General features: G+C 55.1%; 66 protein-coding genes (1 of these 66 cut by a window edge). 9 read left to right on the top strand and 57 right to left on the bottom strand.

All coding sequences use genetic code 11. The annotated features are described in order from the left end of the window. The 5 genes in view from ACYVJT_RS10125 to ACYVJT_RS10105 are tightly spaced (at most 48 nt apart) and all read right to left on the bottom strand, a layout consistent with a single transcriptional unit that may run on beyond the window. A protein-coding gene (locus ACYVJT_RS10125; RefSeq protein WP_343957337.1) for a DEAD/DEAH box helicase crosses the window boundary here: on the bottom strand, positions 1–1,577 show its 5' portion. It extends 1,348 nt beyond the left edge of the window; 1,577 of the gene's 2,925 nt are visible here — the first part of the coding sequence; its start codon is at positions 1,575–1,577; its stop codon lies off the left edge, out of view. An 11-nt stretch (positions 1,578–1,588) separates the two neighbouring features. After that, positions 1,589–2,461 (bottom strand): twin-arginine translocase subunit TatC, encoded by an 873-nt coding sequence (gene tatC / locus ACYVJT_RS10120; protein WP_343957340.1) that lies wholly within the window; start codon positions 2,459–2,461, stop codon positions 1,589–1,591. A 15-nt stretch (positions 2,462–2,476) separates the two neighbouring features. Further along, complete coding sequence (gene tatA / locus ACYVJT_RS10115) at positions 2,477–2,764, bottom strand: Sec-independent protein translocase subunit TatA (RefSeq protein ID WP_343957342.1); 288 nt, start codon at positions 2,762–2,764, stop codon at positions 2,477–2,479. A 48-nt stretch (positions 2,765–2,812) separates the two neighbouring features. After that, complete coding sequence (locus ACYVJT_RS10110; protein ID WP_343957344.1) at positions 2,813–4,813, bottom strand: helix-turn-helix transcriptional regulator; 2,001 nt, start codon at positions 4,811–4,813, stop codon at positions 2,813–2,815. A gap of 2 nt (positions 4,814–4,815) precedes the next feature. Beyond that, the gene (locus tag ACYVJT_RS10105) at positions 4,816–5,211 is read right to left on the bottom strand and encodes an FKBP-type peptidyl-prolyl cis-trans isomerase (protein ID WP_343957346.1); all 396 of its coding nucleotides are present in this window, start codon (positions 5,209–5,211) and stop codon (positions 4,816–4,818) included. A gap of 232 nt (positions 5,212–5,443) precedes the next feature. On the opposite strand from ACYVJT_RS10105, the gene ACYVJT_RS10100 reads away from it, so the two are divergent. Further along, positions 5,444–5,662 (top strand): helix-turn-helix transcriptional regulator, encoded by a 219-nt coding sequence (locus ACYVJT_RS10100; RefSeq protein WP_343957348.1) that lies wholly within the window; start codon positions 5,444–5,446, stop codon positions 5,660–5,662. A gap of 57 nt (positions 5,663–5,719) precedes the next feature. Here the strand turns inward: ACYVJT_RS10100 and ACYVJT_RS10095 are convergent, their stop codons facing one another. After that, positions 5,720–6,880 (bottom strand): hypothetical protein, encoded by a 1,161-nt coding sequence (locus ACYVJT_RS10095; RefSeq protein WP_343957350.1) that lies wholly within the window; start codon positions 6,878–6,880, stop codon positions 5,720–5,722. Between the two features lie 72 nt (positions 6,881–6,952). Then, complete coding sequence (locus ACYVJT_RS10090) at positions 6,953–9,079, bottom strand: lytic transglycosylase domain-containing protein (RefSeq protein ID WP_343957352.1); 2,127 nt, start codon at positions 9,077–9,079, stop codon at positions 6,953–6,955. A 93-nt stretch (positions 9,080–9,172) separates the two neighbouring features. On the opposite strand from ACYVJT_RS10090, the gene dnaE reads away from it, so the two are divergent. After that, positions 9,173–15,277 (top strand): DNA polymerase III subunit alpha, encoded by a 6,105-nt coding sequence (gene dnaE / locus ACYVJT_RS10085; protein ID WP_343957354.1) that lies wholly within the window; start codon positions 9,173–9,175, stop codon positions 15,275–15,277. Between the two features lie 389 nt (positions 15,278–15,666). Here the strand turns inward: dnaE and ACYVJT_RS10080 are convergent, their stop codons facing one another. Both ACYVJT_RS10080 and ACYVJT_RS10075 read right to left on the bottom strand, forming a co-directional pair. Next, positions 15,667–16,056 (bottom strand): hypothetical protein, encoded by a 390-nt coding sequence (locus tag ACYVJT_RS10080; protein ID WP_343957356.1) that lies wholly within the window; start codon positions 16,054–16,056, stop codon positions 15,667–15,669. After that, positions 16,046–16,474 (bottom strand): hypothetical protein, encoded by a 429-nt coding sequence (locus tag ACYVJT_RS10075; RefSeq protein ID WP_343957358.1) that lies wholly within the window; start codon positions 16,472–16,474, stop codon positions 16,046–16,048. Before ACYVJT_RS10075 ends, ACYVJT_RS10080 begins: the two co-directional genes overlap by 11 nt. A gap of 1 nt (position 16,475) precedes the next feature. Here ACYVJT_RS10075 and ACYVJT_RS10070 point away from each other — a divergent pair, with 1 nt between their 5' ends. Continuing rightward, a complete protein-coding gene (locus ACYVJT_RS10070; protein ID WP_499418356.1) occupies positions 16,476–16,649 on the top strand; it encodes a hypothetical protein in 174 nt (57 codons plus the stop codon). A 147-nt stretch (positions 16,650–16,796) separates the two neighbouring features. Here the strand turns inward: ACYVJT_RS10070 and ACYVJT_RS10065 are convergent, their stop codons facing one another. From ACYVJT_RS10065 to ACYVJT_RS10005, 13 genes are all read right to left on the bottom strand, one after another. Further along, positions 16,797–17,474 carry a hypothetical protein gene (locus ACYVJT_RS10065; RefSeq protein WP_343957362.1) on the bottom strand — a complete coding sequence of 226 codons (678 nt, stop codon included), beginning with the start codon at positions 17,472–17,474 and terminating at the stop codon, positions 16,797–16,799. After that, positions 17,474–18,130, bottom strand: a complete 657-nt coding sequence (locus tag ACYVJT_RS10060) for a hypothetical protein (RefSeq protein WP_343957364.1) — start codon at positions 18,128–18,130, stop codon at positions 17,474–17,476. The genes ACYVJT_RS10065 and ACYVJT_RS10060 overlap by 1 nt, the downstream gene beginning before the upstream one ends. Before the next feature lie 4 nt (positions 18,131–18,134). After that, positions 18,135–18,605 carry a hypothetical protein gene (locus tag ACYVJT_RS10055; protein ID WP_343957366.1) on the bottom strand — a complete coding sequence of 157 codons (471 nt, stop codon included), beginning with the start codon at positions 18,603–18,605 and terminating at the stop codon, positions 18,135–18,137. Then, on the bottom strand, positions 18,605–19,348 hold the full coding sequence (locus tag ACYVJT_RS10050) for a deoxynucleotide monophosphate kinase family protein (protein ID WP_343957368.1): 744 nt from the start codon (positions 19,346–19,348) through the stop codon (positions 18,605–18,607). Before ACYVJT_RS10050 ends, ACYVJT_RS10055 begins: the two co-directional genes overlap by 1 nt. A 27-nt stretch (positions 19,349–19,375) precedes the next feature. After that, positions 19,376–19,930, bottom strand: coding sequence for a hypothetical protein (locus tag ACYVJT_RS10045; protein ID WP_343957371.1), 555 nt, complete (start codon positions 19,928–19,930; stop codon positions 19,376–19,378). A 30-nt stretch (positions 19,931–19,960) separates the two neighbouring features. Further along, entirely contained in the window at positions 19,961–23,320 is a 3,360-nt protein-coding gene (locus tag ACYVJT_RS10040; protein WP_343957373.1) for an FtsK/SpoIIIE domain-containing protein, read from the bottom strand. Between the two features lie 6 nt (positions 23,321–23,326). Beyond that, the gene (locus tag ACYVJT_RS10035; RefSeq protein WP_343957375.1) at positions 23,327–23,617 is read right to left on the bottom strand and encodes a hypothetical protein; all 291 of its coding nucleotides are present in this window, start codon (positions 23,615–23,617) and stop codon (positions 23,327–23,329) included. Positions 23,618–23,619: 2 nt separating this feature from the next. Continuing rightward, on the bottom strand, positions 23,620–24,180 hold the full coding sequence (locus ACYVJT_RS10030) for a nuclease-related domain-containing protein (RefSeq protein WP_343957377.1): 561 nt from the start codon (positions 24,178–24,180) through the stop codon (positions 23,620–23,622). A 10-nt stretch (positions 24,181–24,190) separates the two neighbouring features. Then, positions 24,191–24,343 carry a hypothetical protein gene (locus tag ACYVJT_RS10025; RefSeq protein ID WP_343957380.1) on the bottom strand — a complete coding sequence of 51 codons (153 nt, stop codon included), beginning with the start codon at positions 24,341–24,343 and terminating at the stop codon, positions 24,191–24,193. A 418-nt stretch (positions 24,344–24,761) separates the two neighbouring features. Continuing rightward, complete coding sequence (locus ACYVJT_RS10020; RefSeq protein WP_343957383.1) at positions 24,762–25,130, bottom strand: hypothetical protein; 369 nt, start codon at positions 25,128–25,130, stop codon at positions 24,762–24,764. A 59-nt stretch (positions 25,131–25,189) separates the two neighbouring features. After that, a complete protein-coding gene (locus tag ACYVJT_RS10015) occupies positions 25,190–25,606 on the bottom strand; it encodes a hypothetical protein (protein ID WP_343957385.1) in 417 nt (138 codons plus the stop codon). 9 nt (positions 25,607–25,615) lie between these two features. Continuing rightward, a complete protein-coding gene (locus ACYVJT_RS10010; protein ID WP_343957387.1) occupies positions 25,616–26,341 on the bottom strand; it encodes a GIY-YIG nuclease family protein in 726 nt (241 codons plus the stop codon). A 43-nt stretch (positions 26,342–26,384) separates the two neighbouring features. Further along, the gene (locus ACYVJT_RS10005; RefSeq protein ID WP_343957389.1) at positions 26,385–27,932 is read right to left on the bottom strand and encodes a DNA cytosine methyltransferase; all 1,548 of its coding nucleotides are present in this window, start codon (positions 27,930–27,932) and stop codon (positions 26,385–26,387) included. A 53-nt stretch (positions 27,933–27,985) separates the two neighbouring features. Here ACYVJT_RS10005 and ACYVJT_RS10000 point away from each other — a divergent pair, with 53 nt between their 5' ends. Continuing rightward, positions 27,986–29,389, top strand: coding sequence for a hypothetical protein (locus ACYVJT_RS10000; RefSeq protein ID WP_343957391.1), 1,404 nt, complete (start codon positions 27,986–27,988; stop codon positions 29,387–29,389). Here the strand turns inward: ACYVJT_RS10000 and ACYVJT_RS09995 are convergent. The 14 genes from ACYVJT_RS09995 to ACYVJT_RS09930 form a co-directional block, all read right to left on the bottom strand. Further along, on the bottom strand, positions 29,386–29,517 hold the full coding sequence (locus tag ACYVJT_RS09995) for a hypothetical protein (protein ID WP_499418353.1): 132 nt from the start codon (positions 29,515–29,517) through the stop codon (positions 29,386–29,388). The genes ACYVJT_RS10000 and ACYVJT_RS09995 overlap by 4 nt on opposite strands. A gap of 315 nt (positions 29,518–29,832) precedes the next feature. Next, positions 29,833–30,090, bottom strand: coding sequence for a hypothetical protein (locus ACYVJT_RS09990; protein WP_343957395.1), 258 nt, complete (start codon positions 30,088–30,090; stop codon positions 29,833–29,835). A 77-nt stretch (positions 30,091–30,167) separates the two neighbouring features. Continuing rightward, a complete protein-coding gene (locus ACYVJT_RS09985; protein ID WP_343957397.1) occupies positions 30,168–31,136 on the bottom strand; it encodes an SPFH domain-containing protein in 969 nt (322 codons plus the stop codon). A 224-nt stretch (positions 31,137–31,360) separates the two neighbouring features. Next, a complete protein-coding gene (locus tag ACYVJT_RS09980; protein ID WP_343957476.1) occupies positions 31,361–32,152 on the bottom strand; it encodes a thymidylate synthase in 792 nt (263 codons plus the stop codon). Positions 32,153–32,208: 56 nt separating this feature from the next. Continuing rightward, the gene (locus ACYVJT_RS09975; protein ID WP_343957399.1) at positions 32,209–32,487 is read right to left on the bottom strand and encodes a hypothetical protein; all 279 of its coding nucleotides are present in this window, start codon (positions 32,485–32,487) and stop codon (positions 32,209–32,211) included. Between the two features lie 159 nt (positions 32,488–32,646). After that, entirely contained in the window at positions 32,647–33,036 is a 390-nt protein-coding gene (locus ACYVJT_RS09970; protein ID WP_343957401.1) for a hypothetical protein, read from the bottom strand. Positions 33,037–33,038: 2 nt separating this feature from the next. Next, entirely contained in the window at positions 33,039–33,497 is a 459-nt protein-coding gene (locus ACYVJT_RS09965) for a hypothetical protein (protein ID WP_343957403.1), read from the bottom strand. A 223-nt stretch (positions 33,498–33,720) separates the two neighbouring features. Then, positions 33,721–34,296, bottom strand: a complete 576-nt coding sequence (locus tag ACYVJT_RS09960; RefSeq protein WP_343957405.1) for a hypothetical protein — start codon at positions 34,294–34,296, stop codon at positions 33,721–33,723. 95 nt (positions 34,297–34,391) lie between these two features. After that, complete coding sequence (locus ACYVJT_RS09955; protein WP_343957407.1) at positions 34,392–34,781, bottom strand: hypothetical protein; 390 nt, start codon at positions 34,779–34,781, stop codon at positions 34,392–34,394. Next, positions 34,778–35,032 carry a hypothetical protein gene (locus tag ACYVJT_RS09950; RefSeq protein WP_343957409.1) on the bottom strand — a complete coding sequence of 85 codons (255 nt, stop codon included), beginning with the start codon at positions 35,030–35,032 and terminating at the stop codon, positions 34,778–34,780. The genes ACYVJT_RS09955 and ACYVJT_RS09950 overlap by 4 nt, the downstream gene beginning before the upstream one ends. Beyond that, on the bottom strand, positions 35,016–35,348 hold the full coding sequence (locus ACYVJT_RS09945; protein ID WP_343957411.1) for a hypothetical protein: 333 nt from the start codon (positions 35,346–35,348) through the stop codon (positions 35,016–35,018). Before ACYVJT_RS09945 ends, ACYVJT_RS09950 begins: the two co-directional genes overlap by 17 nt. 56 nt (positions 35,349–35,404) lie before the next feature. Then, positions 35,405–35,581: a hypothetical protein gene (locus ACYVJT_RS09940; RefSeq protein WP_343957413.1), complete on the bottom strand. Its 177-nt coding sequence runs from the start codon at positions 35,579–35,581 to the stop codon at positions 35,405–35,407. Positions 35,582–35,590: 9 nt separating this feature from the next. Then, positions 35,591–35,722, bottom strand: coding sequence for a hypothetical protein (locus ACYVJT_RS09935; protein ID WP_343957415.1), 132 nt, complete (start codon positions 35,720–35,722; stop codon positions 35,591–35,593). Between the two features lie 100 nt (positions 35,723–35,822). Beyond that, a complete protein-coding gene (locus ACYVJT_RS09930; protein ID WP_343957417.1) occupies positions 35,823–36,941 on the bottom strand; it encodes an RNA-guided endonuclease InsQ/TnpB family protein in 1,119 nt (372 codons plus the stop codon). Between the two features lie 23 nt (positions 36,942–36,964). Between ACYVJT_RS09930 and tnpA (ACYVJT_RS09925) the strand changes: the two genes are divergently transcribed. Beyond that, positions 36,965–37,375 carry an IS200/IS605 family transposase gene (gene tnpA, locus ACYVJT_RS09925; protein WP_343957419.1) on the top strand — a complete coding sequence of 137 codons (411 nt, stop codon included), beginning with the start codon at positions 36,965–36,967 and terminating at the stop codon, positions 37,373–37,375. Here tnpA (ACYVJT_RS09925) and ACYVJT_RS09920 read toward each other — a convergent pair. Together ACYVJT_RS09920 and ACYVJT_RS09915 are read right to left on the bottom strand one after the other, a co-directional pair. Next, positions 37,372–37,551, bottom strand: a complete 180-nt coding sequence (locus ACYVJT_RS09920; protein ID WP_343957422.1) for a hypothetical protein — start codon at positions 37,549–37,551, stop codon at positions 37,372–37,374. The two genes, tnpA (ACYVJT_RS09925) and ACYVJT_RS09920, sit on opposite strands and share 4 nt — an antisense overlap. 8 nt (positions 37,552–37,559) lie before the next feature. Further along, positions 37,560–38,006, bottom strand: a complete 447-nt coding sequence (locus ACYVJT_RS09915) for a hypothetical protein (protein ID WP_343957424.1) — start codon at positions 38,004–38,006, stop codon at positions 37,560–37,562. Between the two features lie 129 nt (positions 38,007–38,135). Between ACYVJT_RS09915 and ACYVJT_RS09910 the strand changes: the two genes are divergently transcribed. Together ACYVJT_RS09910 and ACYVJT_RS09905 are read left to right on the top strand one after the other, a co-directional pair. Further along, entirely contained in the window at positions 38,136–38,531 is a 396-nt protein-coding gene (locus tag ACYVJT_RS09910) for a LexA family protein (RefSeq protein ID WP_343957478.1), read from the top strand. A 70-nt stretch (positions 38,532–38,601) separates the two neighbouring features. Beyond that, a complete protein-coding gene (locus tag ACYVJT_RS09905; RefSeq protein WP_343957426.1) occupies positions 38,602–39,966 on the top strand; it encodes a Y-family DNA polymerase in 1,365 nt (454 codons plus the stop codon). Here the strand turns inward: ACYVJT_RS09905 and ACYVJT_RS09900 are convergent. The 5 genes from ACYVJT_RS09900 to tnpA (ACYVJT_RS09880) form a co-directional block, all read right to left on the bottom strand. After that, positions 39,963–40,406, bottom strand: coding sequence for a hypothetical protein (locus ACYVJT_RS09900; RefSeq protein ID WP_343957428.1), 444 nt, complete (start codon positions 40,404–40,406; stop codon positions 39,963–39,965). The genes ACYVJT_RS09905 and ACYVJT_RS09900 overlap by 4 nt on opposite strands. Further along, positions 40,403–40,720 (bottom strand): hypothetical protein, encoded by a 318-nt coding sequence (locus ACYVJT_RS09895; protein WP_343957430.1) that lies wholly within the window; start codon positions 40,718–40,720, stop codon positions 40,403–40,405. The genes ACYVJT_RS09900 and ACYVJT_RS09895 overlap by 4 nt, the downstream gene beginning before the upstream one ends. Beyond that, entirely contained in the window at positions 40,707–41,075 is a 369-nt protein-coding gene (locus ACYVJT_RS09890; RefSeq protein ID WP_343957432.1) for a hypothetical protein, read from the bottom strand. The genes ACYVJT_RS09895 and ACYVJT_RS09890 overlap by 14 nt, the downstream gene beginning before the upstream one ends. Beyond that, positions 41,072–41,467 carry a hypothetical protein gene (locus ACYVJT_RS09885; protein ID WP_343957434.1) on the bottom strand — a complete coding sequence of 132 codons (396 nt, stop codon included), beginning with the start codon at positions 41,465–41,467 and terminating at the stop codon, positions 41,072–41,074. The genes ACYVJT_RS09890 and ACYVJT_RS09885 overlap by 4 nt, the downstream gene beginning before the upstream one ends. 209 nt (positions 41,468–41,676) lie before the next feature. After that, positions 41,677–42,102 (bottom strand): IS200/IS605 family transposase, encoded by a 426-nt coding sequence (tnpA, locus tag ACYVJT_RS09880; protein ID WP_343957436.1) that lies wholly within the window; start codon positions 42,100–42,102, stop codon positions 41,677–41,679. 38 nt (positions 42,103–42,140) lie between these two features. Here tnpA (ACYVJT_RS09880) and ACYVJT_RS09875 point away from each other — a divergent pair, with 38 nt between their 5' ends. Then, entirely contained in the window at positions 42,141–43,352 is a 1,212-nt protein-coding gene (locus tag ACYVJT_RS09875) for an RNA-guided endonuclease InsQ/TnpB family protein (RefSeq protein ID WP_343957439.1), read from the top strand. A gap of 174 nt (positions 43,353–43,526) precedes the next feature. Here the strand turns inward: ACYVJT_RS09875 and ACYVJT_RS09870 are convergent, their stop codons facing one another. From ACYVJT_RS09870 to ACYVJT_RS09855, 4 genes are all read right to left on the bottom strand, one after another. Beyond that, a complete protein-coding gene (locus ACYVJT_RS09870; protein WP_343957441.1) occupies positions 43,527–43,760 on the bottom strand; it encodes a hypothetical protein in 234 nt (77 codons plus the stop codon). Between the two features lie 19 nt (positions 43,761–43,779). Further along, entirely contained in the window at positions 43,780–44,505 is a 726-nt protein-coding gene (locus tag ACYVJT_RS09865) for a hypothetical protein (RefSeq protein WP_343957443.1), read from the bottom strand. 59 nt (positions 44,506–44,564) lie between these two features. After that, positions 44,565–44,855: a hypothetical protein gene (locus tag ACYVJT_RS09860; protein WP_343957446.1), complete on the bottom strand. Its 291-nt coding sequence runs from the start codon at positions 44,853–44,855 to the stop codon at positions 44,565–44,567. A gap of 150 nt (positions 44,856–45,005) precedes the next feature. Beyond that, positions 45,006–45,404, bottom strand: coding sequence for a hypothetical protein (locus tag ACYVJT_RS09855; protein WP_343957449.1), 399 nt, complete (start codon positions 45,402–45,404; stop codon positions 45,006–45,008). Positions 45,405–45,605: 201 nt separating this feature from the next. Here ACYVJT_RS09855 and ACYVJT_RS09850 point away from each other — a divergent pair, with 201 nt between their 5' ends. Then, the gene (locus tag ACYVJT_RS09850; RefSeq protein WP_343957451.1) at positions 45,606–45,839 is read left to right on the top strand and encodes a hypothetical protein; all 234 of its coding nucleotides are present in this window, start codon (positions 45,606–45,608) and stop codon (positions 45,837–45,839) included. A 12-nt stretch (positions 45,840–45,851) separates the two neighbouring features. On the opposite strand, the gene ACYVJT_RS09845 is transcribed toward ACYVJT_RS09850, so the two are convergent. From ACYVJT_RS09845 to ACYVJT_RS09800, 10 genes are all read right to left on the bottom strand, one after another. Beyond that, positions 45,852–46,730, bottom strand: a complete 879-nt coding sequence (locus ACYVJT_RS09845) for an HNH endonuclease family protein (protein ID WP_499418349.1) — start codon at positions 46,728–46,730, stop codon at positions 45,852–45,854. A 245-nt stretch (positions 46,731–46,975) separates the two neighbouring features. Further along, positions 46,976–47,416, bottom strand: coding sequence for a hypothetical protein (locus ACYVJT_RS09840; RefSeq protein WP_343957456.1), 441 nt, complete (start codon positions 47,414–47,416; stop codon positions 46,976–46,978). Positions 47,417–47,466: 50 nt separating this feature from the next. Then, positions 47,467–48,099, bottom strand: a complete 633-nt coding sequence (locus ACYVJT_RS09835) for a hypothetical protein (protein ID WP_343957458.1) — start codon at positions 48,097–48,099, stop codon at positions 47,467–47,469. A gap of 19 nt (positions 48,100–48,118) precedes the next feature. Further along, positions 48,119–48,682: a hypothetical protein gene (locus ACYVJT_RS09830; protein ID WP_343957460.1), complete on the bottom strand. Its 564-nt coding sequence runs from the start codon at positions 48,680–48,682 to the stop codon at positions 48,119–48,121. Beyond that, a complete protein-coding gene (locus ACYVJT_RS09825) occupies positions 48,679–48,879 on the bottom strand; it encodes a hypothetical protein (RefSeq protein WP_343957462.1) in 201 nt (66 codons plus the stop codon). The genes ACYVJT_RS09830 and ACYVJT_RS09825 overlap by 4 nt, the downstream gene beginning before the upstream one ends. Beyond that, on the bottom strand, positions 48,876–49,124 hold the full coding sequence (locus ACYVJT_RS09820) for a hypothetical protein (RefSeq protein ID WP_343957464.1): 249 nt from the start codon (positions 49,122–49,124) through the stop codon (positions 48,876–48,878). The genes ACYVJT_RS09825 and ACYVJT_RS09820 overlap by 4 nt, the downstream gene beginning before the upstream one ends. A gap of 43 nt (positions 49,125–49,167) precedes the next feature. After that, positions 49,168–51,264 (bottom strand): DEAD/DEAH box helicase, encoded by a 2,097-nt coding sequence (locus ACYVJT_RS09815; RefSeq protein WP_343957466.1) that lies wholly within the window; start codon positions 51,262–51,264, stop codon positions 49,168–49,170. 94 nt (positions 51,265–51,358) lie between these two features. Further along, the gene (locus ACYVJT_RS09810) at positions 51,359–52,105 is read right to left on the bottom strand and encodes a hypothetical protein (RefSeq protein WP_343957468.1); all 747 of its coding nucleotides are present in this window, start codon (positions 52,103–52,105) and stop codon (positions 51,359–51,361) included. A 198-nt stretch (positions 52,106–52,303) separates the two neighbouring features. After that, positions 52,304–52,642 carry a WhiB family transcriptional regulator gene (locus ACYVJT_RS09805; protein WP_343957470.1) on the bottom strand — a complete coding sequence of 113 codons (339 nt, stop codon included), beginning with the start codon at positions 52,640–52,642 and terminating at the stop codon, positions 52,304–52,306. Positions 52,643–52,740: 98 nt separating this feature from the next. After that, complete coding sequence (locus tag ACYVJT_RS09800; protein ID WP_343957472.1) at positions 52,741–53,688, bottom strand: hypothetical protein; 948 nt, start codon at positions 53,686–53,688, stop codon at positions 52,741–52,743. Positions 53,689–54,745: the final 1,057 nt, after the last annotated feature.

Genomic DNA, 54,745 nt, shown 5'->3' with positions numbered 1-54,745 from the left:
AGAATATTGCGTGATCGTTCGCGGCCGAACTGTGTCAGCAAGTTGACCGCCATATTGTAGGTTGGCTTAAACGACGAGTTCAACGGATACGTTCGTCGAGCGGCGAGCCCAGCAACAGCACTTGGGTCTAGCCCAGGTTGCCACAGTACCACCGTGTGCCCTTCGACATCGATACCGCGTCGACCAGCTCGACCGGTCAGCTGGGTGTACTCCCCCGGGGTGATATCTTTATGCGACTCACCGTCAAATTTGACCAGTCGTTCAATGACCACGGTTCGAGCAGGCATGTTGATGCCTAATGCAAGTGTTTCCGTGGCAAACACAACTTTGACGAGGCCGGTCGCAAACAGTTCTTCGACGATCTCTTTGAACAGCGGCAGTAACCCGGCGTGGTGGGCTGCAAATCCTCGCCGCAGACCATCTCGGAACCCCCAGAAACCGAGGGCGTCACGGTCCTGTTCGGCCAGTACGGTCGCGGCGCGATCAACCGTTTCCAGTATCTGTTGTTTCTCGGTGTCGGTGGTGAGATCAAGACCAGCACTGAGGCACTGTTCTACCGCAGCATCACAGCCGTTGCGTGAGAAAATGAACCCGATGCACGGCAGAAGCCCCTCTCTGGAGAGCATGCGCACCATCTGCGGACGCGAGACACGCAGATCTTTGCGCGGTGGCTGCGGTCTACCCCGGGCTCCCCCATGATCCGATTGCCGCCGATCGCCCTGCCTACGGCCCCCACGGGTTCGTTGACGGTTGCGTGAACGTGTTCCGGGACGACCCCAATCATTGGCCTGAGCGTCTCGTTGAATACTTTGGGCGAGTTGGACAAGCTCCGGGTTGACCCGGGTGGTGGGTTCTTTCTCACCCGTCATGGAGAACAAATCGTAGAGGTCTTTGCCCACCACCACGTGTTGCCACAGCGGCACGGGTCGATGCTCAGAGACGACGACTGCAGTTGAGCCACGCACAGTATCAAGCCAAGCACCAAATTCTTCGGCATTCGACACGGTGGCCGAAAGCGCAACGAGCTGTACTGATTCAGGTAGGTGGATGATAACTTCTTCCCACACAGCACCGCGGAATCGGTCGGCGAGATAATGGACTTCATCCATGACCACATAGCCAAGGTTCTCTAATGTGGTGGACTCTGCATACAACATGTTGCGCAGGACTTCGGTGGTCATGACCACAATTTGTGCGTTGGGGTTCCGCGAGGTGTCGCCGGTGAGGAGTCCGACTTTTTCAGCGCCATGGGTCGCTACAAGATCGGTGTATTTTTGATTACTCAACGCCTTGATCGGGGTGGTGTAAAAGGCCTTCTTGCCCTGGGCCAAAGCTAAGTGGATGGCAAATTCCGCGACAACAGTCTTGCCTGCACCAGTAGGTGCTGCCACGAGGACCGCGTGTCCATCTTCAAGATATTGTGATGCTTCCACCTGGAACTGATCCATCGGGAATTTTAGTGCCGCTGAAAACTGCCCGACTTCCGTCTTGGCAAATTCCGTTCGCCGTCTTGAAGCTGCATAGCGTTCCGATGGTGAGAGGTCGTGATGCTGATGATCAGAAGAATCGGCGCTCATACGCTCCAATTTTAGTCGTCGTGTGTCATTTCAGACAGCGGCTGTGCCCCGCGCTGAATCTCCGCGTCGCCCGCGGTGTGTTCTTTTGCTGCTTTCTTGGCACGCCTTCGGTCGCCGAGCAAAGCGATAGCGAGTGCCAGGGCGAAGAGGAGTGCAAGCGGTGCACCAAGGTAGAACATGGTCATCACATCGGAACCGGGCGCACCCATCGCGGCTATCACAGCGATCAAGAAAACCGATATACGCCAGTGTTTGAGCATTGTCTTGCCCTCGAGTATGCCCGCCATATTGAGCCCAACCAAAATCACCGGGATCACCAACGCGATACCAAAAGCCAGCAGCAGTCTGGTTACGAAAGGAACATAGACCGTGGCGAGTACACGGTGTGCCGTGCCGTCGGGGGTCAGGGACGTGAAAAACGCCATCGCTTGAGGAAGCGCAAACCAGCCCAGGGCTATGCCCCCGACAAACAGTGGAACCGCGGCAGCAATGAATCCCATTGCATAACGGCGCTCGTTTTTGCGGAGCCCTGGCACAATGAATGCCCAGACTTGGTAGAGCCATATTGGTGACGACAGAATCAGTCCGATGAACAGCGCAACCTGCAACATAATGTCGAACGGTTGGGCTACCGAGGAGAAGATCACCTCAACGGGGGCTTCCTCTGTCGAAAGGCGCGTGATGGGTTCGGTCAGAATCGTAAAGGCAGGCTGGTAGACAATGAAGCCAACGATCGTCCCTAGGAGAATCGCAATACCCGCTTTGAAGAAACGGTTGCGTAACTCCCGAAGGTGGTCGCGAAGCGACATGTTCCCCTCGGGAGTTTTTGGACGCTTCTTGCGGCCCTTCTTCGATGCGGAATGACTTTGGTCAGTGGAAGTCATGGAGCTGAGAATACGCTACTTGGAAGGCTGCTCTTCCGAACCAGAGTTCGTCGTCTCGTTGTTCTTTGAGATGAGCGTGCCCTCGACGGCCTCTGTATCATCGTCGGCGTGTGTCTTGTCCTGGGCTTTATCCTTCTTTTTGGAGTCTTTGCCCTCGGATTTCATTTCCTTGACTTCAGACTTCAGAATGCGCATTGACTGGCCCATGTTGCGTGCCATTTTGGGCAGCTTATTGGCCCCAAAGAGCAAGAATGCCAGCAAGATCAACACCAGGAGAATGACTGGGTTTCTAAAGATCTGCATAGTCTACCTTTCTGTACAAGTGGGTCTATTCTACAGCTCAGAGACAACTTATCGAGTTGACTCATAGTGTGTGATGATGGCATCCTGCGTGAGTTCCCAAATGGCGGCGCGCACTTCTTGGGGTTCTACGATGACGACTTGTCCAGGATGCATCGCTAAGAGCCCTAGTAATGGTGTCAGTGTCTGGAATGCCAATTGTGCAAAAAGCGAACCATCAGCAGCAACGGCTGTAGCCGTTGGATGATAGGTACCGATTGCATCACGGATGCGATGCGTGGCATGGATGATGACGCTGATGGCTGTTGCATCGACGGCCGGCGCGATGGTGTCACTGGTGAGAGGTCGAGTGGTGGGATCAAAATATTCATCGGTAATCGACGCGGTCCCCGTCCGGTCGACACGAAACGTCCGCAGACTGTTGGTTTCACGGCACCACGCTCGGACATATCCGTGTCCTGAGGCATATACGAGTTGCAGTGGTTCGATTGCGCGGGTGCTGATCTGTCCGGAGGATTCCGAAAAGTAGCTGATGTCCACAACTCGGTGCAGTTGCGCTGCCTGATGAAGTACTTCAGCGACCTCATCGTCTTCGCCAAGGCTTAAATCTGGATGCACTATGGGATCGTGGGCATCGACCGTGGGGTTGACCATATCGATAGCATCGCGAAGTTTTGTCGCTAAAGATTGTGCGGCTGCTTCTTGCACCTTGGTAACGCCCGGAATCGTCGGTACAGCATTGAGGCCAGAGATGATACCGAGTGCTTCTGGAGCAGAAAGTTGCCACGGTTGGGCAAGCAATTCCGCGTTGGTTATTTCTACCGGGTCAGCGGTCGGATCGAGTTCGAATTGACCGCCAGCGAAATCTGTTTCTGGCAGTCCCCAGAATTGCATGGCCGACAGGTCGTCGGTCAGTGTGGTCTCGTTGATGCCGAATCGTTGACGTAGTTGCTGACGAGAGAGCGCTCCGCCGTGGTGATTTACGACGGCAACGATCCCTAGACGACGTGAAATGACGTCCTTGTCACCAGCCCGCCGACGGGTGCGGGCGACTTTGGTCAGCTTCGGCACGCTGAGGGCCGATGTGCCAGCATGCACATCGCGAATGATAGCGAGGATATCGGAGACCAGTTCGGCAAGTTCAGTGCCGTGCCTGGTATCAACGATGGCTTGGGATCCCAGTGCGACGATGCTAGCAGCTGCCTTCAACGGGTCACGATACGTAAAATGCGCTAGTTCCCAACCAGCTGTGGAGTCGACGATGTCGGCGCGAACGCGCAGACTTGACGGCGTGTTTTCAGTGAGCCATACGTATGCGTCGGTCGGTTGCTGATCTGTACGCAGTCGCTGACGGATCTCTGCGATGTCGAAATGTGCCGGTCGCGCCGAGTTGCGCTCTTGTCCGCGTAACGCGTCGGAAGGTAATGGGGTGATGGTTGTGGATTCAATACGGGAAAGCCGAAAGATCCGTTCGCCAGCACGGTCTAGATCCCATCCGACTACATACCAGTGTTGATGTGCCATGAGCACTGCCCAGGGACGGAGTCGCCGAGTGACGACATCATCTTGCTCAACGGTTCGGTACTGGAACCGGATGGGCGTCTGGTCGCGTGCTGCGGCGACGAGGTCAGTCAAAAGGGTTTGGCTGGTGGCCAGTTGGGCGCCCACCATCGGCCGGGACACCGGTTGTCCGGCCGTCATGCGGGCCAGCGCGCTGTGAATGGCATCCTCGATCGGGGTTTTCATCCACAAGGCACGTGCCTGGTGCAACGCGAGGATCTCTTCATCGGTCAGCGACAGCTCTGGCAGATAGAGCCGATCAGGATCGATCACATAGACATCGTCGGCAATTGTATTCTGGTGCCATTGAACCGGTACGCCAATGGCTGCCAGCGCTTCTTTATCGCGAGAAAATTGCCGCTGTTTCGCAGTGTCGCTCGTGTTCTGGTGTTCGTAGAGGTAGTTGAAAATATCGCTTTTGGTGCGCCCCGCTGCTCCGGCTTCTAACAGAAGCCAGAGCAGCGAAACAATGCGTTCCGCGGAACGGGACACGTTTAGCGAACCTCCACCAGATCTACGATGAAAATGAGGGTCTCATTTGGGCCGATATCGTTGCCCGCACCGGCTTCTCCGTACCCCAGGTGGGGCGGGATCTCGAGACGGCGACGGCCGCCGGCTTTCATCCCCAGCAGCCCCTGGTCCCAGCCAGTAATGACTTGGCCGATGCCTGCGGTGAAATCTAGCGGCTCGCCACGGTTCCAGGACGCGTCAAATTCTGCGCCCGTAGACCATGCCACGCCAACGTAGTGGCATGAGATGGGTGAGCCGGATGTGACTTCTTTTCCAGTGCCCTCGATGAGGTCTTCGATGACGAGATCGTCTGGCGGGGTGTCGCCGGGGAAATCGATTTCAGGACGGGTGCGGTCAAGTTCACGTTTACCAAATGACATGGGTCTCCTTTAGTCGGTTGAATTTGATGTCTTCATGTCTACAGGCGCGTGGCACTGCGCCAAATTCGTTCCCTACAATACCCGCTACTCCCCTGGTAATTCCTCAAGATGCCCTTTCAAAAGTGTTCATAAAGTGTTCGTAAAAGTGTCCATTATCCCCACAGAGCACTCTGGGGCCATCATAGTGCCCCCGGTGACCGGTGTTGGGAAAGCCGCCGGACACTACCTATGTATGGCTGTTTCAAAAGTAGAACCGAAGATAACCAAGCATGATCTCCCTCGACTCATGACCAGAGATGAGGTTGCCGAGTATTTAGATGTTGCACCAAAGACATTGAGTAACTGGAACTCTGCCGGCACTGGACCGACACCTGTGAGGTATGGCGGTCGCTCTGTGAAGTACCTTCCTGAAGATGTCTACGAGTGGGTACGCAGCAAACGGGCGGCATAGAAAACGCCCCGGCCACCATGACGATGACCGGGGCGCTATGCGCAGAAGCTCAGATGGTTACGGTGCGTCCTCTGGAATACAGGGGCTACCGGAGTTGTCAACGAAATCGTCTGGGTCCACGTAGTGGAAGTCATCGATGACGTTGGTTTCGCCGGTGGTGTCGATGGTCGCCTCTAGTGTGCGTGGTCCATCAATGACTGGCTCCATGTCATCGGCAATCCACGCCCAGCACACGCTCATCTCCACTGCGCTGTCGTTCTGATGGTCCAGTGCTTCGTATTCGATAATCCATGGGTAGGACTTCGCGCTGTGCTCATATGCTGTCCACCAAGATTCAGACGGAGTTGGGCGGTGCGGTGTTTGCACGGTGTCAGCTAGCGCGCTGGTCATTAAGGGCTTGGACCGGATGAGTCCGTCTGTGTGGTGAATGTCTTCTCCGGCGTCCCAGGTCGTTGAGACATCGACAAAGTGCAAGGCAAGTTCATCGACAGACAGACCATCAGCAGAGGCGTCACTGGGCACCGAAATGTCTTGTGGACCCATAGCTTTCAGTTCACTCCACGAAGGTCCGTCACCTGCTGCAACCGGAGGTGCTTCATCCTTGACGGTCTCCACAATTAGATAGTCGCCGGGGTTATATCCAGTGCCTTCCATCCAGGTGTGGAATTGTTCACGGCCCTTATCTTCGTGGCCGGAATAGAGGTGCAAGTGAACACCAAAGTCATGAGTTGAAGAACCCTCTGGCAGACCCTGATAGGCACCATAATGGCTGCCCTCTTGTGGCAGATCATGCAAGATAGGGTGCTTGTCGTGCATATCTTCGGCAAGCTCGTGGTACTCCTCAGTCACAATCTGCTCTTCACTAACCGCTTCCTCTTCCTCGACAAGCTCTTCAGCTTCTTCCGATGACGGGATCAGACTGACGTGCACGATCTGCGCTTCGCCAGGCTCCACGGTGATTGGTAAGGAATCGGGTTCAAAGCCTGCACTAGATGCTTCAACCATGACTTCACCTGACAGTTCTACCGTCACCACTTCCCCATGGGTGATTTCTCCCATATCTTCACCGCCTACTACGACATCCACCTGGTTGGGCGATACTTCAAAGGTCAGCTCAGTTTCAGGGGTGCTCCAAGGTCGGAGCAGAGCCAATACGATGACGGCTAGCACTGCGATAATCCCAGCAATGGGCCAGTATGTCTTGATCGACTTCGACATTGCTCCTCCTTTGGAGAATGTTGGAAATACTACGTGTTTAGATGCTCAGTGTCCGGACACTGAATATACCCACTATTCGGCATTCACTAGACGAGCGACTTCGTACCCGCCCCTGCCGTCAGAAAGGTAGGTGTGGTGGCCTGATGGTGGACGTGTGCTTAGTGACGCGCCCTGTGAACGACCATCAGAACCCGCATGACGCTCACCGGTATAGATGAAGATGTGACCATTCAAAAATAGAATGTCACCAGATTGTAGATCGCCCTCGCTCGACGGATAGAAAGTCTCGTACTTGTCGCTATTTCGTAAATACGACTGCTGCACTGCGGTACCTCGAACGGGGAAACTTTCATCGGCGCCACTGCTGCGCATCACGGTAGCAACGAACACGCCGCAGTCGGTGAAGTAGGCGGTATGGAAGTCAGAGTTGATCCCGGACGATACCTCAACGAATTCTGGTTTTGCAGCGGATCGACCATAACCGTGAGCCATGCTGCTTGGCAGACTAACAATGTTGTCCCAGGCAAGATACATAGAGGCCTCAGTCACGCTGCCGGTTGGGACATCACCACCGCCACCAGGCACACAGTCGGAGGTGTAGTCGCCTTCAGATGCAGCCAGAATCTTTTCGACATATGGCTTGGTCTGCGTCCTGAATTCTCCGTGCTTGAACATTTCATCGAGGTCAAAGTTGTACTGCTGCACCCGACCTTGACCGGCGTTATACCCGGCCAGCGCAAGCTGAGCTAGATGCTCTTCATCCTCGGCATGGTCTTCCATGAATTCCCGCAGATACTTCATGTACCGGCCCTGGGCAGCGATAGAGTCTTCTGGGTCCCAGGGGTCTCCACCTTCACCAAATGATGACCAGGTTCCAGGCATAAATTGTGCGATGCCCATGGCTCCCACAGGCGACTGTGCGTTCGGGTCCCACCCTGATTCAGCTTGAATCTGTGCACCGATAAAGCTTGTGCTAAAACCTGATTCTGCCGCGGCATCCTCAACGGCTGACAAATACTGGTCGGGGATATTGACGGAGTCGCTTCCGCCTCCCCCACCGCCAGGGGTGCATATCGGTCCGCCACCTGACTCAGCACCACCTACCTTCCAGTTGCGCGCCCGGTCAACGATGGATTGCGCTTTACTATCCGCATCAACGATGGGAATTGTTTCGACAACTTCAATCCAGGTATCAAATGTCTGTTCGCGAAGTTCGTCTTGACCTTCAATAGGTGTCCGACCACCAGACGTAACTGCCAGCGTGTACCCTGTGGCAAGGTCCATAGGTACGTCGGTGCCGGTTACCTCGCGCTGTTGTGCAGACAGGGCATCGGCAACCCACCGGGCTTCGTCTTCGATCTCCAGGTCTTCTTCTTGCTCGGCGCCAGGAGTGTCTACGACCAGTTCTTCAACGGCATCATCGGTGAGTCCGAACCATCCGTCATCGGGACGTTCACCATCATCAGTTGATGCATTTTCTTCGGCCAGGACAGCGGACAGCACGTAGAAGTCTGCACCCGCAGTATTGGCTGTGTTTTGCAGCATCCGTTCAACAGTGCCGTTACCGCCATAGGAGGATGATGCTTCTTCGGCTACTGATTCGCCAGCATCTCTCCGAGAGGCGGATTCATGACCAGAGTCTGTGTCGCCGAATAGGCCAAACAGCAACAGTGAGCTGATCACTGTTTGGAAGAGGGTGATGCCTCCAAAGACGACCAAGATAACAGTCCAAAAGGACTTGGACTTCACGACTGCCTTTGCAGCGCCAATACCGGCACCGGCCCAGCCGCCCTTCATCGCCCCCTTGATCGCGCCCGATGCTACTTTTGCAGCGTCTTTGCCGACCTGCTGAGCGCCGCGCTTGGCCATTGAGTCGTCTTTATTCGATCCCCCATCCTCACCGGCTTTGTCGAGGCCTTTTAGTGCATTGCCGCCCATTTTCTTGGCGCGGTCCGACATAGACGAGGACTTCTTCTTTGAGTCACCCTTCGATTTCTGTTGACGTTCAGCAGCCTGCTTCGCAAGACCTTGTTCCTCTTGGTTCAGCTGCTCTTTGGAGAGCTTGGTCGTGCCCATGGGCTTGTCGGCAGCTGGATTGACCTGTGCTGGTGCGCCAGCTTTGGGTTCCGGGGGCTTGGGTGCTTTAGGGGTCGAGGCAGCCTTGGGCTTTGGCTTGGGCAGCTTTGGGGTGTCGGCCACGAATCGTCTCCAGAGGGTCAGAATTTCTATCCTGTGGAAGTGTCCGGGGTGGACCTGTCTCCGGAAAACAGCGGTGCCGGACACTGTCGGAGCATGGCTTATGTACCCCTCCACGTTCACACCGAGCACTCGGCCCTCGACGGGCTAGCGCGACTCGACCATGTGGCAAAGGCAATATCTGATGCCGGCATGAATGCCGGTGCTGTAACCGACCACGGCTCGCTAGGTGGGCTGTGGGCGTTCGCACGATCCGCCAAAAAGCATGGCATCAAGCCGATCCCAGGCATGGAGGCATACCTATCCATTGGGTCGCGTCATGAACCTGAAACGATGCAGTTCTATAACGATGCGGGTATGGGCGATGCCACCGATGTGGTGTCTGGCCGTCTAAAACGCAAATCGTATTATCACCTCACAGTGCTGGCGCACAATCGCACTGGCTGGCACAACCTGATTCTGATGCACAATGAGTCTCAGAAGACTAAGTCCGGCAAGCACCCTCTGATCGATTACGAGCTGTTGAAAAAATACGGCGAAGGTATAGTTGTGCTCACCGGTTGCCTGGCCTCACCCGTTGCTGGTCCAGCTGCACAGACCGGCGTGATCGCCCAACTGATGCTGGATGAGCTGGACCTGGCAACAGCGCTTGGTCCCGCCATCAATGACGCTGAGCTTGAAGAACTAGAAAGCCTGCTGTGGGATCATCTTGAAGCTCGTCCTGCACAGCGTAAAGAATTTGGCGCCCACATAGAGCGCATCGTTGACCGAGTCGGTGAACGGCTGGCCGATGACGACCGGGATGAGCTACAGCAGATTCTTAATGAAGCCAAAGACCAGGCCAACGAAGATGCTGTCAGCGCAGCGGTAAACGATCTGCATGACTTAGCGGAACGTGCACACCCCGGAGCAGACGACGATACGTTGGCAGATATTGAAGACACAGTGTTTGATGCTATCGCTGCTGGTGACGCCAACGTCTCTGAAAAATATCTGGCCGAGATCGCCCACACGCTCAGAGGTCTTGATATTGGTGTTCTCCATCGCGACTTCACCCACCTAGCGCGTCCGATTGCCCAGCTTCGCTCGGGGATCATAGAATCTTTGGCCGCCGATGCTGTCGCAGTGATTGAAGCTACCGACCACCCGGTCGTCGCCACGCACCCCACCATCAAACCAGATGCTTTGTCTGTCATCGATCAGACTGGTGAAACCCTCGATACCAAGACAGTTGCCAATATCGTCAAAGCCATAGATGTTATCGACCACGGCAATGACCGGTCACGCACGGCGAAGCAAAAGAAGGCTGACAAGGCAGACCTGATTGACATGCTGTATGGCATCATCGAGCAGGTTTATGTCAATGAACTTTCCGAAAGCCTGGTAGATGGATTGCTCTTCATGCTTGGTGAGCGTGTCCGAGAATCTACGGCACTACTCGACAGCGCCTACCAATCCACCGAAACATTGATTGACGCGGTCGGTAAAGAGCATGTGTTTGTGGAAATCATGGATCACGGCATCACCTCTGAGCAATACGCCATGGATCACCTGCTGCCGATGGCTGACCACTTTGATCTTGATGTTGTCGTCACCAATGACTCGCACTACCTCGATTACGACGATGCAGAAGCCCATGATGCATTTCTGGCAGTAGGTGTTGGCAAGTCATTAGACACCCCCGGTCGATTCGCATTCAACGGCTCCGGGTACCACCTGATGTCAGAGACCGAAGTGCGTTCAATCAACGAAGAAGATTACTGGCAAGACGCTGTCAGCAACACCCAAAAATTCGCGGACATGGTTGAAGCTGACACCGTTCCCGAGCCAGAGATGCGCCTGCCGACCTTCGCGCTGCCAAAGGGTTTTTCATCGGCTGACGATTATCTCCGACACCTCGTGGAGGACTATGCAGTTGACCGCTATGGTGACGACTGGCGAGACGATGACGAGGTAGTTGAACGTATCGATCATGAACTCTCTGTCATCTCTGACATGGGGTTCAGTGATTATTTTTTGATCACCTGGGACATCATGGACTTCTGTGAACGCAACGGGATCACCACAGGTGCGGGACGCGGATGTCTGACTGCGGACACTATGGTCTGGACCGAGCAGGGTTACAAACCGCTGCCAGATATTGTCCGGGGCGATATCGTCAGAACCCACACTGGGCAGCACGTACCGGTGACGCAGACATTTGTTTACGATGTGAACGAGACGTTGCTGACCATTCGATCCTGGTTCGACGGGCGCGGCAACACGATGACAAAAGATCACAAGGTGCTGATCCGGAAAGCCGCTGTCGAAACCGACAAAATCAGGCTCAATAGCGGTGCACGATGGGGCGAGGGTTTCGATTCTGAGCCAATCTGGGTACAGGCGAAGGACGTTGAAGTGGGCGACTTTGTGTGCATCCCACGACCCACATCCACAGGGACAGCGCCAAGTTCCTTTGACCTAGCAGATTTCCTTCCCGAGGTCGCACCTGCCGGCGTAGAGTTCACCGTGACAGAGGATGAAATCATTGAATCGTTCGGTGTGAATCGCTCCTACGATCACTCAGTGCGCGATGTTTCCAAGGCAACCGGTGTGAGCCGGAATGGTCTACGCTCTCTTATTAGAGCAGAACGCAGCGCCACGACCAACGGTGGGAATAATGCTGTGCTGATACAAGAAAACAGCCGCAGTCGAGCGAACCGTACAAAGCTCATCAGGCATCTTGAAAGCGTTGGTTTCAGCTCCATCGCACAATGGATTGAGCACACCGACCAATGCTCCACCGTGATGACCTCCGTCAAGCGGTACGTCACAGTTGATCACAATTTCCTCTTCCTACTGGGTGCCTGGGCGTCCAATGGCTGGATTCGCCAAGACAGCCCCAAAGTCGTTGGGTTTGCTGAACGCCGCTCCACTGCTGATAACACCATTCCAAAGATGATTGAAAAAGTGTTCGGCAGTAGTATCACGCGCTCAAACCATGCTCAGACCGATCTCACACAATGGGACTTCCGCTCAACACCTGCGCGCGCCCTGATCCGCCAATTGGCTGACCGGTATGAGTTCACAGCTCAGACGAAGCATTTGCCGTCCTGGGTCGATGATTTAGATATCGAGCATAAGAAATCGCTGCTGCACGGCCTATGGTGGGGTGACGGCTCGACCGGGGGCGAATATCCGCGCTGGAATTACAGCACCTCATCTGCTGCCCTGATGCGCCAGGTCAAAGACCTCCTGTGGGCTGTTGGTGCTCCAGCTGGTGTTATTGAAGACCAACGCACCGATGACCGGGAAGAGTTCGCAAACCGATCTACTTCTTGGTCCATCCGCACTACTGAGAACTTCGACGGCTCCCGGATGCAGGCTGGCCGCGGCGCAGTTGATGACCAGTACATTTACCACCGAGTTCGCTCGATTGAAGAGCGTCACGACGTGGATAAAGTCTATGATTTCACTGTGCCGGGTGACCATTCGTACATGACGGACTCCTACGCAGTGCATAACTCAGCGGCAGGCTCCATCGTTTCCTACATCCTGCGTATTGTCCATGTCTGCCCACTAGATAACGGACTATTGTTTGAGCGATTCCTTGAACGCGGTCGTGTTGGGATGCCCGACATTGACCTAGACTTCCCTAAATATCAGCGCTGGAAAATCTACCAGTACGTCGGTGAAAAATACGGTTACGACCACGTGGCTCAGATCGGCTCATTCCAGGCATCGAAGTCACGCGCCGCTGTCCGTGATGCTGCTCGGGTGCTCACACCTGACGCTGGGCAGATCGAAACACGTCAAGAAGAAGATCGTCGCCGGCAGATTTTCAAGCTCGGTGATGAACTTGCCAAAATCTTGGAGTCACAAGGTGGCGGTGAGCCGATCCCCTTCAAAGACTTGGACGCCATGCATGATAGCCACCCGCAAAAGGTGGAATTCTACAATGTTGCTGACTCTGCCGGTGAAACGGGGCGCCAGATTATCGAGCTTGCACGTCAAATGGAGGGCATCACCAAAGGTTTATCCATTCACCCTTGTGGCTTCGTGATCTCCACCGAACCGCTCACCGACATGGTGCCGTTGCGCCCCGGTGCCACTGAAGACGATCCAGACATCATCATCTGGGACGGCGACATGTGCGAGGACATGGGGCTGCTGAAGATGGACTTCTTGGCGATCCAAAACCTCGACTACATGGACCGTACCTTTGAATACCTTGGCGACCAAGGTATCGAGCTTTCAGTACGTGACATCCCCCACCCTAACGATGATGACGACACCGTCGATGCTGCCTATGACCTGTTGCGCCAGGGCCGAACCGCGGGACTCTTCCAGCTGGACTCCACTGGGATGACCGAAGTCGTGCGTAACGTGGCACCTAACGACCTCAACGACTTATCGGCAGTCGTCGCACTGTACCGTCCCGGCCCATTGTCTGCCGGGATGCCAGCCGATTATGCCTCCAAGAAACGTGGTGATAAGGCCGAAAGCTACTCTCACCTGTCTACCGACAAGCAAGAGGTTGAATGGTTACACGAGGTCCTGGGTGAGACCTACCAGGCCGCTTTGTACCAGGAGCAAGCCATGCTGCTAGGCCGTGTTGTCGCCGGGTTCGATGATAAGCAACGCTCTACGCTGCGCCGTGCCATCGGTAAAAAATCCAAAGACCTCATGGATCAGGTGAAGGGATGGTGGTTTGAGGGTGCTGGCGCAGAATTCGCCAACGAGAATGGAAATGTCTACAGTCCGGTGTTCTCAGACGAAACCGCACACCGTGTGTGGGACTTCATTGAGGGTGCCGCTGCCTACTCCTTCAATAAATCGCACTCTGCCGCGTATGGCATGGTTGCCTACTGGACTGCATGGCTGAAGGCCAACCACCCGGTTGAGTACTCTGCTGCGATGCTGGCCGTCTCAGATAACGAAGAAAAGCGCCTGCTGGTCATCAAAGATTTGATCGCTGAGAACATCCCGATCCAAGCCCCGTCGGTCAACACCTCTCAGGCTGGCTCAGCACCGGTAGATGGTGAAGTGCACCTGGGATTGGCTGAGATTCGTGATGTCGGGAAAGCTGCTGAGAAGATCATTGCTGAACGTGACGAAAACGGGCCGTTCAGCTCGCTGCACGATGTGGCAACCCGAGTCACTGGCATCACCACTCCGGCATTGAAGGCGCTCATTGAGGCCGGTGGCATGGATGAATTCGGCACTCGCCGGGGCTTACTGAAAAATCTCCACACTGCAAAGGCTGTTGATCTGCCGGTCGATGAGACTGAATTCGGCATCATTGAGCGTGATGCTCGCCAGCGGATCGTGATCGGTACGGTCGTTGGATCGAACACCCTTGACTCGATTGATCTTGATGAAGTCTCAGAATCACTGTCCGATCACGATCATGGCTTCTCGCTTGACGTTCACCGGCTCGATGATCTGGATGATGAGGTTCATGCCGTGTGCCATGTCGGCGTGGTGTCGGCCTATAAGTCGTTTGTTTCCAGGTCGGGCCGTATGGCAAAATCCGAGCTTTCAGACAGTGGCTCGCTGCCGGTCGTCATCTTCAACGAGGGCTACCGTGAAATGATGCGCAGTTCCCAAGAGCCCAACATTGGTGACTTGATGGTCGTATCTGGCCAAGTCAAAGCCAACACGTGGGTTAATGACGAAGGCGAAGAGCAGTCCACTCAGGAGATTCTTGCCTCACGTGTGTGGTTGCCAGATGACCCTACGAAGGTCGCTGAAGAGCCGTGGCAGACCTCGATGCTGGCAGATGCCATTGACGATGCTGGTGAACTGGACGATGGCCGCAACGACGAGCAAGACGGCCTCGATGAGAATGACGAGCCGGAAGAAACACCGGTGAAGGTTGCTGCATCTGATCGCGGTGATCATCAGGAGAAAGTGCATCAAAAAGACCAGGAGAAGAAGGCTGGTGATGAACAGGAGCCTGAAGTGGAGCAGCATGACCTACAAGTGACAGCCAGCGACGGTTGGATTGTCTACTTCTTGTCAAAGCTGACCTTTGGTGTGATATCCGAGAACAGCTCTCATCTGGTGAGCTACGCCGGAGAGTTCCGTCGATTCCTTATTGATGAAGTCTTGGAGCATGACCAGAATGTCTTTCCCGAGCGGAAGGCGGTTGTGGTCCTGTCCAGCGGTAGCTCGCAAGAAGATGCGAAGGTTGCCGAGCAACTGCTGGCCACGCTTTGAACTACTGATTTCAACACCACAGGCTGTCACCCGAGATAGATGACAGCCTGTTTTTCGTTGCAAAGAAGTCTAGATGAGGTTGAGGCCCTGGGCTATGGCAATAACAGTACGGCATGGATAGCGCACGTGGGCGGCGGTGCAGGCTTGGCAGCAGTACTTGCCTGTTGGCCCCCACACGACGCGCTGATGGACATTCAGCACCTCTTTGAGCGCAACTCTCAGGGCATGGGAACCGCCGTATGCTGCAACAGCATCAGTGAACTGATGTGGCCTCTATGGGGTGACATGGGCAGTGGCACAGGCGCTGCGTGTCGTTGATCCCCTCGATGCTCTGACTGCAATCAAAATGTGCTCCCGTATGGCAGCTGATACTGGCGTCCCTTTGGGCATTACTCTGGGGCATCGTGGTGGTCTTTGCTGTTTGCTTCGATGGCATCGGCGGCCTCGTCGATGAGCTTGACGATGGCTGCACGAAGATTGCTGCCAAATGGCTTGTAGAAGTCTTGGATTTTCTGAGCGGCCTCGCGTAGGTATTGCACATCGGAGGCGTCTGCGGTGAGTTGTTTTGGGCCGTGCGGCACATGTGGTCGCGGGATGATAACGTGATCGTCAGCATCGACGGTGATGGTGGCCGTTGCTCGGCGTTCAAACGTTTTGGCGCGCTGAATTTCAGCGTCATCCATCTCGTAAACTTCGCGGTAGCTCAGAGGGTCCACGTCGTCGATGAGCTCGATCATTTCTGTTGCTACAGCAGCCTTGATATATTTGTCAGATCGCATGGCGTTCCTTGTTTTTGTTGAGTCGTTCGATGATTTCTGCGGTTTTGCAGGGGTATGGCACTTTGCATGTGGCGCACTGTGGGTTGATTGGTCCGCCTCCGTCTAGGCATCTTTCCCATGCGATTTGGTGCTGGTCATAAATTGACTGGAGTGCGCTGTCGTATCTTTTCAGCCGGCGTTCCGTGGCTATTTGATCTTTCTTGATCGCCTCTGCAATATGTGGCTGCTGCACCATGGGTTCGACAACCGAGTCTTGCTCAACTGAGACGACTACTTCGTGCAGTACGACACCGGCGTCTACAATGAATGCGGCTTGTGTTTGGGCTGAAAGATCATCCCACGGTGTGACCAGGATTTGGTCGGCCAACGCTTTGGCAGCGGCTTCTACGGCGGCTGGGTTACGAAGTGGGTTGGGCATTGTGATGGTCCAATCGTTGGAGAAGTTTGAGGGCGTCTGGGTCGTCTATCCGTGCGCCGCTACCAGCGTTATTGTGCGCCCATTCGCGTGCATCATCTCCGGTGACACCGCCACCAAGGTAGTCGTAGAAGTCATCTCTGAAACACTTGTTGACTACACTGAGGCAGATTTCTAGGCAGCATTTGAAGACGCTAAAATCCCCACCATCAACTGCAACTGTGCGGGAGTATTGATCGCCTGCTTTAATACCTGGTCCACAGACCTCGCAGAGATGATTTTGGCGTGCAACGGGGTATGTGGTGTCTATGGTGGTGAACATCGGTCATCCCTTTGCCATGTGTCTCGAAGCTAGATACGTCCGAACGCCGGCGAGGATGACCGCCAGGCTGTATTCGTAATGAAAATCATTGGTGTCCCACATGCCGTGGCCAGTGTTAACATAGTGACCTCGCGGGGCATCGATATAGGCCAGGGCGTGCAGCACATCAGCTTCGTCCATGATGCTTGCTAGCGGTGAGTCGCTGAGCAACCAACGGCCCAGTGACTCCCACCATTCGGTCGTCTGGTCATGATCTAGGGTCCGGCTACGCCGCCAGAAATCCCCTAGCAACCATTTTTTAAAATGCAGATCGTTATAACCGAAGACATCGTTTGGGTGCATAGATTTCAATTTCTCAGCCCAGTATCCGGGGTTCACTTGTCGGTCGAATAGCGGCAGCATGTCATCGGGTCCGGCGGCAAAAGTGAAGCTGCCCCGCTCCCCTGCAATCGTGAGGTATTTTGGCCAGGTGATGATGTCATAACGGCTCCTGTTGTCCCGCGTGTCGGTGACTTGCAAGTGCCGGTAGGGTCCGTCGTCGCGCACTACGTCGAGGATGTGCTTCCCGTTGCCTATCTCGGAGTTGAACAGGTCGAGCAGCGAGGTGTAGGGTGCCCGATTCATGTGATCGCAGTATGCTAAGTCGTCGGTGGTCAAAGGCTGGATGATGTGTCGTGTCATCAGAAATCCTCATCGTCTTCTGGTTCGGCTATGCCGCTGAACCACGGCGCAATCTGGGCGATGCTCTGCATCATGTGGTGGGTGTTCACTGTCTCAGCACCATTGGTAATAGCCGTATCTCCCAGCTTTCCCCCTTGCGTGTTGAAGAGGTAATTGCGTGAAACGGGTGCTGAAGTTGATCTGTGACTGGGGTGGCCGGTGGTGTTGTAGAAATAGTTGCTGGCTGACACTTCGTAGGACTGCCCGGTATCGAACCGTAAGCCTCGGAAAGAGTGTTCTGGTCGCAGGGTTCGCTGAACGTCCCAGCCGCGGTGCACGGCATCGAAGATTTGCTCATCGAGTGCGGTGAAGTCACTCTTGTGACAGGTGTCCTGACGGTCAATCCACGACATGATGTCTTGACGACCGGTGAGTTCGGTGGTCAAGATGTAGGGCAGCGAATCAGGTGACGCTTCGATCATGGCACTGGCATTGTCCTGCCGATTGTTGCAGCGTTCGTGGGCTGCCAAGTGCATGATCCAACCGTCGGGCGCGGTGTCGTCACTGTCGTATGCCAGGTGCCCAAGACGGACCAGCTCAAAACCGTGCTTTATCGCGTGACGAGCTATTTCGAGTAGATCATTCAGATGCTGGAAGGAGACAGGGTTTTGGCTCATACCTTCACAGATCCGTTTCCGGGAATTTCTTGTCAGCGGCCCGATATGCCAGTCGCAGCACCACATCTTGGGCCAGTGGTTCGGGGTGCTTGTTGACGATGGCCTTCTTGATAACTTCGATGGAGCCGTCGTCGTGAATCTTCCACAGTCCACACCCATGCGGGGCCATGACGTTGAGATGGTGCGGTACCGCATAGATGAATCGGTGGGTAACCCGCTGCCATGGTCGGCGCTTCTGCTGGGTGTCCAGATGGTAGTCAGACGCAGAGATTTTCACCTCGATAGCGGTGCGTTGATACGACTCGAACATCAGTGCATCAATGCGACGAAACGGTTTGTGGCCATCGGTGCGTTTGTCTGGGCTTGGTCGGTGATCCCAGTCGTGCCAGTACGGGTCGTTGATGCTGATCTCAGGCACCATCACGGCACGCGGATATTTGGCGTCAATGGCACCAAGAATGAAACCGGCGTCCATTATGCACGCACCTTGGCGATCACTCTGTCGATGCTGGCGTGAAGGTCACTCAGGTCACCGTCATTGACGATCACTTCATCAATTAACTCATCGGCAACACCTTGCTCCGAAGCGTGGCCATCGACCGGTTGGCTGGTTAGCGAAGGTCGGTCAACCCGCACCATGATGCCACCGGCATCCCGAACAGCTTGCGCTTCGTTATCGAACCGGCAGTCGGAGATCACTACTGATTTTCCACGGTCCCGCAGTTTCTCCACAGTGTCCATCGCCGTATCCACCCAAATAGTGTCGCTGACCAGCTGTCGGCCAATTTCTGTACCGATGATCTGTTGGAGTCGCCGAATTTCCGCGGCAGCCTCTGGCGCGATGTCCTTGGAGTCTTCTTTGAGACGATCCCAGTTTCCGTCCACCCGAGCCAACACATCAGCCATACGATGGTCACCGCTCAACAGGGGGTCGAGTCTACGCACAGCCATCGTGACGTGTGACGATCTGATAGGCGCAACGGTATTGACAGTAAAAGCCTTGCCGATGCGATGCTCTAAGGTTTGTATTTCAGCAAAGAGTTGGCTCACCCGTTGATCTTCTGTTGGCCTGGTGACATACGGATTCAGATCGGCCAGTACCCGTTTGACCGGATCGGCGAACGCGACGCGGACGAAACCGTGATGGCCTACGAGTTGGAGTGCGGCACTGTCTTTACCGCTGCGCTTTAGGCCGGTCAGACCGACGAGCTGTGTCATATGCAAGGTTCTTTCGTGGAAGGTTGACTACGAGCTTTTGCCCTGGGCGGCGTCGGAGCTGGTGGCCGTCACAAAGGTGTCACCGACGCGGATGGCGATGTCCAGAACATCAATGCGAGAGTGCTTGCTGGTGAGCATCCTGTGGAGATGCTGTGCAACGGTGCTCATCGCGACCACAGCCTCGTCCATGCCGTATTCATCGACGACTTGGTAGACCAGGTCGCGGTAGCTTTCATCGATGAACCAAGTTGAACTGTCGGTATTGATCATGCTCAGACCAAGCAGTAGTTCATCTGGCTCATCATCAATACCGGCGTATGGCACAGCTTTGAGACGTTCGCGACGCAGCTTGGGCATGACCTGTTTCATAGAGGCCCCGTACTGGTGTGCAAATGCCTCCATGATGATCGACAGCGCAAGGGAACCATGGTAGATGGACTGTTGCACGTCGTTCTTTTCTAAGGTGACTTTGATTTCACCCTGGTTACGCAGCGATGTAATCCATGTGCCCAGCCAGGAGTCCACGCCTTTGCGGTCGGTCTTGGACACGGAGGGGTTGAAAATGTTGAGTAAGTTCTTCATACCCAGTCAGTGTCCGGCGCGTTGCCCAACCTAGAACTCTAAGTCGAGCTGCATTTCTCCCAGATCGCGCTCAACCGTTTGGGTTTCTTCAGCTTCGATGTGCCGTGCTTCGGTGAGTGTTTCGGGGCGGTGGACGTGATGCTGCCATTCGGGACGGTCTGCCGGGGGCCATATTTCGATGCGTTCAGCCAAATATTCTCGTAGAGCAGGCTGCTCCCCAGGTTCATACCAGCTTTGGATAATGGAGGCCTTTGCTGCGGTAACTGGCTCCCAGAGTCCGCGTCCTGGTGCGATCTTCTCACCCAGGTTCGGTGCATCATAGGGGTTGCGTAAAGCCACCTGACGGTCCGCCAGCGTCGTTTGACCAAGGATGCCGCGTGCGAGGTTGGTCTTTAAATCTCCGGCGCCAGGAATGCTGTCTAACACCTTGGAGCTCAGACGCTGGGTGCCCAACAGTAGGGTAATCTCTACAGAGCGCGCTTCACGAGCGATACGGCCAACCAGTTCACCGATAACCTGCTTCTGTGCGTTGAGACGCAGCAGTTGTTCACGTGCCATTTCGGCTTCAGGGTTTTCGGATTTTGGCTGGGGCTTCTCCTGCTCCATCAGCGAGGTGAACTCATCTAACACCAGCAGAACGCGGGGTGGGCGAACATCGTCTGGCAAATTCGATAGCTTCTCGACCCCATGCTCGGTGACCAGTTGCTTTCGCAGGCCAACCTGCTCATAGACATGGCGCATGATGGCAGCAGCCTCGTAGACATCTCCGGTCATCCCGGCCACATAGTCTTTGGCAAACATGAAGTCCGCGCCGCCCTTAGTTGGGTCCAGGACGTAGACCAGCATCCCTTGGGTTAAGGCGGCATAGATGATGTTTTGGATGGTGATGGATTTACCGGAGCCGGTGGTACCCGAGAACAGTACGTGCGGGTCAGTGCCAGGGTTCCACCAAATCGTTTCACCATAGAGGCCAGTGGCGATAGGAAAGCCGCCCTCGGCCTGGTCCACGATGTCATAGTCAACCAAGGCAGGAAACGGCATCGGGTCAGTCTCAGAGATGACCAGCTCTATCTCGGAGGGGTTGCGTGATTCTGCCATTTGCGGTTGGACAAAGAAATTGGCTGAGATTGATTCCAGCTTGTTGCGTCGAGCGGTGAACGATTCAAGCGACAGCCCGGTTCCCAGCAGTGAGAAGGTTTTGACCTCAATCTTGTCGTTATCCTCAACGGTCTCCGATGAGATCAGCTGCGGCATGGTGCCAGATTCTGATTTGATACCGGCGTCGGTGAAGATTTGCTCCCATTCCATGGCATCAATGTCTTGTTTGGCGCGCTTGGTCAACTCCACACGATCCGGGTGTGTGCCAGCAATGATTCGCACACCCTCGATGTCTTCTCGTACTCGAAGGTATTCAACAGACCAGACGCTGCGCAGCTGACTGGCTTTACGTCGAATATCTGCCAGGGTCACCCCGCCATAGAGCCTGATGCGTAGCTGCCACAGGTGGGACCGGGAGCCAGGTGCGCTCATAGGGCGCGCGTTGATGAGTTCAGGACGCTCTAGTTTGGCATCGGCGAACCCTTTGTTCACCAGGTCAGCTAGCACCCACTCTGGGGCCTTGGAGCCTTGTGCAGGGCGTATATCTTCCATGGATCGTGGCACTGGCTGTGAAGCTCTACGGATGGTGAAAGCTTGGCGATGTCGTTCCGCTGGCCGGGACGCGCTGGGGTCATGGAATCCGGTCAGTGAGACGAAGGGGAATGCAGACAAAGCGTTTGCGATCTGTGACTCAAACGGGAAGAAGTCTTTTTCAATCGTCATACCGTTGCGCATCACGAAGGCTAATTGTTCAACTTCGATCCCCTCGGCAAGCTCTTGGACGCTTTGAGTCTGCCACTCTGGTCTTGGCGGATTGACCCCCTGTTTCAAAGCGTCAGCAAAACGCTGATTCCACCATTGCTCGCCTAAAAGCTCCTCGATCTTTTGATCATTGAGTCCAGAATTTTCCATGAACTTAGCACCGTCGAAGGTGCCAACATACAGTGCGCCGGCAAAGTCGTTGAAGCGGTGGTCACCCAGCACCTCAACACCAATTCGACCAGCAGCAGGCTCTAACATCCCGGCAATCTCAGATGGCGGTGCACCGGTGAAATCTACGAAAAACACCTGGTGTTCTGAGTCATCGGTGGTGATTGGGTCGTGTGCCAGCGGCATGATGCGCATGGCAGTTTCATCTGAAGCCTGGGCAAAGATCACCCGCAGCAACGTTTCCACGGTGTCGCTATCTGTTTCGGCGTCAGCGATGGATGGTACGGCTTCTGGGTCTTGGATTTCGAGGATGTCGAAACGCAATGCATCAACGGTGCCGGGACGAGGATTACCCGAGGCGTCCATTTGTTCCACCGGCGCCAGCGCAACGGATGACGAGCCGCCCATCGTCGAGGCGATCTTGTCTCCCATCTTCAACGCCGCGTCACTACCGCCAATGCGCACGTTGGACTGGAATTGGTACGTTACTATCGGGCATTCTTGGGTGCCGTGCTCGATGATGTCCAGCAGGCGTGGTGGTGGGTCTTGCTTCAGCGCTTTGAAACGCTCATCCCACTGGTGACGTGCTTCAACAACTTTGCGCCAGTGCGTCATAGCCTGGTGCCGGGCGGCTGGATAGGTGCCTGCCATGAGGCCGGAGACCACTGTGAGTAGCAGCGTGAGACCGGTATTCCAGAAGGACTGCTCCATGGCGAACGGGCTGACAATGATGGCAGCGATACCGCCCAACGCCGCCGGTGCAATGATCAGGTGTGGGGATTTTTTGGCTACCGTGACGGCATCGGTGAGGCGGGTGCCTGGTGAAATGTCCTGTGGGTCGATGCTCATGCGCTTGGCGTATGACAAGGCCAGCAGTGTCAGGGTCACCGCTATTGCGTTAAGCAGATGGAAAGTATCGACAATGCTGTGATCGACTCCCAGTTGACCGGTAACAAAACGCTGCACTCCATCGACGTGTAACTGTGGCATGGTTCCCACGATGAGGCCCGCGATAATAGCGAAGAACGCCGAGTAGAGCAGTTTTAGGCACGCTGCCAGATACGTGGAGAGTATCTTCTTGAAGTTGGCACCCTCGGGGACCTGTGGTGCTGACCAGCCCTTGGGTGGCCAGATACTCTTGGTTGCCAGCGTTCGCCAAAACTTCTGACGAAGCTGTGCTCGCACAACGTGCTCTTCGTTCTTTTCAGCAGCTTTGAACGCCGGTAACTGGTAGTTGAAACCAGCAATCATCAGCCCCAGCCAGGCGAAGACACCACCGGGTAGACCCGCGAACTGAGCGATGACCGACAGCACCGCGGTGACGATCAAAATGGGGATAGCGAGGTTATTTTGCTGTTTCACAGATATCTAATCTTCTTGGACTGGTGCTGGGTGGGCGATAAACCAGCAGGTTCTGATCAATTCGTCGCCGAAACCGGCCTGTTCAGCAACTTCTTGGACATCTTCGCCAGAGGTCACCACATGCAAAGCAGTCAACACTTCGAGCTCATCGACGATGCCATGCAGGTCTTTGACGGCTTGGAAGAACTGGGCTTTATCAAGCTTGCCTTGGCCAAGTTGACCACCGATGGCACCCAATAGTTGAGGGATAGCTTGGTGGACAGGCTCGCTGGACAGTTCGTGTATGAAATTCGACATTTTTACCTTCCGAAACCTAGTCGATATATGCCCAGCAGCTGACTTGCCAACAGCTGATCAGGCTCACCTGGGTGTTCCTGTAGCCACCTGTCAATGATGGAATAGGCGGCTGATGCAGCGACCATGGGCTGGGCCAGCTTCCGGGCAGAAGACCCAATACGTGCACGGTGACCCTTTGAATGGACAACGGTCAGCACATTAATGTGGTCCGGTGCGTTATCCAGCATGGCTACCAGCGCGTTGACAGCCTGGGTCATGGCCTGTGGGGTGCTTATTTTGGACAGTCCGCGGTACAGGTTTCCGCCAAGTGCCCAGTATCGACCGGCTGACCAGTACTTTGAATCGATGGCGAACACCGCATTGTCGCGCACGATCAAATGATCAATGTCGGTGCGTAATTTGATGGGCAGTTTGAGGCCATGAAAGATCATTGCCTGGCTGCCGTAGCCGTCAATGAGGTCAGCAGTCGCCCGTTCACCACTAAATCCAGCCGAGACAGCCTCTTGGCTGAACTTCGTATTGGTGTGGGCGCTGGGTTGGCCAAAGACGCCACGTGTTTGCACGGCGCGCATCTTAGAAGAACACCGCTTGGATGAGGAAAAACGCAGCCAAGACGATGGCGATGCGTAAAATCCACTGGCCAGCTGTCGAGTTCAAGAAGTCACTGACTTCACGACGGCCACGATCTTCTTCGCTTGGTGTATTGCTATCTTTGTTTTCGGTCATGCCCTGATAGTGTCCGGCACACGACCTTTAGGCTCAGTGCTCTCGGCTCGTCTTCCAGGCAGCCAGTGATACACCGATCATCGGGTCAGTCAGATCAACCATATGCTCTACGAACGCTTGGCCAGTGTGCATCATCCGCAGCACCCTATACAGTCTGCCGCATCGTGGGCATATCAAATAGGGGTCTTCAATATGCTCGACATAGACTAATCCAGTGCCGGTCTTTTCTTCTATCTGTGTGATGGCCTCGCCGCGAGGGGAACATACAGCAAAGTCATCTAGTCCACGGTGATTACCGCAAGGACAGAGCAGGGAGTCAGGGTCGTGTTGGGTGATTGTTCCCATTTTGGTTCGCCGCATAATTTCGTATTCTATGGCGCCGGGAAGCACTTTTCGACCCTCACTATGGACTCACATGTCAGGTAATCCCTAAAATTGACAGCACGAGTCCGATGATAGTGTCAATGAGCCCAAGCCAGAATGGCAGCATCACACTGGGGGCGATCAGTGCGGTGGTCAACAGCGTGGTGAACAGCAGTGCGACCATCCAGCCCTTGAAGCCATCTTTTTTGTAGTTGGAAAAGATCGTGAGCACTTGGAAGGTGATGAGGATGACAGCGACCCAGGTTAGAATGGTGCCCAGCTGTGGATTGGCCTCCAACATGGGGTTGAGGTAATTGTTGAAGGCGTCTTGAAACCAGGTGACTTGGCCGCCTTGGACCGCGTCACCGGGCGTCTGCGCAGCAGCCATCGGCATTGTAAGCGTCAAGACTCCGTTAATAGTCATTCTTCACCCTTTTTATAGTTGGTAAGTTTTCGTTGTTCCACCTGAAGTGTCCGGGGCCGTCACGACCTGCTGATGCGACCTTCGTCTTCTTTTGGCGCGATGGTGTAGGAGGCTGGCTTTTGCCAAGTGCCGGTGCAGCTGTTGGTCATGTGGCATTTGGCCGGAATGGTTTTCGCATAGGCGGCGGTGGCGTTGCATTTGGTGCATACTGCAACCGAAACTTTGGGCGATTTCCGTTGAGCTGACACGATATCGGTGTTGTCATCGATGTCTTCAACTGCAAACTCTAGATCATCCAGTCGGTCCATCACCTTGTCGGCAAGTTTTTCATCGGCGCGGATTTTCGCAACGGCAGAGGGCCAATCGTTGGTCTTGGTGAGCGTGAGGATGAGGTGACCGGCGCCAGCGATTTCGGAGAGTTCTAACGCGGTGAATTCCTCATCGGTGAGGTTATCTGGGTTGATGGCTTTAGACATAGGGTGCTCTCATCGGTCGGCGCTGAGACCTAGCGCATCGGCTATGGCATCAATCATGGGCAGAGAGGTTCTGAACCACTCCGTGCCAGCCCGAGTGGTCTTCTGATGGTGACCGGCACGTTTTAAGATGTTATGAAAGTGCACTTCGTCTTCAAAACAATGATCTGAGGGGTAGACACGGATAATTTCGATATCTTCCGGCACCTCTGTTTGTCGCCGTTGCTGCTCTAAGCGCCGACTGGTGGCCTGGGACGCACCGACCTTGAACAAAGTGCGCTCATCGTCGCTGAGCAGTTCGGTGATCAGGTATTGCGGGTAGGTGTAGACATAGACTCCCGGTACCGTCTCTTCATCCAGCCACTCGCGGGGGTCCACCAGGATGCCGTTGCCTGGAAGGGGCTGCTTGGGGCTGTGGTCAGAGAGCTTGGGTTCGGTGTCGATCACCTGGTGCAGGTGTTTTCTCAGTCCAGGGCTGATGTCGAACATCAGGATGTCTCGGGCTGCACCTTTGGCATAACTGTGGACTTGCTTGCCAAAGTTGGTGGCAAGTGATGGATCATAAATCATATCAATGGCATGGAGGTGCTTTTCCACATTCCAAGGCTTATCGTGGCCAAAATGGCGCGCCATTTCAGTTGAAGTCATGTCTTCATCCAAGAGTTCAAAGACATCGCTGATGAAGCGGTCGGTTAGTAGCATGACTTCTTCGAGTTCATCGAGTATCTTTCGGCGCACGGAACCTCCTTCCATTGGTCGTCCATCTCCACTGTGTCCGGCATCAGGACTGTTTGCCGGTCAGCTCGTTCAGAATATGCAGCGCAAGCAACGGTGGCACGGCGTTACCGATCTGTTCAAAGACCTTGGTTTTCGTGCCCTGGAACGGGTAGTCAGACGGAAAGGATTGCAGAGTTGCCGCCTCGGTCGCGGTGAGTCGTCGTAGCGGAGCATCAGCCAGTGGTGGCTGCGTACCATTGATAACCTCGCGGTGATATTCTTCAATGAATTGGCCACCAGACATGTCCACGATATGTGAATGGTTGCCACCGGCGGAGGCAGTCATCACCGGTGCGGGGCGGTGCTCATCGAGTGGCCGGCCTCCCCCGTTGAATAGCATCCCGGCGTAAGGACTTGGACGGAGCACCGGATTTTTGGCCGGCACAATCTTTGCTCCGCGATCATGTTCAGCTAGCGCTTGGCGCCGCTGGTCTGTAGTGAATCCCTTGGGTCCAATCGTGTGGCGTGACAGGCTAGCTGTGGTGGTTGGTGCGGGGTGTTCAACCGGACGCTGATACCGAGCCTCATCATCTTCTCCCCAGCGAGTGGTGTTATTGGTGTCGTAGACCATTCCCGACTCCTCGACCGGCTCGCCGGTGTCCCCCACCTTGTAGAGGTGAGAATTCGTGGTCACAGCCATCGCCGGGGTATCGCCATGACGACGCTGATACTGTTCACCAGTTGGTTTTTGGTTTCCTTGCAGGAAGAACGGGCTGATAGAGACTTCGACACCCGAAATGTCGTCTGCCCATTTGCCTTCTCGGCGTGCCTTTTTCATGCCTTTTCGTGCAGAGTTGCCGAACGGTTCCGCTCCGCCGGTCGCACCGCCGCCTGCTGTTACCGTCATCGTGGGGCGCTGCGTCATCCCCCATCCCAGGGCTTGTGCCATAGAGACCCACGGCAACACGTTCTCATCCATCTTCTGAGGGTTCCGAGGGTGATATTTAGAATGTGTTGGTGCTGGAAGCGTAGCCTGATGATCTAGTGATGCCACGAGAATGGCGCGTTTCCGGGTTTGTGGCACACCGTGGGCCTCGGCTTGGACTAGGCCGACCTCACCGCGGTATCCCAGGGTTTCCAACACAGTGAGCATGGCTTCCCAGACGGGTTTGACCGGTGGCACCTGCTCGAAGGCGATGTGTCGATACGGGGTGCCAGCGTTGTGCATGGAAATAGCCCAGATGAGCGGGGTGAGCACCAGAGCTGTGCGGTCGTCATCGTAGCTGTACAGGTCGATGGTCTCGCCGTTGGCGATGCGCTGGATGTCGGATAGAACCTGGTCTAAGGCTTTTCGTCCGGCACCGTTTCCGGCGACTGAGAATGATTGGCATGACGGTGAGGCGATGAGTACATCTGCGGCTACCGGTTCATAGGCCCTGATGTCGCCGTGGACGGTTTGGTGCCCGGCGGCTTTTCGTGTGGCCACTGCTGCATCGTCCCATTCGTAGCCGGTGACATCGATGCCCAGTTGCTGGCAGGCGACATCCCACCCTCCGGGGCCGGCAAAAAGGTCGATGGCGGTCAGCGATGAGGGTTTCGGAGAGGTCTGCATGGACAGACAGTGTCCGGCGTCTGCAATGTACCACCCCGGACACTTTCAACCCCATGAACACTACACTGCAACAGCGCATAGCATCCTTCAGCGGCACGATTCGCGCCCGAGCCGGCTACCTCTGGTACATTTACCGCGACCTTTGGCTCTTTGTTTCAATGGCATTAGTCGGCTTTGTCACCATCGTTCTGGGGTACTTCTGGCATGGAGCGTCCGTAGGTTTTGCGTCCCTGATCGGTCTCGCTGTGGCCATCGTTTCCGCGTTTTCGGCATTGCTATATCGTCGGAACATCAAGAAAAAGTGGACCAATGTGCAGCTTCAACGCCGCGATGTAGTCGATGTCATGCAGGACTTTGGTGAAGCAGGTGTCATTGAGCTGCAAGATGCCGGCAAATATGGTGTTTCAGAACTACTCTGGCGAGACCCCTCTATTGATGAGACGCTGCAACAGGGTGCTGGTCAGATAGAGGTCGTGGTTGCTGATGAAGCCTACGCTCTCCCCGGTGACTTGCGTTCCATTGCCCCGAGAGCATTTCGCAGTCTGGCCAACCAGTCGTCTCCTGACACGCCGGATCGTTTGCCACGGTGGTTTAACGGGAAGCTTACCCGCCTGGCCAGCGACCCTTCTGCATTCCAGGCGGAACCCCTGAAGTTGGAGTCAGTACGATTCTTCGATGGTCAGGCATCCAATGAGCAATTGCCGTGGTGCCGAACCGATGCAACTGAGGATCGCTCGGTTATCCATCAGCACCTATTCGATAATGACGGTGACGTGCTGAATCTGGCCTCCTCGGGGCTTGCCAATATGGTCGGCATTAGCGTGCTAGCCATCACCACCGACGGCTATGTGCTCTTCGTGCAACAGGGCGCTAGCAACTCGGTGCAGTCCAGTGGGTATGCTGCCTCTGGATCGGGGTCGTTGGACTGGAGTGATACTGTTGCTGTGCACAAAAGGTGTCAGAAGCGTGGCGAAAACATGACGTTGCACGAGCTGTTGACCGCAGGGATGCAGCGCGAGATGCGTGAAGAATCCCAAGTGCACCGTGATGAGATCGTTGATGAATCACAGGTTGTGACCGGCTACTCACGCTGGCTTTCTCGCGGTGCCAAGCCTGAGTTCTCTGGGTTGGTCAAGCTCAATGTGGCCATGGCTGATGTGATAGAACGTGCACCTGGTGCAGATGAAGCTCAGTACAGCGTGGGGCGTGGCTGGGTACCAGTTGACGTGCTGCTTGCCGATGCAGATACCTGGGGTGAGCGACACGATGCTTTACGACAATCACTTGCACGGCACCATCGGGACACCAGTATCCCAGAAGATTTGGTTCTGGGTGTCTCGACGATGGCCGCGTGGTGTGCAGCAGCCGATTTTGTGGCAGCAAACCGATGGTACGTTGAGGGTCTAGGCGATGTGGAGGACGATACGAGCGACGATGCGTTGAACGAAGCCAGCTAGTCTGCCAGCCTCCATGTTACGCCGATGTCGTTGCCATGGAATTCCAGTTCGACTGCGGAGTTTTCGATGACGGGGTCGTCATGTGCTGAACTGTCCTCTAAGAATCCGGCATTGATCCACTCGACCATCCAGCATGGCTGACTGTGACAGCTGGAATGGGGCGGATCGTGATCGTGACATTGCAGGGTGTCGAAGGATTCGGTGTGGCATTTGGGGCGGATGCGACAGCGAGCATCATGTGATGAGAAACAGATGATCCTGGTGCCCTCGGCATCAATGCGGTGGTGAGCTATCTCATGCATCCCGCTCCAATCGCTGTGCATCCAGGGCGCAGCATGGCCGGACTTCTGCAAAGTGGGTGCGACGATAGTTTTCGCATGACATCGTCACGTTGTGCGAAGAGCAGCACGGTGCGTGGTCAGGTTCTCCCCAGTCAGCTTCTTTCATGACTGCCCTTCTTCAACAGCCTCAATGCCAGCTTTGTTCATCATCATTTTCGCCCGGTGGATCAGCTGTTCTGAGGTCGGAACGTAGCCGGTGCGCCAGCCGTATTGAGCGACTTCATTCCACAGGCTGTCGGTCATGCGTAGCCAAAACGTGGTGCCGCCGGAATGGTGGGCTTCCACGATGTGCCAAGCCAAGGTTTTGGGCAGCTTTGGCAGTTCGGTGACTGTCTTCTGAGATTTCAGGTTGTGCTTCATAATTTCACCGTGTCCGGCATGAAAAACCGGGGTGACAGACAGCGATACGCCCATCACCCCGGCTCAATGCGGTGGCGTTATGCAGTTGGTGCTGGTGGTCGCCCAGGTGTTTCGGGTGGCTTTGGTGCGTCTTCGGTATCAGACTTGGCAGTTGTCAGTTCACCCAACTGACTGATGACGTTGGTGACCTCGGAGGGGATAATCCAGAGTTTGGAGGATTCCGAGTCGGCGATCTTCGGCAACGCCTGAATGTACTGGTACGCCAAGAGTTCATTATCGGGCTTGCCCTCGTGAATAGCATCAAACACGGTCTTGGTGGCTTCAGCTTCAGCGTTGGCTTCCAAGACTTTGGCCTCTGCTGCGCCCTCGGCTTCGAGGATAGATGATTCTTTGTCACCCTCAGCCTCTAGGATGGCAGCTTGACGCTTTCCTTCAGCGGTGAGGATGTCAGACTGCTTCTGACCTTCGGCGGTGAGGATGGCGGCTCGGCGGTCACGTTCGGCACGCATTTGCTGTTCCATGGACCGTTGGATGCTCTCGGGCGGATCGATGGATTTCAGCTCGACTCGGGAGACTCGAAGGCCCCACTGTGAGGTTGCTTCGTCTAGTACCCCGCGTAGACGAGTGTTGATTTCGTCTCGGGAAGTCAGGGCATCTTCCAGGTCCATGCTGCCAACGACATTTCGCAGCGTGGTGGTCGTCAGATTTTCTACAGCGGAGATGTAGTCGGCAATTCCGTAGGTTGCGGTGGCAGGGTCGTTGACCTGAAAGTACACGACCGTGTCGATGGAGACCACCAGGTTATCTTCGGTGATGACCGGCTGCGGTGGAAAGGATACGACTTGCTCTCGGACATCGATCAACGGCAGCATCTTGTCTACGAAGGGCACCATCAGGGTCAGGCCAGCATTCTGGGTTCGGTGGTATTTGCCCAGCCGCTGAATGATCCCAGAATACCCCTGGGAGACGATGCGGAACGATTTTACTAACACGGCGACAACAAAGACCGCCAAGACGATGAAAAGCACCGTCAGAAATGCACCCATACGAGGGTCCTTCTTTCGTGGAATTGATAGGTTCAGCTATTGAGTGTCCGGCGCCAGCAGTCACCATCGCGGCTTGCTCCCATGCAGCACCAGCCAGGTGTCACAGGGCCATGCCAGGGTCATCGGGTGGCAGTGCGAGCAGTACGTCAGGGTGGCGCGGAGGCCGACGGTCACGGGGCGGTGGAGTTCTTTGAGGTTGGCGATGATGTCTTCGGAGCTGACCATCACACCGATACCGGAGCTTTGATCGTTGGGTGGTGCTGATAGTTGACCAGCTCGATGTCGTCGTACTCATAGCTGAACAGATCGGCAGGCTTGCGGCGGAAGTGCAACTGTGGGTACGGAAACGGTTCGCGGCCCAGCTGTTCTTTCACTTGGTCAACATGATCGGTGTAGATATGCACATCTCCCCCGGTCCAGATGAATTCGCCAGGGTGATACCCGAGTTGGTGTGCGACCATCACGGTCAACAGAGCGTACTCCGCGATGTTGAACGGTACGCCCAAGAACATGTCGGCAGATCGTTGGTAGAGCTGGCAGTTGAGTTTGGCCGACCCATCGGCCTGGGGCTGGACGTTGAATTGGAACAGTGCGTGGCAGGCTGGTAGCGCCATCTCATCGAGTTGCCCTGGATTCCAGGCAGTGACGATATGCCGGCGCGAGCTTGGGTTATTGGCTAGTGATTCCATAACCTGCTGCATTTGGTCGATGGATTCGCCATTGGGCGTTGGCCATGATCTCCATTGCACACCATAGACGGGGCCAAGTTCGCCATCCTCGGAAGCCCATTCATTCCAGATGCGTACCCCGCGCTCTTGGAGCCATCTGACATTGGAGTCCCCTTGCAGGAACCACAGAAGTTCTAATGCTGCTGACTTGAAGTGCACACGCTTGGTGGTGATCAGCGGGAAGGATTCGGACAGATCGAAGCGCATTTGCCGACCAAATACCGAGTAGGTTCCGGTGCCGGTGCGATCTTCGGTCAACGTGCCGTTTTCCAGCACGTCGGCGAGCAGGTCTTCGTAGGGGGGTTACGATGGTCATGAGTTGCGTTGCTCCTGGTGGTGTTGATCTAGTGTTCGGGCAAAGCTTCGATGACGTTTGCTCTGGCGCCGTCCTGGTAGCCGTCGCTAAGGTCGTACCAGAATCCGCTGCTGAGCCGGACGAGACTTCGGTCGGAGGTGTCTTTGCGTTCGGTAATGGTCTGAACGCCGATGATTTCTTCAACGCCGCTATCCGCTACCCATCCGCCGCCGTATTCGTCATCGACAAATTTTTGGTGCACAGGATGGTCGAGGTTGCGTTTGACGAGCACTTGGTCGCCAACAGTAAGGTCGTGGAGTTGGGTCATGACTTCCTTTGAGCGCTCTGTATGGATGCGAAATGGCCGATGCACACCGGTTGCGGTTTATGCTCACCACTAGGCAGGACTTGAACAACCCAGGTTGTTGATTCACGGTGACAGTTTTTGACGTGGCACTGCTTGGGCATCATCTCTTCGAGCAGCCTCTTACACTGGTTCAACATCTTCGTCATCGACCAGTTCGCCATAGGTGCCGTCGATGGACCAGGTTGTATCGCATTGCTTGCAGCACAGCGTTTCGCTGTCCTCATTGATAATCTCGCCGTCGTCGCAAACGGTGCATTGTGCGTAAAGATGCCATTGCACATCAAGATCGGTGGCTCGGCCTGGGGCGTGCTGGTCGATGTGGTCCTGCATGAATCCGCGGCGCACGTGAACATATTTGACCGGCAGAGCAGTAAATATCATCGCATCACAGGCACTGCATCGGGAAGTTACCGATACCATGTGGTCGATTTTCACAGACTGGGTCTGGGTGACGATCTCGTGTGCATCAATGCCGTCGGTGTGAACTTCGTAGATGGTTTCCTTGCTCATCGTCAAGCGCCCCAATCAACGACGGTTGCTGGCAGGTCGAAGTCATCGGCGAATTCAGCCCAGCGTAACGTTCCACTTTTCGTCTTCACATAGGTTTCTGGTGGCAGCTGGTGCAGCTGCTCGATGGTGTAGATGCGCGAGACATCGTGGAGGGTGGACAGCACGGAGTGGGCGTATGGTTCGGCAGCGCCGATGGCAGGAATGTCGGCTGCCAAAATGTCTGCCACCGCGTTGACGACCATGGGCGGGTAATGGTGCGATGTTGCTTCTTGGCTGCTCTCATTGGTTTCGGTTCTGGCAGTTCCAGCGGTAGCAAGCAGGTGTTTCAGTTCAGCGCTGTATAGCGAAGCATCGGCAGGTATGCCGCGGGACTGGTCTTCGTTGTCCCGGTACAGTATCCAGGCATCTTTTAGGGCTGCAAAGGCTGTTTCCGTGTCGGTTGTAGCCAAGTGTTGGCTCATGGTGCTCCCCCTATCGTCGTGGCTTTTTACCGTTGTGCAGCAGTTGCTTTGGCTCGCGATAATGCGGACAGCCGGGAGTGTACCGGCAGGTGCAGTCGTATCCGCCACCTTCGATGCCAGGGCAGACGCCACAACACGTTTCGGGCCGTGGATTATGAACAAACATAGTGTTTCCTTTGACCGTGGAGGCTTGGTGTTATCCCAACCGTGTCCGGCGCACCTGCTACGCACGTTGGCTGCGCAACGCTGAGATGTCCTCATCGGTGAACACCACGACCGCATGATCTCGCGGGGTGCCGGAGCAGTCCATGACCGACCCCCAGCCAGCCGGAGCCGTAATGAATTCGCGGTGCTGTCGATCCGCATGACAATGCTCACAGTCCACTGTCTGAACCGTGTTCTGCTGCTTTCGTGCTCGAATAATCAGACCGATGCAAAGCAGTGCTAGCGGTGCGTTGATGATGCCGGGTGCTGCAACCCAGAACGCGGACTCCTGGGCAGCATAAACGCCCCACAGCACGGCGTTGGATAGCAGAAGGACTTGTGTGCCCACGCTGATGCTTGACAATGCGTGAGGGTCGTTGCGGGATGCCCATACTGATCGTGCCTGGGGCAACCAGACGACGAAAGCCACCGTGGATGCGATGAACCCCGCAACATTGGCACCGCCGATGATCGCTATTGCAACGACGAGGGCCATGATGCAGGCCAGGGCTATCTCGGGTGAGCGCAAAGCGCCCTTATCTCCCTCGGTACTGGTGACTCGTGCAGTGGACTTAGAGGTGTTGGTACTGGCCATCTAGTGAAGTCTCTCTGATTGAAGCTGAGCAGCGAATAAAACAGGCAGGCCGATTTGGTCTGCCTGCCTGTTCAGTGTCCGGCGCAGTGTTACGTTTAGCCTTTGACTTCGACTCCGTGAACAGCAGCGAGGCGACGGTTAGAGAGTTCCCAGGTGCCATCATGCAGGTCTGCCAGCATTTGATCTGCCCAGCCGTCCTGATCCATGTCATATCCTCCGCCCAGCGTGTTCAGCGAGGACCGTACGATACCGGGGCCAACGTTGTTGTATGAGGTTTCGCGTTCGATGAGGTCGATGACGGTATATTCTCCGGTGCCCTTGGGCTGGAAGAGAGCTTGGCGGGACGCGATCACGTACCGATGATCTGTGGCTTTGACCGTCCACCAGCGTTGCCTCTGGCCTCCGTCATGTGGCGGAATGAAGCGTATCTGGTCTCCTGCAACGATGTCTTCAAGCGGCTTGCTAACAATGATAGGTTCTGTCATGCAGAGGTAGTGTCCGGGGCGAGGTGCGGGTATCGATTAGTCAGCGATACAGTCAGTAAATGCAGCACCGTGCCAGCCATGTCTGCAACACCTTTCGAGTACGACGAGTCATCGCCATTGTCCTGTGACATCTGCGTTGCCACGGTGTGGATCGAGCCGATGGCGGCCACCAAAGTTCGTGTATCTTGCGAGCCAGCGGATTGGATTCGCTGGGATATTTCGGCCAGCGCTTGGTCAAGCTGCTGTGTCATCACTTTCCGAACTCCTGGTCTTTCCCCAAGCCAACACATGGGCCGGAAGTAGGACGTAGGTGCTGTTCCAACTGGTTTCGTCTCCAGCTGCATCCCACCAACCGGTTTCATACTGGTGCATGATTTGCCCGTTGAAGTCTTTGACCACGGTTCCGACCGGCAAAGCTTCGACCTGGTCAAGATCGGTGAGTCGGGATTCGCGCCGGAGGGCTAACAGGGCGTTTCGTGCGCTGTCGCCGTTCCAGTTCATAGCCTGTTGAACGGCGTTGATGACATGCTCTGGAGGCAGATGTGTATTCGTGAATTCGCTAGACATAGCGCAGAGCCTTTCGACGGTCTGACATTGGGCTACCTCTACTGTGTCCGGAGGGCTCAGTGCCCCTCGGCACGTTGTTCGTAGCGCTGCGCGGTGCGTTCACGTCGAGTGCGGTTGGTCGGGTCACGGTCGGGCCGAGGGATAGATGCACAGCACCCACAATCGTACCCGTAGGTTTGAGGGTGTTGTGCTGGTCGGTGACCTCCGCGCTGGTCTCGGTTGTCTCGTGCCATGAAGCTCTCCTATTCGTTATCGGCCAGCACCCAGGCCGCGTGACGTTGCACGGCGTACCGCACGGTCGGGGCGATATCGTCGATGGATTGCAGGTCGGTGAGGATGGTCAACGCTGTTTCCAGGGCGATCCTGGTCAGCACTTCATCCTCCAGGATTTCGGAAGTCAGACTGTTGAGCGCTTCCGCACCCGCAACCCTCTTCCTTGAATCCTCCCCACGGATGAATCCGGGGGATTCCTGACTAGGCTGCCTCAGCGAGCTGAGGTCTTAGACCATCGTGGTCAGCAGGGTTGAAACCAGCCCTGATAATCATGTTTCGTGCGGCATTGAGGTCTCGGTCAATGCTGGTGCCGCAGTGGTTACACGCATAGGTCCGTTGGCTCAGTTCGATGCGGCGCTTGGCTCTCGTGCCACATGTTGAACAGTCCATGGTCGTGTATTTCGGGTCGATGAGATGCAGGGTTGCCCCGTAGTCCTGGGCGGCCTGGGCGAGCTCGGTTTTGACCAGTCCGATGGCGTTTTCTGCTGCTTTGCGCGCCATCCGGGTTGTCGCGAGGAATGCTGGCTTGAAGTCCTCACAGGCGATGTGCAGATGGTTGGCTGCCACGTGTTGTGCCCAGGATCGTGCTTGTTCTTTGCGCTGCCATCGCACGGTGCGTTGGATTGTAGCCGCCTTGGCTTTGGCTTTTCGGTAGGGTTGCCAGTCGCGCTTGGCACGGTGTCGAGCCATTTTGCGTTGCTCTCGCTTTAATGCTGCGGCACTGCGACGGGCGCGTTGGCTGTAGTGCAGGTCAAATTGGCCGTCAGTGGTTTTGGCTGGCGTTTTCACGCCCCAGTCAATGCCAATCGCCCCATCGCGCTGCCGAGACTTTACTTGATGCTGCCGCTCTACGACGAAAGAAGCCCACCACCAGCCGGCGGCATCTTGATAGACCCGCACCGACGAGGGTTCGGAGGGCAGGTCACGACTCCACACCACCGGGATGATCACCCCACCTGCAAGGCGCAGTCGGCCATCTGGTAGAGAGAAGCCTCGCAGAGTGTAGTTCAGCGACGGCAATGAGCGCTTCGCGGCCTTGAATCTCGGTGGCTTGCGTTGGCCTTTGAAAAAGGCGTTTTTGGCGGCGACAAAATCCCGGATGATCTGCTGCTGTGGCACCACTGGCTGAGCAGTCAGCCAGCTATTTTCGCTGCGCCACTTGGTCAATAGCCGGTGCAGCACGGTCTGACTGGTGTCTTGGTGCTTGGTGAATCGCTCTACGCACTGGTTCCACACCCATCGGGTGGCGTCGTATTGTGCGGTCAATAGTGCTAGCGCCTGGCGACCAGGTCGGAGCTTATATTGATACCGCAACTTCATACAAATCATTATATAGTGGCTACATGTCTAATGCACGTTATGCAGGCTACCGGTCCAACCGCAATGTCGTGTTCAACTGCCAATACCACGTGGTGTGGTGCCCAAAGTACCGTCGAAACGTCCTGGACGAACCCATCCAAGGCCGACTACGTGACATCATCTATGAGGTCTGTGATGAACGCGATGCCAGCATTATCGAACTAGAAATCATGGTCGATCACGTCCACCTACTGGTCGAGGTAGACCCGCAATACGGCATCCACCGCCTGATTAAAAACATCAAAGGCCGATCCTCACGACTCCTCCGGTCAGAATTTTCAGAACTCACCACCAGACTACCCAGCCTATGGACCAACTCATACTTCGTCTCCACCGTGGGCGGCGCACCACTAGAAGTCATCAAGCAATACATCGAAAACCAAAAACACGTCTAACCAGGCGCTATCCCTCCCCACGGATAAATCCGGGGGCTTCCCGCGCTCTCTGGTGAATAGTGGCTGAAGCGGTCTTTATCAGCACCATCGTCATCGGATGGCTGGTGGCCGGTGAGCTGTTGGAATGCCTGGTCGATGTCCAGGTCAGTGTCGATATCGGGTGGTGTGGTGGTCATGAAATTTCCTAGGCAGCCTGACGGTCTTTGGAATCTTTGGTGCTACTGGTCAGATAGTCTTCGAGCCAGTCTGTGACCGGCATAATGTTCGCGTATGGGACGGTCGCGACCACCTCCAAGATGTCCTGTCTGAAATCCCAGAGCTTGCTGACATTATCGGCGATGAGGCCGACCATCAGCTGGTCATCAACGTAGTCCGTCCCGCTGATCCAGCGCACCACGATGTCTGTGGAGGCATATCGACGATACTTTTTGAGCAGGTCATCGATAGGGAGTGCTACATCGATCCTGATCTGTTTGGGGTGGAGGATGACGAACGCGCGACCATAGGTGCGTTCATCTTCTGTGCTGACGGTATCGACATCTGACCACATACCTTCTGCTCGTTCAGATGATGCGCCGTGTGCAGTTCGGAAAACCATGCTGTTGTCCTGACGTTGTGAAAGTGTGTTCACTTGGTCAGTGTCCGGCGCCGAACGCTGAAACCATCTCCTCGGTGGATATTCGAGATATAGACTGACTGGTGTCCCTACGAGAAGGAGTTCGCTATGAAAGTCGAAGAGGTGTATCAATATGCACCAACGATGCAGCCCAGACGCCTCATCTCTGCCGGTGTTGGTCGGGTGCCTGCTGGCTTTCCTTCACCGTCCCAGGATTACTCTGACACCAAGATTGATCTGAACCAGATGTTGATCAAAGACGAACTTTCCACATTCGTTGTTCGAGTCTCTGGTGACTCGATGGAAGACGCCGGCATTTTTGATGGTGACGAGCTGATCGTAGATCGGTCGATTGAGCCGCATGACGGCCATGTAGTCATCGCAGTGGTGGACGGTGAGATGACCGTAAAGCGCCTCCGGGTGACAGACACTGGGGTCGTGCTCCAGGCGGAGAACGCGCAATATCCTGACGTCACGGTGCCAGAGCTATCTGACCTGGTGGTTTGGGGTGTGGCGACTCGGTGCCTGCACCGCTTGTGAGGCCGACGCTTAGCGTGTCCGCTGCATCAGGCTATAATCTGGTGTCCCCTATACAGTCGCTGGAGGCGCCATGCAGGTCCAAGAAATATCCGCTGTAACCAGCAACTCCAATGACCTGGCTGCTGACCAAAAATCTGTCCCACCCACACGCAGAGCCGACAGCCAAACGTATGTTGCCTTGGTTGATGTGAATTCGTTTTTCGTCTCAGCAGAGCGTGTATTTGATCCAACCCTGGCAGACCGTCCGGTAGTCGTACTGTCCAATAACGACGGCTGCTGTGTTGCGCTGTCACCCGAGGCAAAAGCATTGGGGATTGAGATGGGTACGCCGTGGTTCAAGATATCTGCGGGGGCTGATCAAGTCGGCTTGGTAGCAAAATCCTCAAACTATGAACTCTACGGCTCGATGTCTGAAAAAGTGATGGGTATCCTCGCGCGATTCTCAGCGTGGATCGAGGTGTATTCCATCGATGAGGCATTTTTGGGCATCCGCGGCACCCTTGATGAGGTCCAGGTGCTGGGCAGACAGATGAAGGATGAAGTTCTGCGGTTAACCGGTCTGCCAGTCTGCGTGGGGATTGCGAAGACCAAAACTTTAGCGAAACTTGCGAATCAGACGGCGAAAAAGGTACCGGAGCTGGCTGGCGTATGTGTCTGGGATCGAGTTCCTGAGCTGACACGTGAACGACTCTTACGCAGGCTGCCGGTCATCGAGGTGTGGGGTATCGGCGTCAGGACGACGAAGAAGCTTAATGCCATGGGTATCATGACCGTCAAAGACTTTGTTGATGCCGACCCGGTGGCTATACGCGAGAAATTCTCCATCGTGCAAATGCGAACTTTATTGGAACTCCGAGGCACCCCCTGTATTGAGATGGTGTACGAAGAAGACCCCAAAGAGCAGCTGATCTTCTCACGCAGCTTCTCCCAGCCGGTGACCACCAAAGACGAGATGGAGCAAGTGCTGGGCATCTATGCGCAACGGGCATCGGGTCGGCTGCATCGTCACGGTCGCGAAGCCAAAGTGCTGACTGCCTGGGCGATGACCAGCGATTTCAATGATTATCAGTCCCATCAACCGGCGGCCACTGTCTCATTGCCGGGATACTCTGCTGACCCTGTGATGTTGACCAAAGCTGCCAAATCGCTGTTACCAAAGATCGTTGACGGCATCCGGTATGCGCGTGCCGGCGTCATGGTGACCGATCTCCGGGATGCAGGTCCACACCAGATGTTTGATGAATTCGTCTCGGCGCACGAAATGGCTGATGTCGGTGAACTCATCGAGACGATCCGACACGAGCAGGGCGCTTCGTCAATTGGTCTGGGTCGGGCAGGGTTGCAGCGCGGTCCGGCATGGCAGATGAAGCGCGAGATGATGTCACCGCGGTACACAACGCACTGGGATGAGCTGTTGGAAGTGAAGGCGAACTAAGGGCTCGGCATCCACTGGCGGATGTCTTGGACATCGTCAATTCTGGTCTGCGACGTCCCGGTTCGTGCCGCTTCAACAGTGACCTCTAAATGCTTGTAGGTCATCGGTCTAACTGGGACATGTGCTGCCAGTCCGCTGATCAGCTTTTGAACGATCTGCTCTAGTTCACCGTGTGTGGACCCAACGATCACCACAGCCTGACTCCCCCGAAAGGGCACAAGGTGGTCCAGACGATCTATCGGAAGTCGTTGGTAAGCGTCACCGAGAATTCGCCGAAACCTTGAACGTGTTCGCTCAAACGGGTACTGCATCTCCAATGCTCGATACATCGCGTGCGGCTGGCCTGCATCGAAGTCGTCATGACCTCGGTACGACACAACGTAGTGCGGATGTGGGGCGTGCAGTATCAGCTGGTCAAGCGGTGGGTGTTTCAGGCTCATTTTCGTCCTCCGGTCTTCGTTCCGACTGGCTCGACGTATTTGACCGGGCCAGTCCAGCCGCTACCCTCCAGGGCGGTGACCATACCGACAGTCCAGCTGGCATTATATGGGGTGGGTGGGCAGTCCACCGCGGTGCCTATCGCAACGTCAAACATACAGCCATATGTCAGCTCGATGGTGCGAGTGATGCCATTTCGTCCAAGCACATTGAGCAGCACGGTGATGGGCCGATCCTGTTGGTGCGCTGGCTGGTCCCAGAGGGCTTCGAGCTCTTCGATGCTGGGTATGGTGCTGGTCAGATCAAGGGTTGTCACGGTATTTCTCTCGGTCAACGGTGCGCCTGGTCGCACAGGGATATTCTTGGTCGCATTCGGTGCAATAAAACTCTTCGCCCTCGGTTCCGCAATCGCAGATTGGGTCGGGCAGATCGCTATAGGTTCTGCCACAGACATCGCACTCAGTCGAGGCGTGGAGCAATCCGATGCTGTGCAGGGTGGCCGCAGCGTCGGCTTGGGTGATGAAAGCGGGTCTGGCTTCAACCGCTAGCTCATGGGCACGGTCGGCCTGGTGGCGATCAATCCCCCATTCATCAAGGTATCGGTCGTCGAGTTCTGGCATGTCTTCGATGGCGCGTTCGGCCATCCATTGGGCAACGTCGTGGGTGATCATGCAGTGCCTCTCATGTTGGAATGTAGACTTTCAGCGATTCGCTCTAGTGCCACAGCTGTACGAACTTCGGGACTTGGGTTATCCAGCGGGGCGTTGGCCACCGCGTCTTCGTAGCGCTGATCATTGATGTGGTCAGCCCGGTCACGCAGCCAAGCAGCTTCACCGTTGTCGCCGATACTTTGAGTCCACCGATCATCTTTGGGTGGCGGGACAACACTGTGGTGCTCCAAGGATGTGGCTGCATCGGTCAGCGTCTTAGTCGCCGTGTCGATCTCATGAAGGTTGATGATCCTGATGAAGCCGCGGTGATGGTGAGCAGCGTCGCCGCCGTGGGTTGCAGCCATAGCTGTAGCGTATTGTTCGGCGAGGATGCTGATATTGCTTTGGGACATAGGGGCCTCCATAGGGTTGTGGCTAATGCTCTTATCTCTACGGTGTCCGGCGCGGATTTTCCCTATTCCCGAAAAGCGTTGGTGAAGCTCTTCCGAGCAGAAGTCAGCCATCGCGGCGTTGACCAGCACGCATCCATCCAGACTCTCTCAACCTCACCACGCGAGGAATCCCCCTCCTTTAGGTTGGGGAGGAATCGCGTGACATAACGCTATGAAGGGCGCTGCTGATTGCTGATGTATTGCTTCACAATGTCTAGGGGTGCGCCGCCGGCGGAGGCCGCGAAGTAGGACGGGGACCACAGGTTCTTGCCCCATAGCAAGTCGGCGAGTTGGTTGGGGTGGTCACGGCGGATGATTCGTGAGCTGACACCCTTTAGTGAATTCACCAGATCAGAGAGTCGTACTGCTGGCGGGTATTGGACTAGCAGGTGGACGTGATCAGCTTCGCCATTGAATTCCGACAGTGTGGCGCCGAAGTCTTCGCACACACTTTCCATAGACTGCTGACAGGTGGTAAGCACAGCATCAGTGAAGACTGCTTTACGGTATTTTGTGACAAAGACCAAGTGCGCATGAAGATGGTGCACAACATGGCGTCCCCTGCGAACATTAGGATCATATTTCCAGCGTGGCATACTCTCAATGATACAGACCAAGTGATAGAATTGCAGGTATGCAGCACACCACGATCCGCCTGAGACTGATGCCAGACACCGCGTCTGGTCAGTTGCTGCGCAAAACCTTAGAAGTCTGCAATGCTGAGGCGAATCGGATCAGTCAGGTGGCTCATGAGCGGAATATCCGCAACCAGTTTGATTTACAAAAAGTGGTTTATGGCGAAGCGAAAGCTGCTATCGGCGCCGCTCAACCAGTATGCCTGACAGTGTCGAAGGTCCACGGTGCTATCGCAGCCCACAAAGCGAATATCCGCAATGGCAACCGCGGGAAGAAGGGTTCAGCTCGGCGAGCCAAGGCCGAAGCCACGGTCATCCAGTTCCGCCCGGATGCCTCCCAACCCTATGATCAGCGCACCCTATCGCTGCGCATCGATGACAAAATCGCCAGCATCTGGGTCACCGATACCGGTGCTGGGAAGCCTGGCCGACTGAAAATCCCATTCACCTGCTGGGATCGCCATGCCGACCAGCTGCGTGAAGCCGCAAAAATCTTAGAAACCGACCTCGTACGACATCACCACGGCTGGTATCTGCACGTCACCATCGCCACACCAAAACCACAGACCTCCCTACCAGTCACCACCACCCCATCAGACTGGCTCGGCATTGATATGGGGTTAGAAAATCTTGCCTACGATTCTGATAACCACAGTTTCACCGGCAAAACCGTAGATGCCACCAGAACACGGCGCCTACACAACCGCACCTGGGCACAACAATTACTGTCCCAGCCAAATAACCGTACCGCTCACCGACTGTTGAAGTCCTGGAGTGGACGTGAACGACGGTTCGCCACCGACACCAACCACCGCATTTCCAAGAGCATCGTGCAATTGGCTTATCGCACCAACCGCGGCATCGCCCTCGAAACCCTCGATGGTATCCGCGACCGGGCACGGCACCGCAAGCCACAGCGAACACGATTCCACTCTTGGGCATTCCGGCAACTTGGTGAGTTCATCGTCTACAAAGCAGCGCAACTGGGTGTACCGGTCGTTTTTGTCAACCCCGCCTACACGTCCCAAACCTGCCACCAATGCGGCAACCGGGACAAAAAGGCACGCACCACCCAAGCACTCTACAAGTGCTCCAATGCATCCTGTGCCTACGCTGGGCACGCCGACCACAATGCTGCCATCAACATCCAACACCTCGCCCCCGAGGCATGGCAGCACCAACAAACTCAGGCCGTCAGTCACGCGGCTTAAGCAGCCTGACGCTATGACCTCGACCGTGGACCACCACAACCGCAGGCAGTCAGAGCGGCAGATACGCACACCGTTATCAGTGCAGTATCAAGCCTGGTCCTTCAGGGCCAGGTAGTTGACAAGCCCGTATCCACCAGGCACAGGACTTCTAGAATGCGACAATCCAAGCCATCGTTAGGAACGGTCGCCTGGCGACTCGACGGTTACGGTGGCTGGTTTCCAAGCAATGATTTGGTCCGCTGCGATATCGGTCCACTGCATCCCCGTATCAGTTACGCCCATCCATGTCCCAGAGCTGGTCAGCATGGCTGCTGGCAAGGTGACATCTCCCTCTTCGTCGGTTTCGATGACCAAATCACCGATGACGGTGCCGTACGGGAGTTTTTTGGGTGGGATTCTCTGACTCATGGTTTCACCGTGTCCGGTCTCAGAATTGCACTGCTTTGAAAAGGTCAACACCGGGGTTCACCATCGGTTTGATAAGGGGCATGAACAAGCCCTGTGCCCAAACCTCACCCTGGGAAATCCAGTGCACCGCGACTGCCTTGCGTTTTGCATCAAAGGCCAGTGATAGCGATTGATTCTTTCGCGTGGCTCGGGTGTCACTCACCGTGGTGAGCGCTTTGAAATGCATCGGGTCATAGACGTTCAGGACTGATTCTGGCGCTTTGTCGAAGTCGAAGGCGGTCAACAGTCGGTCAACATCCGGGAATCGCTGATCGGTGATGAGGTCATAGGTTATGGAGGAATCATCGTCGCTATTGTTCAGCTCTCCCACCGTGATGCTGTCTTCGGTGCATACCAGCTCGGCTATTGGTAGCGGCTCGTCTTTGATTTTGGCGGTGTCACGTAATGCGAGTTCGATTTCTTTCAGATCTTCGGCACCAATGATGCCAAATGACTGATCGGGAATCTCATCGCTGATGTCATCTCCGAAGGTGACTGCGGTGTCTGCGCTGATGTTGACCTGCATCATCTTTGCGGTGTCTGTGGCCTCCAGCACCAGTGTGCCGCGCCGTGCCACAAGGTGTGCGCCGTCCAGCGGTAGATGGTTGGCGTTTTTCGGTAGAGTCTTCGGCGCAAAGTGCATGATGTTTTTTACAGCATTATGCAGGTCGCGGATGGGTAATGTGATGGTTCTTGTCTCGGTCATTTTAGCTTCCGTTGCTGGGATTGTCTGGTCCCTTTGACAGTGTCCGGCATGACCTTCGCTTACAAGACAGAGGCCCCGCCAGTCTGTTGCAGCTCGGTGAACCACCTGGTGATCGGTGACAGCGTTGCTTCACGCATGTGCAAGATGGCTGCATTTCGGATGGTGGCGTCGCAGTGCTCAAACGTCTTGAAGCTGTCGGCTTTGAGCCAGATTTTGAGCTGATGTTTTTCCTGGCTGCTTATAGAGACACCGGACAAGAATTCAACATCTTTGTGTTGCTTCCACTGACCTATCACGGCAGGTATCGATAATGTGATCGAGGTTTCATCTGCCGGGTCAAATTCCAACATGTAGACCCTGCTATAAGTTGTCGCTGAGCCGTCTGGGTACTCGTTGTCGTATATCCCCCAGCTGTCGATGGTGTCGCCTAGCTCAAACGGTGTTTCAAGGATGGTAATAATCGAGATTTCGGCTCCTACAGTGTTGGATTTGAACAGATTTTAAGCGAATGCTAGATCGCGACGATTCGTTGCCGTGACGCTCATCCACTGCGTCAACGTGTTGGAAAGTTCGGTGAGCACGTGACGCGGGATGGTGTCGGTGTCGATAGTGGTATCCATGGCTTTTGTGTGCTGCTCATCGGCGGTATTGACATTGGTTCGGTACGCCGCGGAGACGACACCTCGGGCGACACGTCGTGGCTGGTGGATGGTGGAGGTTGAGATGGTGAGTTGGCTTTGGCCATCGTGCAGGCTGATGATCGTCAGCACGGTGAACTGGTCGATGTTGAGCTGTCGGATGTCAACGTCGATCTCATGTCGGAATTGGGTGTGTTCGGCAACCATCGAGGTGATCGCTCGGGCGAGGTTTCGCGTGAATTCAGGAGGTTGTGTAGACATGGGTTTGAATGTTCTTTCATGAAAAAGTGTGGTGGCATGGCAAAACACCCGGTAAGCCGGGTTTGCCTTTCAAGTGTCCGGGGTGCCGACTGGCTACGGTGTCGGCTGCTGCGTGGCGTTCTTTCCGGCGACGTGTTGGTCGAGAACTTCTTGGATTGAAGCGAGATGGCGACCGTCTTCGCTATACACCGAGCTGGTCCAATGCCAGAAGCCATATTCACACTTGTAGTACGTCGCTGGCCCGAGGTTTCTGCCCTGTTCCCCGAGGAAATAGCGCTGGTTCCGGGCTTCGGTCATACTGTTATGGCGTTGTTTGCCGCACTTGCAGGTTTGGAGCGTTCTGGATTTTTGTTGCTTCGACATGGCAAAGCTGCCGCCTTTCACATTCAAGGAGTTCTTTTCTTCCCCTCAACGGTGTCCGGCGACAACCTTTAGGTGGTGCGGTGATTAGGATTTCTTGGATTTGACACCACGTGCCACGAAGATGCCGATGATCACGACGGCAACTGCACCGATGGCTGGCACCGGGTTGTCTTGCGCCCAGCCCATTGGGTCATCCATGGCTGCTTCGTAGTCGGTCAAAGCGATACTGTCAGCATCTGCACTATCAGCGCCCTGTGAGGTATCGACTGCATCAGCATCAACGGCTGACATTGCGACTGCTGGTTGAGCAATAGTGTCGGCGCACTCTTCGTCGGACAACACCGAGGCTGCAACGTCATGCTCGGCCTGGTCCATGGTCAGATCGTACTTGTGCTTGACCAGGACGTTGGTTGCAACGTAATCGCAGTACAGCGCCTGGTTGGGTGGTAAGTAGTTGTTGACATCGGCATCGGATTTTGATTGGTTTTCCGAGGCGATGACGGCCAGAAGGTTCTCCTTATCCTGGTAGAAGGCTTGTTTGGTGTCAGCATCCCAATCTGCGCCACCTGAGCGGTGAGCTTCGCCGACTGGAACTATGTGGTCGATGTCAAATGGGGTGCGGTTGAAGTCTGCTGCGTCGCGGTCGTGCTCGACAAACTCACCGGAGTATGGATCAACGGCGGTTCCAAAGGTCAGTGAGCAGTCATCAATGACTTGTGACTCTGGTTCGGTGTCGCGGATCAGAATGTCTTCTTGGGTGGTGCATCCGGTTCCGTCGGCGTCAACCCATCCGCTGGGTGCCCAGCTGTCACGGTCGTAGGTGTCCATTCCCTGTTCTTCGGCGATGGTGATGTCATCCAGCAGATCGATGGCGAGGTCTCCCCCAGTGGCATGTGCTGGGGCCGCGATGAAGCTGGTGGCGGCGATAACGGCTGTGGCTGCAAGAGTCTTTGAAATGTTCATACCCATAACGTGTCCGGCATGATTCGTGCTGGTCACCGATGGACAGCGTTGGTCACTGGTAATCGCCGTCAAACCGCTTGAACGTGCCAATCCGTTGAAATCGCTCCATGTCTCGTGCGCGCTGTTGTTGACGACGATCAGATCGAGAAGTAATGCTTGTCGTTCAGTGGTGCTGGAAATTCCAGTGTTGGCTGGTCCATGGTGGTCACTTACGCTGGGCTACTCTGATGGCCTGGTGGACGCTGTCAACCCCTTGTATTCAAATGCCCGTCGATAATCGCACGGTGCAGCGTTTCCACTAACGATTGGAAATCGTTTGGCATACTGGTCCTGCTAATGATGTGCTGACGATGTGTCGAGAGACTTCCCACGATAGGTGCTTTGCGATACCTCTGGATGCTGAACTGCTCCCCATAGTCCAAATAGGTGATTTCCCAGTGCGCCTTTCGTTGACAGCGACTCATGGCCTGCAAGTCGTCGAACGGGATGACGCTTGTTTTGATTTGGTAGCCGTCTTCGATAAGTTCTGAGTCTTCTACTTCGGCCATCCTCTTGCCGAATACATCGGTGATAGCGTCTGGCCCGACGCCTGTAATTTGGCCGGCGAAAAGTATCAGGAATCGCGGTACCTCGGGGTTAACCGATGTTTTGATGAAATGGTCACCATCCCGGATAGTGCTGGCCAACTGCTGAAACCCTGGGTATTGCTGTGAATACCTTGTGCTGGGAGTGGAGTTCATGCGTTGACCGGTTCGGTTAGCCGCCAGGTGGTGACATTGTACTGGTCTGTTGGACCGAGAATGTCTAATGCCCCCGCAGCTCCCTTGACCTCGATGGTTGTGCCGGTATCTAATTCGATGCGGTGGATCAGCGTCTCGTTGGTCTGGGCGTGGGACGAGTCGATCAGGCGCTCCCACTGACTTGCAGGGTTGATTGGTTTCGCTGCTGGTGAGGCGTATCGTAGCGCCATCTCTACCCAGGTGTCGAAGCTGTCTGGCTGGCGAATGGTGTGGGTGGTGACTTCTTTGTAGTAACCATGTTTGGGGTCGGCAAAGAACATCCAACCAGTGTCAGCACACAACACCCAGTGGTGCACGTTCACATCGGGGAACTGTCCTGATGCGACCTGGTGGTACATCATCACGTAGTCGTCATTGTCATCTTGGGACTCTGCCAGGATTGCACCGCCGTGGTCACGGATGGTGTCTTTGGACATCGTGTCGATGATGCCCTCGGTGGCGATCAACGTTCCGTCGGAAAGATGGTTGACTCGTCGGACGGTATCGCCGGGTTGGGCGTATTGGAGCAGTTCGGCAAAGCTGCTGTCGGCTTCGGCTGCGTGGCGGGGAAACTCGGTGGTGATAGTCATGATGTGACAGTGTCCGGCGTCAATTCGAGCCGCGCTGTTCTGCGATGTCTTGCGCTATTTCTTGGATGTCAAAAAAGACTTCCGATGTGTTGGTGAGCCTTCCGGTGGCGTACAGGTCATGCATCGCCAGTGCCAGGCTCTGGACATCTATCTGAAGCCAGGCGTTGTCGCCTATAATCCGAGACAGCAACTTCCAAGGCAGGACGCCAAGGAATCGCTGATATGAAAACAGCTCCTTCTGCTCGGTGCCCTTTCGGTATTCCAGTCGATACGAGACATTGCCACCAAGAGATGACATAGCCTTGTGGTCATGGTGGTCAAAAGAGCTCGTGAGAATCTTTGCGCCATGTTGCACTCGAAGATCGTCGTTTCGGGAAGCCAACACCTCGTCGAATGAATCAGTGATCTCATTGGCGCCAATCTTGCGAACCTTGCCTGCAACGAACGTCAGCGTACCGTGCGCGGGGTGGATGGTGGTCTTTGCAAAATAGTCGCCCCGCTCCAAGGTGCTCGACAGTGCGTCGAAGTTCTGGTTGATCACAGGGGTTTTCGGGCTGTTGCGACTCTCTGGTGTAACGCTCATGGTGTCACCGTGTCCGGCACAAGCCACTCCACAAGCTCCAGCAATTGAAACCCCATAAGTCGGTATTCGGCCAACCCAGCGCCTTCCAGCTGGTGGACCTGATGAAAATCAGTGCGGAAGAACGTGCCGTGGACGGATGGGTGAAAGATGCCACGTTGGCCGGTACTGACATCGGTTGCTTCGAGGTGCTGTGTCATGCGAAAAACATCTCGACGAATAGTCCGATGAGGCCGTTAAAAACTACGAGCATCAAGGCACCCAAAATACTGAGTCGTGCTACAAGCTCACGGCCATCGTAAAGGGCATTGGAGGGGTTTCTATGAAGTGAGATCACGCTGACGACGGCGATGAGAGACAGTGCAACGGATATACTGAGCACCAAGGGCCACAACAGTGGTGCGTGGCTGATCGCTGATTCGAGGGCTTCACGGAGGTTGTTCATATTTTCAAAGTGTCCGGCGAACAATCTCTGATACTGGTGTCCCCTATTTCTTTACCTTCTTGACTTCACGTTTCGCCTTGGCCACGGCTGCTTCGATGACGCCTGTGATGATGTCGTTGATTGAAGATTCCATCGTTTGGGATTCTCCCATGTCGGCATCCGGGTCGATGGTGTCAACATAGTCGATCTTGCGAGCTAACACGTTGTGGACTTGCTCATCAAAGGTGCCTACGGCCACCATGTGCGTGACCTCCACCAGCTTCTCCTGGCCGATACGATCTGCTCGGTCCATTGCCTGAGCGTTGATACCTGGGGTCCACCAGTGCTCTACGAAAACGATGCGGTGCGAACGGGTTAGCGTCACGCCGACACCAGCAGCTTTGATCGAGGCGATGAGCACATCGATCTGGCCGTCTTGGAAGTCTTCGACGATTGCGCCGCGCTGATCGGCTGAGGTGGCACCATCCAACACATCAATTTCGTAGTCTGTCTCGTCTAACAGGGTGTCATAGAGTTCGTTGATGACATCCTGGTGGTGAGCAAAGATGATCAACGGTGAGCTGTCGTCTTGTCGCATCAGCGTCTCGATCACGCCAAGCGCCGGTTCGATCTTTGACCGACCTGCCGCCCTGAACATCGGTGACATGACACCCATGCCAAAGGTGTCAGCAAATTCCTCTATGTCACCGGGTGACATCTTTGCGGTTTCATCGATGCCGCCGACTTTTTCGATGATGTTGTCGATTACTTCAACGTGAGCTTTGCGGTACTCGGTGGTGGAGACATCAAACAGGCGCCAGTCATGATCTTTACCTTTGAGATGCGGCAGGAGTTCGGCCTTAGTTTTCTTCACCCACAGCTCGCGCAGATTATCGGCCAGCTCCGGAAGATTCTTCTTCAGCGGTTTGTGCTTGCCGAAATGATCGACTGTTGTGTAGCGCTGCATGTAATTCCCATAGGAGCCAAACCGTGCTTCTAATTGCCCGGTAATTGCCATGGGGTTGGCCATCTCGCCAGGGTGGGAGTCCGACGGTGTCCCGGTGACGGCAAGGCGCTGGCCAACAGGTAGGGTGCGTGCCAGTTCTCTTGCTGCAATGGAGCGTTGCGATTCCCAGGTGGCGTACTCATGGGCTTCGTCAAAGATCATGGCATCGGGATCAAACTCGGCGATGAGTTCTCGCACATCTTCGCGCTGAAGTAGTGATGACGGCACCACCAGCGACCCGACCTCGGGTAGATCGGGAAGTTTCCGTCCAGTGGAAACGCGACGGACCCAGGGGCCTGATTCGGCGGATTTGAACTGTCCCGGTTGCTGATCGGGGTGGGTGAGAGCAAACACTGGGGAGAGCCACTGGTTGATTTCAGATACCCAGTTGGTGGCCACAATCGGAGGGCAAACCACGAGCAACCTTTGGGTGTCCATCAGATCAACGGCGGCCAGGGCAATACAGGTTTTACCTGCTCCCATATCGTGGCAGACAAGCTTTCGTGTGGTGGCCACTGCGTAGGCAGATGCTTGTTGGAATGGTCTGAGCTGGTGCGTTTCGCCTCCGAAGCCTGCACGTTGGTGGCCGAAAAGTTCTGCGGCCTCGTCTAATAGCTCCTGGTCTCCCTGGGAGGTCACCTCGGCTAAGTCTTCGATGAGATCGGGGTCGTGGTCGTCAAAGGGGTGTTGCAGCATGTGGTGTGCTTCGTCGTGGATTTGGTCTTCCACGTCGGTTATCAACCCGCGGACCAGTAGGCGTTTGCCATCTGACAGGTCGGTGGCATCGACGATGAAGCTTTGATGTGCTTTGGACCAGGCTGCTCCGCGGCCAATGTCTGCTGCGACATCTTGGTATCCAGCAAAGCGTGGGTAGACTCGGTACGCTCCGGCGCCGTGCGGGACTGCAACGGGGTGCCAGCGATCATCAAGTTCAGTGTCAATGAAGAAGCCGAGGCCTTCTAACACGTCATTGGGGTGCTTTGTGGTCCCGGTGCCGGTGATTGACCACATCTTGTTCTGGGGGTTCCAGGTACGTGAGGGTAGCGCTTTGACCGCATCCACCAGCATCTTGCCATTGTCGGCCCTTGCATTGAAACTGAACTGTACATCGACGCGGGGAATCAGGGGGTCATCAATAAATTGGGCTTCAACCATGTCTACTCAGTGTCCGGCAGGCACAAAACCGCCCACCAGATCGAAAGACCTGATGGGCGGTTTTACTCTTGCAGAAAGGTTCTAGCGGAAATTCTTAGTCATCGTAGCTGCTGCGTGAGCGACGTGATGCACCCGAGGAACGGGATGAACGTGAGCCGCCTGAGCGCGATCTAGAGCTACGTGAGCTACCCGATCGTGAGTTGCGTGACCCCGATGAACGAGACGTGCGCGAGCCAGAGGAACGTGAGCCTGAGCTACGGGACGAGCGGGAAGAGCGACGTGGCTTTTCCTCTTCTTCATCCTGAACGTCATCAGCGTCGTCTTCGACCTGATCGTCCATCTCTTCATCGGCATCTTCTGGTTCTTCGTTGCGTCCGCGTCGGCGGCCACCGGAATTGCGTCCGGAGCGACCTCGGCTAGAGCGCGATGAACGACCAGAGTTTGCGTGTCCGTCATCTTCGATCATTGCAGTGTGCCACATCAGTGAGATTGATGCTTCCACGACGTTGAGGCCGATGTGAGTCTTATCGACCTCTTCTCCCCTCTGGTTTTCACCTGGCTGGGAGAATGGGCGGGCGCGGCATTCTAGGTTGACGCGAGGAAACTTGCCGGTTTCATCTTTGATCGCCGAAATACTGTCGGCCAGGTTGACCGCCTGACGACCGAAGATAGTGAATGGGTAAGGATCGGAGATGTCGTACTTGTTCGTTTCCGTGTTGAAACGATCTTCAAAGACCGTACCTACGGCACGCACATCTTCGATGTTGTCTTCGATATTTTCTTCGCCATACAAGAGGAGGTCTCCAGCGACATTGCCTTTGACGGTGAACGTTGATGCCATCGTTTTGTATCTTTCTCTTCGTTTTGTCCGACCACCCCGCCTCGATGCGGGGCTGTGGTTGGTGACTTGTTTGCCACCTGGTTTTACTGTGTCCGGCAGATTTCCTGGTGAACTTCCGGGAACTCTGCTGGCCGTATCTATTCAGTGTCCGGCGGACTTCTACGAGGTTCGTTTCGCGACTTCCGTCGGCCTATATGTTCAGTGTCCGGCGCGCTTTTTGGATCGTCTTTTCGGCTTGTTGCCTGCCAGATCAGCGCGCTCAACTGGGGTGAGTCCACCGAACATTCCGTAGCGGGAATAATGGGTGGTGCCTTCTTCAAATTTCATAGCAGCCTCCAAACACTGGGTGAGGACGGGACACGTATTGCAGATGCTTCGGGCCGTATCGAACTGAATGTCGTGCGCTGAGGTGCCGCCCTTAGTTGCTGGGAAAAAGACTTCTGGGTCAACTTGGGCACACAGAGCCTCGTCAACCCAGCTATCGGCGACGGTCGGGGGCATGGGCTGGTCGATGTTGGGAGATGATGCGATAGTCATGCTTGTTCAGTGTCCGGAACGTCCAACGCGGTTGATCTCAGCCCAGTTGATGGTGTTGGCGTCTGTGAAATTCGGTGGACTGATCGAAGTCTCAGCCGTTAATCTTCGTCATCCACGATGGCATCGTCGTAGTAAATCTCGATCTTCGGTGCCTGACGCCCATAGCCGTCCACGAGGCTGGTGTCTTTGGTGCCGGGGCCGCTGTTGTTCGTCTTTCGCTTCGGCGTCCCCTGGTGCATGAATGTGTGGAGGTTGGACTGGAATTTGTCGAGGCGCTTGTACTGTCCACCCTTGGTCGTGTCGTTATGGACGATGAATGAATAGTCAGAGTCTTGGATCGGGTCCGATGCACCCTCGCCCTGGCCAGCTGTTCGAAGTGAGTAACCAGTGAGCTGGGCGATCTTCGATACGTCGTCATCGTCAAGCTTGCGGTCAGCTTGGATGCGGATCGCCTGTGGCTCCATGGGATCAACACCGTCTCGGAAGCGGTGGAAGGTTCGGCCCTTGGAGACCACGGTGTCAAAGACCTCGCCTGAAAGGCCAGCGTCACTGGTGACGTTGACAGGGTTATCTGGGCTGCCTAACGGGTGCTGAACCGTCTCAGGATGCACTGTAACGGCCTGGGAAGGTTGTTTCGTGGAATAACCGTCAAATGCCTCTGGGTGGCGCTGGTTCAGCAGATTGCGTGCGTAGTGGGCTGCTTCTGGCTCCATTGATGCTAGTGCGTTGCGCAGAGCTGCTGCTCCGACAGGATCATAGCCAAGCCGTTGGTGGCCGATCTGCGAGGTGATGGCCCGGATGTTTTGCGGGGTGAAGTCACGAGATTTCTGAACTGCTGTCACCAGGTCTTCGCCGATGCGTTCAAACTCATGGTCGGTGATCGCGGTAGCTTCTCGGGTGACGTGTTCCGCAGCTTGATCTGAAACCAACGGCAGTGGTGGCAGCGTGACACCCTGGGGTTCGGAGTGGTGCTTGTTGTCGTACTGCCCAGAGGTTCGACGGTTGCCCTGTTGAGCCTGCTGCGCAGCTGTCATCTGATTCGCCATGCACAGTCAGTGTCCGGGGTTGAGGTGAGTTCGTCCGGCGCAAGACTTGAGTGTGGTTGACATACCCCCTGGGGGTATTAATTTTGCTGGTTAACAGTATGTATGTGTTAAGAAACTCTTTCACATACACATACATACAGTCCTCTCGTTTTCATGCCCCATACTCCTCTGACCATGCTATTTCGCCTATAACCATGCTCTGTGCAGTCTCAACCATCCTTTATGTATATCTGTCCATGCTCTACACACCCCTACTTCCGCCCTATTGCAACGATGTACACACATATGACCATGAAGACCATGCTATTTGTGACCCTGTTTCCTACCTGTATCAATCCTCTTCACATACCCTGCGTTTTCTGACCTCGTGTATGTCCTAATTATTTGTCTTAATTAGGACATACTTTTTCATCCCTCTTTTTCTTTTCTTTTTAATTCCCTATACACATGGTTCCGCAAAAACCATGGTCTGATGGTCAAGGTCGTCTACATCGTTGTAATAGAAGGCATCCGCTCTGACCATGCTGTAAAAATTTTCATGCCCGTGACCATGCTTTTCATGGTCGAGGTCAAATAATCGTCCAAAAACTGCAAATTTGACCGAAAACTGCTGTGACCGTCGTCACACGTGTTTTGTCTTGTATGTCCTAATTATTCGTGAATTTGCAGAAATGACTTGACAGCATGTGCTACGCTTACTGAAGAGATTTACAAATTCAACGTTCATTCAGGTAAGCGTAGCAACCCAATAATTAGGACATACGCTGTAATCACCGTAAAAACCAGCTTTCTTCTGCTGACCGGACCTGTGAAACCTCTTGAACTTTGAACATTTCTCGATTTCGACAACGCTCAAAGTCATTTTTCAGTGCAAATCTTCTGCTTGAATAGTCGTAAAACAGCTTTGTGATCGCCCCTCGACTGTCTTATCTGCCATAAAGGGTTCGGAAATTTTGCACCTCTAGACTCAAACCGTCAGTGCAACACCCCTAGTCAACTTATGTTAGAGGTGGGTTATGGCGAAAATAGGACGGCCTGGACTTCCGGAGACCCAACG

The sequence above is a fragment of the Yaniella soli genome (assembly GCF_054782375.1).
Note: the sequence above shows the minus strand (reverse complement) of the source record. Positions and strands in the feature narration are given on the sequence as shown.

Excerpts from the sequence above, each read along its gene's own strand:
- tatC (WP_343957340.1), bottom strand. The coding sequence starts at position 2,461 with ATGACTTCCACTGACCAAAGTCATTCCGCATCGAAGAAGGGCCGCAAG.
- tatA (WP_343957342.1), bottom strand. The coding sequence starts at position 2,764 with ATGCAGATCTTTAGAAACCCAGTCATTCTCCTGGTGTTGATCTTGCTG.
- ACYVJT_RS10105 (WP_343957346.1), bottom strand. The coding sequence starts at position 5,211 with ATGTCATTTGGTAAACGTGAACTTGACCGCACCCGTCCTGAAATCGAT.
- ACYVJT_RS10100 (WP_343957348.1), top strand. The coding sequence starts at position 5,444 with ATGGCTGTTTCAAAAGTAGAACCGAAGATAACCAAGCATGATCTCCCT.
- ACYVJT_RS10095 (WP_343957350.1), bottom strand. The coding sequence starts at position 6,880 with ATGTCGAAGTCGATCAAGACATACTGGCCCATTGCTGGGATTATCGCA.
- dnaE (WP_343957354.1), top strand. The coding sequence starts at position 9,173 with ATGGCTTATGTACCCCTCCACGTTCACACCGAGCACTCGGCCCTCGAC.
- ACYVJT_RS10080 (WP_343957356.1), bottom strand. The coding sequence starts at position 16,056 with ATGCGATCTGACAAATATATCAAGGCTGCTGTAGCAACAGAAATGATC.
- ACYVJT_RS10075 (WP_343957358.1), bottom strand. The coding sequence starts at position 16,474 with ATGCCCAACCCACTTCGTAACCCAGCCGCCGTAGAAGCCGCTGCCAAA.
- ACYVJT_RS10065 (WP_343957362.1), bottom strand. The coding sequence starts at position 17,474 with ATGACACGACACATCATCCAGCCTTTGACCACCGACGACTTAGCATAC.
- ACYVJT_RS10060 (WP_343957364.1), bottom strand. The coding sequence starts at position 18,130 with ATGAGCCAAAACCCTGTCTCCTTCCAGCATCTGAATGATCTACTCGAA.
- ACYVJT_RS10055 (WP_343957366.1), bottom strand. The coding sequence starts at position 18,605 with ATGGACGCCGGTTTCATTCTTGGTGCCATTGACGCCAAATATCCGCGT.
- ACYVJT_RS10050 (WP_343957368.1), bottom strand. The coding sequence starts at position 19,348 with ATGACACAGCTCGTCGGTCTGACCGGCCTAAAGCGCAGCGGTAAAGAC.
- ACYVJT_RS10045 (WP_343957371.1), bottom strand. The coding sequence starts at position 19,930 with ATGAAGAACTTACTCAACATTTTCAACCCCTCCGTGTCCAAGACCGAC.
- ACYVJT_RS10035 (WP_343957375.1), bottom strand. The coding sequence starts at position 23,617 with ATGTCGAATTTCATACACGAACTGTCCAGCGAGCCTGTCCACCAAGCT.
- ACYVJT_RS10025 (WP_343957380.1), bottom strand. The coding sequence starts at position 24,343 with ATGACCGAAAACAAAGATAGCAATACACCAAGCGAAGAAGATCGTGGC.
- ACYVJT_RS10020 (WP_343957383.1), bottom strand. The coding sequence starts at position 25,130 with ATGACTATTAACGGAGTCTTGACGCTTACAATGCCGATGGCTGCTGCG.
- ACYVJT_RS10015 (WP_343957385.1), bottom strand. The coding sequence starts at position 25,606 with ATGTCTAAAGCCATCAACCCAGATAACCTCACCGATGAGGAATTCACC.
- ACYVJT_RS10005 (WP_343957389.1), bottom strand. The coding sequence starts at position 27,932 with ATGCAGACCTCTCCGAAACCCTCATCGCTGACCGCCATCGACCTTTTT.
- ACYVJT_RS10000 (WP_343957391.1), top strand. The coding sequence starts at position 27,986 with ATGAACACTACACTGCAACAGCGCATAGCATCCTTCAGCGGCACGATT.
- ACYVJT_RS09995 (WP_499418353.1), bottom strand. The coding sequence starts at position 29,517 with ATGGTCGAGTGGATCAATGCCGGATTCTTAGAGGACAGTTCAGCACAT.
- ACYVJT_RS09990 (WP_343957395.1), bottom strand. The coding sequence starts at position 30,090 with ATGAAGCACAACCTGAAATCTCAGAAGACAGTCACCGAACTGCCAAAG.
- ACYVJT_RS09985 (WP_343957397.1), bottom strand. The coding sequence starts at position 31,136 with ATGGGTGCATTTCTGACGGTGCTTTTCATCGTCTTGGCGGTCTTTGTT.
- ACYVJT_RS09975 (WP_343957399.1), bottom strand. The coding sequence starts at position 32,487 with ATGACCCAACTCCACGACCTTACTGTTGGCGACCAAGTGCTCGTCAAA.
- ACYVJT_RS09970 (WP_343957401.1), bottom strand. The coding sequence starts at position 33,036 with ATGAGCAAGGAAACCATCTACGAAGTTCACACCGACGGCATTGATGCA.
- ACYVJT_RS09965 (WP_343957403.1), bottom strand. The coding sequence starts at position 33,497 with ATGAGCCAACACTTGGCTACAACCGACACGGAAACAGCCTTTGCAGCC.
- ACYVJT_RS09960 (WP_343957405.1), bottom strand. The coding sequence starts at position 34,296 with ATGGCCAGTACCAACACCTCTAAGTCCACTGCACGAGTCACCAGTACC.
- ACYVJT_RS09955 (WP_343957407.1), bottom strand. The coding sequence starts at position 34,781 with ATGACAGAACCTATCATTGTTAGCAAGCCGCTTGAAGACATCGTTGCA.
- ACYVJT_RS09950 (WP_343957409.1), bottom strand. The coding sequence starts at position 35,032 with ATGACACAGCAGCTTGACCAAGCGCTGGCCGAAATATCCCAGCGAATC.
- ACYVJT_RS09945 (WP_343957411.1), bottom strand. The coding sequence starts at position 35,348 with ATGTCTAGCGAATTCACGAATACACATCTGCCTCCAGAGCATGTCATC.
- ACYVJT_RS09940 (WP_343957413.1), bottom strand. The coding sequence starts at position 35,581 with ATGGCACGAGACAACCGAGACCAGCGCGGAGGTCACCGACCAGCACAA.
- ACYVJT_RS09930 (WP_343957417.1), bottom strand. The coding sequence starts at position 36,941 with ATGAAGTTGCGGTATCAATATAAGCTCCGACCTGGTCGCCAGGCGCTA.
- tnpA (WP_343957419.1), top strand. The coding sequence starts at position 36,965 with ATGTCTAATGCACGTTATGCAGGCTACCGGTCCAACCGCAATGTCGTG.
- ACYVJT_RS09920 (WP_343957422.1), bottom strand. The coding sequence starts at position 37,551 with ATGACCACCACACCACCCGATATCGACACTGACCTGGACATCGACCAG.
- ACYVJT_RS09910 (WP_343957478.1), top strand. The coding sequence starts at position 38,136 with ATGCAGCCCAGACGCCTCATCTCTGCCGGTGTTGGTCGGGTGCCTGCT.
- ACYVJT_RS09905 (WP_343957426.1), top strand. The coding sequence starts at position 38,602 with ATGCAGGTCCAAGAAATATCCGCTGTAACCAGCAACTCCAATGACCTG.
- ACYVJT_RS09900 (WP_343957428.1), bottom strand. The coding sequence starts at position 40,406 with ATGAGCCTGAAACACCCACCGCTTGACCAGCTGATACTGCACGCCCCA.
- ACYVJT_RS09890 (WP_343957432.1), bottom strand. The coding sequence starts at position 41,075 with ATGATCACCCACGACGTTGCCCAATGGATGGCCGAACGCGCCATCGAA.
- ACYVJT_RS09885 (WP_343957434.1), bottom strand. The coding sequence starts at position 41,467 with ATGTCCCAAAGCAATATCAGCATCCTCGCCGAACAATACGCTACAGCT.
- tnpA (WP_343957436.1), bottom strand. The coding sequence starts at position 42,102 with ATGCCACGCTGGAAATATGATCCTAATGTTCGCAGGGGACGCCATGTT.
- ACYVJT_RS09875 (WP_343957439.1), top strand. The coding sequence starts at position 42,141 with ATGCAGCACACCACGATCCGCCTGAGACTGATGCCAGACACCGCGTCT.
- ACYVJT_RS09870 (WP_343957441.1), bottom strand. The coding sequence starts at position 43,760 with ATGAGTCAGAGAATCCCACCCAAAAAACTCCCGTACGGCACCGTCATC.
- ACYVJT_RS09865 (WP_343957443.1), bottom strand. The coding sequence starts at position 44,505 with ATGACCGAGACAAGAACCATCACATTACCCATCCGCGACCTGCATAAT.
- ACYVJT_RS09860 (WP_343957446.1), bottom strand. The coding sequence starts at position 44,855 with ATGTTGGAATTTGACCCGGCAGATGAAACCTCGATCACATTATCGATA.
- ACYVJT_RS09855 (WP_343957449.1), bottom strand. The coding sequence starts at position 45,404 with ATGTCTACACAACCTCCTGAATTCACGCGAAACCTCGCCCGAGCGATC.
- ACYVJT_RS09850 (WP_343957451.1), top strand. The coding sequence starts at position 45,606 with ATGCCAGAAGCCATATTCACACTTGTAGTACGTCGCTGGCCCGAGGTT.
- ACYVJT_RS09845 (WP_499418349.1), bottom strand. The coding sequence starts at position 46,730 with ATGAACATTTCAAAGACTCTTGCAGCCACAGCCGTTATCGCCGCCACC.
- ACYVJT_RS09835 (WP_343957458.1), bottom strand. The coding sequence starts at position 48,099 with ATGACTATCACCACCGAGTTTCCCCGCCACGCAGCCGAAGCCGACAGC.
- ACYVJT_RS09830 (WP_343957460.1), bottom strand. The coding sequence starts at position 48,682 with ATGAGCGTTACACCAGAGAGTCGCAACAGCCCGAAAACCCCTGTGATC.
- ACYVJT_RS09825 (WP_343957462.1), bottom strand. The coding sequence starts at position 48,879 with ATGACACAGCACCTCGAAGCAACCGATGTCAGTACCGGCCAACGTGGC.
- ACYVJT_RS09820 (WP_343957464.1), bottom strand. The coding sequence starts at position 49,124 with ATGAACAACCTCCGTGAAGCCCTCGAATCAGCGATCAGCCACGCACCA.
- ACYVJT_RS09815 (WP_343957466.1), bottom strand. The coding sequence starts at position 51,264 with ATGGTTGAAGCCCAATTTATTGATGACCCCCTGATTCCCCGCGTCGAT.
- ACYVJT_RS09810 (WP_343957468.1), bottom strand. The coding sequence starts at position 52,105 with ATGGCATCAACGTTCACCGTCAAAGGCAATGTCGCTGGAGACCTCCTC.
- ACYVJT_RS09805 (WP_343957470.1), bottom strand. The coding sequence starts at position 52,642 with ATGACTATCGCATCATCTCCCAACATCGACCAGCCCATGCCCCCGACC.
- ACYVJT_RS09800 (WP_343957472.1), bottom strand. The coding sequence starts at position 53,688 with ATGGCGAATCAGATGACAGCTGCGCAGCAGGCTCAACAGGGCAACCGT.